Here is a 56,513-nt window from a genome sequence, read left to right as displayed (position 1 = left end):
TCCGGCCCTGCAGGTGCGGCTGGAGGTGTTCGACCGGCTGGTGGATGTGGCGGGCGAGGGGTTCGACCTGGACGTGCGCGTGGGCGACGAGATCGCGCCGCACCTCATCGCGCGGCGGCTGGCGGACAACCACCGGGTGCTGTGCGCGGCGCCCGCCTATCTGGCGCGCCATGGTACGCCGCGCACGCTGGCGGAGCTGTCCAGTCACGACTGCCTCGTCATCAAGGAGCGTGACCACCCGTTCGGCGTGTGGCGCCTGCGCAGCGGCGGCGTGGAAGAGTCGGTGAAGGTGCGCGGCCCGCTGTCGGCCAACCACGGGGAAATGGTGGTGCAGTGGGCCGTGGACGGCCGCGGCATCACGCTGCGCTCGCTGTGGGACGTGGAGCCGCAGTTGCGTGCGGGGCACCTGGTGCCGGTCCTGCCTGAGTGGCGGCAGGAAGCGAATGTGTGGGCCGTCTATCCCACGCGGCTCCATCTGTCGGCCAAGGTGCGCGTGTGCGTGGAGTTTCTGCAGGAGCACTTCCGCCAGGAGTGGGCGGCTGGCGGCGACGGCGCACGCATTGGCGCGGTGGGCGGTACGGGGGAATGAGGAGGGAGATATGGCGGGGTGCAGCGCGCTGGCACCCCGCTTGGCAAGGACGCGCATGGCACGCGTCCCGAGGGCCCGATCAGCCGGCCAGCGCGGCCTTCACGGCGGCGGAGACCTGGCCCATGTCGGCCTTGCCGGCCAGCCGCGTCTTCACCACGCCCATGACCTTTCCCATGTCGCCGGGGCCCGCGGCACCCAGTTCGGCCACGATGGCTTTCACGGCGGCCAGGGTTTCCTCGGCGGACATGCGCGCGGGCAGGTAGGCCTGCAGCACGGCCGTTTCAGACTTTTCCTTGTCGGCCAGGTCCTGGCGGCCCGCGCCTTCGAAGGCGGTGATGGAGTCCTTGCGCTGCTTGATGAGCTTGTCCAGGATGGCGACGACGGCAGCGTCGTCCAGCGTGATGCGCTCGTCGACTTCCTTTTGCTTGATCGCCGCCTGCAGCAGGCGGATGGTGCCCAGGCGCTCGACGTCCTTGGCGCGCATGGCGGTCTTCATGTCTTCGGTGATCTGCTCTTTGAGGCTCATGGTGTTCTCCGTTCAAACCAGGGGTGGGTGGGGTGGCGCGCTGTGCCCCAAACGAAAAAACCCGCGCTTGGCGTCCCTAGCGCGGGTTTTGCGGCGGTGAGGCCGGCTCTGTTAGAGCTTAGTACAGCTTCTTGGGCAGCTGCATGCTGCGAACGCGCTTGTAGTGGCGCTTGACGGCGGCGGCCTTCTTGCGCTTGCGCTCGGCGGTGGGCTTCTCATAGAACTCACGGGCGCGCAGGTCGGTCAGCAGGCCGAGCTTTTCGATGGTGCGCTTGAAGCGGCGCAGGGCGACGTCAAAGGGTTCGTTTTCTTTTACGCGGATGGTGGTCATTAGCTAATGGTTTCCAAAATGTGCCCACAGAGGGTATCCAGGAGATCGGGCCTGAATGCCGTGTGTAGCGGGTTCCCCGTCTGTAACTAGTATTGGCCGACGGGGTATTGCCAGCAAAGCCGAAGATTATAGCCCTGTAATCCGCTCTGTCGATGGGTGCGGTCCGATCGCATTGTCACGAGGCGTATGGCTTGGAATTTGCATGGGCCCCGGTGGCGCTGATTCGATTCATCCCTTCGTTCGTTCCCGCAACCGCCCCGCACCGTTCTCTTTCCCCGCGCGGGGCCCCAAGCACGACACCATGGCAATCATGCACCGCGTATCGGGCTGGCTGGGCCGGCTCAGTGTGGGCCGCAAGCTCATGCTCATCTACCTGCTGGACCTGACGGCCGTGATCTACGTCTCGGGCATCCTGATCCACGAGAAATTCCTGGCCATCGATTTCGCGCGCAAGGAGATCGTGGGCACCGCCTATGCCTCGGTGGTGCGCGACGGGCTGATGGGCGCGTTCATGGAGGGCGACGGCATCGCTGGCATCCTGCTGATGGACCGCCTGGCCGCGGTGCGCAGCGCGCACGACGGCGCGCTCAAGACCGGCGAGCCGGCCGCGCGCTTCGAGGCGCTGCTGCGCCAGTCGGCCACCGGCGACCCGGCGGGGCGTGGAGCGGTGGGCGCGATGGGGGCGGCCGGCGAGCCGGTGCGCGGGCCCCTGCTGCGGCAGGGGCGCGAGCTGCTCACGACCGTGGGCAACCAGTCCAACCTGATCCTCGATCCCGACCTGGACAGCTACTACGTGATGTCGCTGATCCTGCTGCGCTTTCCGGAGCTGCTGCAGGTCACGCACGACACGGCGGCCTTCCTGAATGCGCCCGGTGCCCGCCAGGGCGACCACCGCGCGGCCGAACTGCTCACGCTGGCGGGCCGGCTCGATGCGGTGATGCTGGGCATCGATGCCGACTACGACCAGGCCTTCATCGCCGGCTCGCCCGCGCTGCGGGCGGCGCTGGACGCGCAGCGCGCGGCCTTGCGCCAGGCCGGCAACGACCTGCAGGCGCTGCTGCAGGGCATCGCCCAGGGCGAGGGGCGCACCGCGGCAGCCGAGCTGCCCGCACGCCAGCGTGCGCTGCTGGGCGCGCTGCAGACGGCGTGGGTGCAAGGCACGGCGCAGCTGGACCGCCTGCTCTACGCCCGGGTGGACGACCTCTTCGCGCGCATGTGGCTGCACCTGGGCACGGCCGTGCTGCTGCTGGGCTGCATCCTGAGCCTGGTCACGCTGGTGGCGCGGCAGATCGCCAAGCCCCTGCAGCAGCTGGCCCGTGTGGCCGACGAGGTGCGTCGCAGCGGCGACCACACCTTGCGCGCGCACTGGATCAGCCGCGACGAGATCGGCCGGCTGGTGACGGCCTTCAACGGCATGCTGGCGCAGCTCGACCGCGAGCGCGTGCTGCAGCAGGAGCTGGCCGCCAGCGCGCGCGCCGCCGAAGCCCAGCGCGAGCTGGTGGAGGCACTGCCCATTCCGATGGTGGTCACCTCGGTGCCCGAGCACGAGGTGCTGCACGCCAACGCCCCGGCCGGCCTGTGGCTGAACGGCACCACGCTGGACCCCTGGCGCACGGGCATGGAGCCGGGCGTGCGCGCACGCTTTTTCCAGCGGCTGGCCGACCAGGGCGTGGTGGACGAGTTCGAGGTGCGCTGGAAGGGCAGCGCCGAGCCGCTGTGGGCCGTGCTGTCGGCGCGGCGCCTGCACTTCCAGGGGCGCGATGCCATGCTGACCGCCTTCACGCCCATCAACGTGCTCAAGGTGATGGAGCAGCGGCTGGAGCTGTGGGCCAAGGTGTTCGAGGCCTCGTCCGAGGGCATCATCATCATGGCCGCGGACCAGAAGATCCTGAGCGTGAACAAGGCGTTCTGCCGCAGCACGCACTACGACTTCTACGAGGTGATCGGCGAGAACCTGGGCTTCCTGCTGGAGGACCCGGGCGAGCCGCCGCTGGGCGCGCGCATCGCCCGCACGCTGCTGGACAAGGAGTCCTGGCAGGGCGAGGTGCGGTTCCGGCGCCGCTCGGGCGAGACCTACCCGGCCTGGCTGATGGTGTCGGCGGTGCGCGAGGGCGGCAAGGGCGGCGCCGTGGCCAACCACATCGGCATCGCCATCGACATCACCGACCGCAAGCGCAACGAGGAGCGCATCCAGTTCCTGGCCCACCACGACGTGCTCACCGAGCTGCCCAACCGCTCGCTGTGCGTGCAGCGGCTGCAGGCGGCCATCGCGCATGCCGCCATCACGGGCGAGCGCGTGGCGGTGCTGTTCATCGACCTAGACCGCTTCAAGTCCATCAACGACACGCTGGGCCACCACATCGGCGACGGGCTGCTGCGCTCGGTGGCGGCGCGGCTGCTGCAGGCCGTGCGCACGCACGACACCGTGAGCCGCCTGGGCGGCGACGAGTTCGTGATCGTGATGCGCGACGTGGAAGGCCCGGAGGACGTGCTGCAGGCCGTGGAGCGCCGGCTGATCCCGCTCATCCGCCAGAGCCACCCGGTGCAGGGGCACGAGCTGAACGTGTCGTGCAGCGTGGGCATCGCCGTGTACCCCGACGACGGCACGGGGCTGGACGAGCTGATGCGCCGCGCCGACGCCGCCATGTACGAGGCCAAGACCACCGGCCGCGACATGGCGCGCCTGTATTCGCTGGAGACCGACCGGCGCGTGCAGGCCCGCCAGGCCATGGAGCAGATGCTGCGCCGCGCGCTGGAGCGCCACGAACTGGAGCTGCACTACCAGCCGCGCGTGGACACACGATCGGGCCGCCTCACGGGCGTGGAGGCGCTGGTGCGCTGGAACCACCCGGTGCTCGGCCAAGTGCTGCCGGGCGAGTTCATCCCCATCGCGGAAGAGGCCGGCCTGATCCGCGCGATCGGCGGCTGGGTGCTGGAGCAGGCCTGCCTGCAGTGGGCGCGCTGGCAGTCCGCGCACGGCGGCGCGCGCCACGCCGCGGGCCCGGGCGCACAGGGCCCGCAGGAGGGCCAAGGCATCGCCCACGACGCCCGGCGGGCGAGGCCGCCCCTGGCGCTGGCGGGGCTGCCGGTGTCGGTCAACCTCTCCGCCGCGCAACTGGCCGACCCGGCGCTGGTGCCCGACATCCGCACCCTGCTGGCGCGCTGCGGCATGCCGCCCAAGTGGCTGGAACTGGAGTTGACCGAATCGCAACTGATGGAGAACGCCGAGGCCACGCAGCAGCAGCTGGCCGCGCTCAAGGGGCTGGGCGTGCAGTTGTCCATCGACGATTTCGGCACCGGCTATTCGAGCCTGGCGTACCTCAAGCGCTTTGACATCGACAAGCTCAAGGTGGACAAGTCGTTCATCCGCGACATGCTGACCGATGGCGCGGACATGGCCATCACCCGCGCCGTCATCGCGCTGGGCCACACCCTGGGCCTCAAGGTGGTGGCCGAAGGTGTGGAGGACCTGGCCACGGCGCAGGCGCTGGGCTCGCTCGACTGCGACGAACTGCAGGGCTACCACTTCAGCCAGGCGCTGCCCGTGCCGGCCCTGGAGGCCTGGGTGCGGGGCTACGCGGGCGAGCGGCCTCGATTGGCGCTGCTGCCGTCGTGAACCGTGCGCGAATCGGCCGGTGCCTGCGCGCGCTCGTTCAGCCCGTAGTCGCGCAGCACGGCCGCCACGCGCAGGCGGTAGTCGGCGAACACACCCGCGCGGCCGGCGGCCTGCGCATGGCGGTGGCTCTCGCACTGGCGCCACTGCGCCACGGCGGCCTCGTCGCGCCAGAACGACAGCGACAGCAGCTTGCCCGGCTGGCTGAGGCTCTCGAACCGCTCGATGGAAACGAAGCCGTCCATGCGCTCCAGCTCGCAGCGCAGCGCGGCGGCGGTGTCCAGGTAGGGCTGGCGGCCTGCGGCACTGGGCACGACCTCGAAGATGACCGCGATCATGCGGTGGCCCCTGCGGCGGGCGGCTCTCCTGCGGATCCCAGCAGCGACAGCGGCGGGTGCGGCGGCAGGGCGGGGCGCTGGAACGTGCCCTCCACCACCTCGGCGAAGGTACGCTGCTCGCGCAGGATGAAGCGCTGGCGCTGCGCCCGCTCGAAGTTGGCGCGGCCTTGCGGATCGGTCCGCAGCCGTGCGCGGTATGCCTCGTAAGCGGCCAGGCTGTCGAACGCGATCAGGCCCCAGGCCTCGTCGTTGGTGCCCTCGCTGGGCACGAAGTAGCCCAGCAGGTGGCCGCCGCAGCGCGGAATGATGTGGCCCCATTGCGCGGCGTACTCGCGAAAGGCGGCGATCTGGAAGGGGTCGAGATGGTAGCGGATGAAGCAGGTGAGGGCCATGGAGGGTTCCTTGGGTAGAAGGTTGGGGGCGAAGGCACAGGGCCGGCGGGGCACCGCATCCGCACGGCATGGTGGCCATTGGGCCGCGTTCCGCGGGGTCGATGCTTCGCCGTGGAACGAAGCATCGCGGCCGGCGGCTGCGGCACACTGGCCGGCATGAACACCAACCAGATCGCGCACATCGCCGCGCTCGTCGGCGAGCCGGCGCGCACCGGCATGCTGCTGGCGCTGATGGACGGGCGCGCGCTCACGGCGCGCGAGCTGGCCGATGCCGCGCACGTCACCCCGGCCACGGCCAGTCGCCACCTCGCCCTCTTGGTGGAGGCGCGCCTGCTGTCGGTGCGAAGCCAGGGCCGCCACCGCTACCTCCGCCTCGCCTCGGCCGAGGTGGCGCGGCTGCTGGAAGGCCTGATGCAATTGGCCGCGGGCCAGGCCCCGCCGGCGCGCCCGGTGGCGGTGGGCCCGCGCGATGCGGCGCTGCGCAGGGCGCGCACCTGCTACGACCACATCGCCGGGCGCCTCGGCGTGGCGGTGGCCGAGCACCTGCTGCAAGAGGGCGCGATCGTGTTCGACACCGAGGCGGGCGGGCAGGTGACCGACCGGGCCGCCGCCGTGTTGGGGCGCCTGGGGCTGGACCTGGCGGGCCCGTCTGCCGGCCCGCCGCAGCGGGGCCCGCGCCCGCTGTGCCGCCCGTGCCTGGACTGGAGCGAGCGGCGCCCGCACCTGGCCGGGCGCCTGGGCGCGCTGGTGTGCGCGCACTGCCTGGACCAGGGCTGGCTGGTGCGCCGCGAAGGCTCGCGCGCGCTCGCCATCACCCCGCCCGGGGCCGCCGCCCTGCAAGGCTGGCTGGGCACCGCGCGCTGGAGCGGCGTGGTGCAAGCACCATTGCCCGGCGCCTGAAACGACGAAGGCGCGATCGGGCCCTGGCCCTCCCTGGCCTGCAGCGGCAGCCGCTCGGCTTGCCGCGCCGGCGCGTTGGCGAAGGGTCCATCGGCCCGCTGTCGGCCAACGCGCATGGCCAATAGGCGCTCCATCCGACAGGGCCTGCACGGCTCCCAGCCGCGTAATCGGGGGCCACGCCCCATTGCCCGCCGAGCCCCCCATGCCACCCCCTTCGATCGATCGATTCCGACACCGCCATCCACTGCGTGCCTGCCCTGGCTTCCTGGAGCGGGCCGCTGCCCCGCACTGCCGCAGGCCCGCGTCGAAAGCGGTCCATGCGCGATAAGCCGCCGCCGTCCACCGAAGCCCTGGCCACGCCAGCCAGTAGCGTCTCCCCCGATGTAGAGCACGACCCTCCGTCGTCCGGCGGCTGGGGCTCCGTCAGAGCGGTCGCCGGCACCTTGCTGCGCGATCGCCCGGGCGTCACGGTGATCAAGGCGCTGGCCCTGCAGAACAAACACGACGGTTTCACCTGCTCCAGTTGTGCCTGGGCCAAGCCGTTGCACCCGCATCCCGCCGAGTTCTGCGAGAACGGCGCGAAGGCCACGTCGTGGGAGCTGACGGACCGGCGCCTGGACGCCGCCTTCTTCGAGGCCCACCCCTTGGCGGAACTCGCCGGCTGGACCGACCACGCGCTGGAAGCGGGCGGGCGGCTGACGGTTCCTCTGCGCTACGACGCCGGCCGGGACCGGTACGTCGAAGTGTCCTGGCAGGAGGCCTTCGACGGCATCGGCCGGGAGCTGAAAGCGCTGCAGCCCGATTCGGTGGTGTTCTACGCGTCGGGCCGGGCGTCGCTGGAGACGTCGTACCTGTGGCAACTCTTCGCCCGGCTGTATGGGACCAACAACCTGCCCGACAGCTCGAACATGTGCCACGAGAGCACATCGGTCGGCCTCAAGAAGTCCATCGGGTCGCCGGTGGGCACGGTGGACCTGGACGACTTCGACCAGTGCGACGCCATCTTCTTCTTCTTCGGCCAGAACGTCGGCGTGTCCAGCCCGCGCATGCTGCATCCCCTGCAGGACGCGCGGCGCCGGGGCGTGCCCATCGTGACCTTCAATCCGCTGCGCGAGAGCGGCCTGGTGGCGTTCAACAACCCCCAGTCGCCGGTGGACATGCTCACGCCGGGCAGCACCGCCATCAGCACGCAGTACCTGCAGATCCGGCCCGGGGGCGACATCGCCGCGCTGACCGGCCTGTGCAAGTTCGTGATCGAGGCGGACGATGCCGCGCTGGCATCGGGCGGCCCCCGCGCCATCGATGCCGGGTTCGTCGCCGAGCACACGCAGGGCTACGACGAACTCGCGCGGGCGATGCGCGCCGCCTCGTGGGCCGACATCGAAAGCGACTCCGGCCTGTCCCGCTCGGCGCTGGAGGAGGCCGCACGCACCTACCTTGCGGCCGAACGCGTCATCGGCATCTACGGCATGGGGCTCACGCAGCACCGCGAGGGCGTGCTGAACGTGCAGATGCTCGCCAACCTGCTGCTGCTGCGCGGCAACGTGGGCAAGCCCGGCGCCGGGCTGTGCCCGGTGCGCGGGCATTCCAACGTGCAGGGGCAGCGCACGGTGGGCATCACCGAGAAGCCGGAACTCGCCCCGCTGGACCAGCTGGCCTCGCAGTTCCAGTTCGAGCCCCCGCGCAAGAAGGGCCTGGATACCGTCGCCGCCTGCCAGGGCATCCTGGACGGTTCGGTGCGGGCGTTCCTCGGCCTCGGCGGCAATTTCGTGCGCGCGGTGCCCGAGACGGCGCTGATCGAGGCCGCGTGGCGCCGGATGCGGCTGACCGTTCAGATCGCGACCAAGCTCAACCGAAGCCACGTGATGCATGGCGAGGTGGCCTACCTGCTGCCGTGCCTGGGCCGGGTGGAGATCGACCGGCAGGCCAGCGGCGAGCAAACCGTGTCGACCGAGGATTCGACGGGTTTCATGCACCCCTCCCGTGGCGTGGCCGAGCCGGCGGCCGCGACGCTGCGCTCCGAGCTGTCGATCGTGGCGGGCATCGCGCAGGCCACCCTCGCGCCGAACGCCTGCGTTCCGTGGGCCGGGTGGACCGACGACTACGCCCGCGTGCGGGACGCCATCGCGCTGACCTTCCCCAGGATCTTCCACGACTTCAACCGCCGGTTGGCCGTCCCGGGCGGCTTCGCGCGGCCCATCGCGGCCCGCCACCGGGTGTGGGAGACCGACAGCGGCAGGGCCGCTTTCGTCGCGCCCGGCGGCCTGCAGGCCGATCCGGACCAGGTGCCCACGCCCGTGGACGGCGAGGTGCTGCGCCTCTTCACGATCCGCAGCGACGACCAGTTCAACACCACCATCTACAGCCTGAACGACCGCTTTCGCCGGATCGAGGGCACGCGCCAGGTGCTGTTGATGAATGCCCACGACATCGAACGGCTCGGCCTGCAGGCCGGCGCCCGGGTGACGGCGCGCACGCAGTGGCGGCAGGACGACGTGCGCCGCGAGGTGGCCGGACTGACCGTCGTGGCCTACGACCTGCCGCGCGGCGCCGTGGCGGGCTACTACCCCGAACTCAACCCGTTGATGCCCCTGGACCACCACGCCAGGGAAAGCCACGTGCCCGCCGCCAAGTCCATTCCCGTCCGCCTGTTTCCAGGCTGATGCGCCCGCCCCAACCCTCTTTCTGCCAAGGACCCGCCATGCGCCAAGACCCCGCCAGCCAGCCGCCCGTTCGCTACCACCCTGCCGTCGAGCAGGCCGATCCCGACGAGCCGCAGGTGTTCACCGAACTGGACCAGACGCTCGCCAAGATCCGCGAGACGACGTTCGAGCACAGCGGCCACGCGCGCCGCAGCGTCCATGCCAAGGCGCACGGCGTGCTGCGGGCGCAATTGACGGTGCTGCCGGACTTGCCCGAGCCGCTCGCCCAGGGGCTGTTCGCCCGGCCCTGCACGTACGACGCGATCCTGCGGTTCTCCACCAACCCGGGCGACGTGCTGGACGACAAGGTGTCCCTGCCCCGGGGCCTGGGCTTGAAGGTCCTCGGCGTCGAGGGCGCGCGGCTCCCGGGTTCGGAGTCCGACACCACCCAGAACTTCGTCTTTGCGGACAGCCCGGTCTTCGCCGCGCCCACGGCCCGGAAATTCCTGAGCAACCTCAAGCCCCTGGCGGCCACCACCGATGTGGCGGAGGGGGCCAAGAAAGCGCTGTCGGCCACCCTGCAGGTGGCGGAGAGGGTCGTCGAGGCCTTCGGCGGCAAGAGCGGCAAGCTGATCTCGCTGGGCGGCCATGCCCCGACGCACGTGCTGGGCGCCACCTTCTTCTCGGGCGCGGCCTTGCGGCACGGCCAGTACATCGCCAAGCTGTCGCTGGCGCCGGCATCGGACGCCTTGAAGGCGCTGGTGGACCAGAAGGTCGATCTCGACGGCCGGCCCGACGGTCTGCGCGAGGAGGTGGTCCGCTTCATGGCGGTGAACCCCGCGCAGTGGGACCTGCGGGTGCAGCTGTGCACCGACCTGGAGTCGATGCCGGTCGAAGACGCGTCCGTGGAGTGGCCGCAGGAACAGAGCCCCTACATCACCGTGGCCCGGCTGGTGGCGCAGCCGCAGACCGCGTGGAGCGAGGCCGTGGCCGCCGTGTCGGAAGACGGCCTCTTCTTCAGCCCCTGGCGCGGTCTGGCGGACCACCAGCCCCTGGGCAACGTGATGCGCGCCCGCAAGCTGGCGTACGAGCGCTCCGCGCAGTTTCGCGCGGACCGCAACCAGACGCCCGTGCGCGAACCGAGCGAAATTCCGCCGTCCATCGGGCGCGCATGACCGCATGCGCTGGCCTCGTGCCGGGGCCCGGGCTGGCGCCGGTGCCCGTGCCGGCGGGGCTCAGCCGCCCGGCAGTGCCTGCGCACAGGCATGCGCGCTGGCCCAGGCCCACTGGAAGTTGTAGCCCCCCAGCCAGCCGGTCACATCGACCACCTCGCCGATGAAGTACAGACCCGGCTGGGCCTTGGCCTCCATGGTCTGCTGCGACAGCGCGCGCGTGTCCACGCCGCCCAGCGTCACCTCGGCCTTCTTGTAGCCCTCGGTGCCCGTGGGCACCAGCTCCCAGCGCGACAGCCGCTCGGCCAGCCGCGCCAGCGCCTTGTCCGAGGCCTCGTTGATGGGCCGCTGCCAGTCCGCGTCCTGCTGCACCCAGGTGTCGGCCAGGCGGCTGGGCACCAGGCCGGCCAGTTCGTTGGCGATAAGCTTGCGCGACCGCGCCTTGGCCTGCGCGAGCAGGGCGGGCAGGTCGGTGCCCGGCGCGAGGTGGATGGACAGGGGCAGGCCCTCCTGCCAGTAGCTGGAGATCTGCAGCACCGCCGGGCCTGACAGCCCCCGGTGGGTGAACAGCAGGTCTTCGTGGAAGGCCATGCGCGCCTTTTTGGCGCCCGTGGAAATCTCCACCGGCAACGCCAGCCCGGCCAGCTGGGCGTAGGGCGCCCAGGCATCGCCGTCGAAGGTCAGCGGCACGAGGCCCGGGCGGCGCTCCACCAGCGGGATGGCGAACTGCTGCGCGATCCGGTAGCCGAAGTCGGTGGCGCCGATCTTGGGGATCGACAGCCCCCCGGTCGCCACGACCACGCTGCGGGCCAGCACGGGACCGCGATCGGTATCAATTTGATAGCAGAACGCCCTAGTGGAATCTGTGCTGGAGGCCGAAAAGGCCACATTTTTCACCCGGCACGGCTGCCAGCGCTGCACGCCGCCCGCGGCGCATTCGGCCAGCAGCATCTGGATGATGTCCTCCGCCGAGCGGTCGGCGAAGAGCTGGCCCTTGTGCTTTTCGTGGTGGGCGATGCCGTGCCGGTCCATCAGCGCGATGAAGTCGGCCGGCGTGTAGCGCGACAGCGCCGAGCGACAGAACTGCGGGTTCTGCCCCACGAAGTGCTTGTGCGGCGCGGCCGGGTCCAGGTCGCGGTTGGTGAAGTTGCAGCGACCGCCGCCCGAGATGCGGATCTTCTCGGCCACCTTCTCGGCGTGGTCGATCAGCAGCACCGAGAGGCCGCGCTGCCCCGCCTGCGCGGCGCAGAACAGGCCCGCCGCGCCGGCGCCGATGACGACGGCGTCGAACTGCTGCGCGGTGTCCGCCGTGTCCATGGACACCACTAGCCCTTCCACGTGAACGGGAACTTGAGCTGCTTCATGAACCCGTTGGGCACGTAGTCGCCCAGCACGCCGTAGTGCTCGGGCCAGAGCTTGGTGCTCTTGACCGCCGTGCCGAAGGCGTAGTCGATGAAGGCGAAGTGCGCCGCGTAATTCTTGTCCAGCGCCTCCTGGTCCTGGCTGTGGTGCCAGTGGTGGAAGTTGGGCGTGACGATCAGGTAGCGCAGCGGCCCCAGGCGCACGCTCACGTTGGCATGGTTGAACACCGCCTGGAAGCCCACGATCACGATGTACGCGTCGATCACCTCCTTGGAAAAGCCCAGCACGTAGATCGGTGCCAGCACCAGCGTGCGCGTGATCAGCAGCTCCAGGATGTGCTGGCGCGAGCCGGCCATCCAGTCCATGCTTTTCACGCTGTGGTGCACCGCGTGCAGGCGCCACAGCACGGGCACCTCGTGGTAGGCCCGGTGCGTCCAGTACTGCACCAGGTCGGCCACCAGCACGATGAGGAACAGCGCCACCCAGAAGTTCAGCCCCTGCACCCAGCCGCGGATGCCGTCGTTCGCTGCCCAGCCGAAGAACTTGTGCACCAGCAGGTTGGTGGCCAGCAGCACGAAGCCCACCACCATGTGGTTCACGATGAAGTGGTGGAAATCGGTCTGCCACTCGGCGCGGAACACCGGCTGGTTGCGCCGCAGCGCGAAGAGCTTCTCGATGAAGATGAAGATCAGCGCGCTGCCCAGCAGGTCGAGGATGAACCAGTCCAGGCCGATGTAGGGCGTGTTGTCCGCGAAGTCGTTCACCGGCACCTTGTGCCCGCCCAGCAGCGCGGTGGACACCACCAGCAGGAAAGCCGCCGCCGACAGCCAGCGCGAACGGTTGAACAGCATGTTGACGAGGGAGATGCCGCCCGCCGCCACCAGCGCGGCCAGCATGATCATGCGGATCACGTCCACGTTGTAGCTCTTGCGCAGCTCCGGCGTGGTGAGGTACTGCGGGAAGTGGAAGGCCAGCACCCCCAGCATGCACAGGATGGCCAGCGACAGGGCGATGACGCCCGAGACCAGGCCGCGGCCGGTGCGCAGTTCGCCATGGCTGGCGGTGAGTTCGTTGAGTTTGTCGAGCATTTTTTCTCCGGGCGGGAACGCCGGGCGCGAGTGTAGCGAAGCCGCATCACCGGCCCGATCCGCGCCACGCAAGGCCCGTGCCGCAGGCCCTCGCGCTTCTAAAATCGCGCGCCATGACGATCAACCTTCCGGCCAACCAGCTCAGCATGACCGTGCTGATGTCCCCCGACATGGCCAACTTCTCGGGCAACGTGCACGGCGGCGCGGTGCTGCGGCTGCTGGACCAGGTGGCCTACGCCTGCGCCACGCGCTACTCGGGCTGCTACGCCGTCACGCTCAGCGTGGACCAGGTCACCTTCCTGCAGCCCATCCACGTGGGCGAACTCGTCACCTTCCTGGCCTGCGTGAACTACACCGGCAACTCGTCGATGGAAGTGGGCATCAAGGTGGTGGCCGAAAACATCCGCACCCAGGTGGTGCGCCACGTGAACAGCTGCTTTTTCACCATGGTGGCCGTGGACGAGGACCGCAAGCCCGTCGCCGTGCCGCCCCTGTCGCCCTCCACCGCCGACGAGCGCCGCCGATGGGAGGCCGCGCTGCTGCGCAAGGCCCTGCGCAAGGAGCAGGCCGAGCGCTTCGAGCAGGTGCGGCTGGCGGCGGCGGGGCCGGCCGGCCTGTAGGAGACGTCAGAGACGTAGAGACGTAGAGACGCGCTGGCCGTGCGCCGGGGCGCACACGGCTTCGCATGGTGGCTTGCCCCGGACGGGCCTGCCGCCCACCATGCTCCCCCACCGCCCGCCAGAGGGCGGGGCGCCAAAGGGAGCGAGCCATGAAAACGACCGACCGGGCCGGGTCCAGCGCAAGCGCTGCGGCCCCGGCCTTGACCACCCCATCCACTGCATCCCACGCACCCGTGGCACCCGCTGCTGCCTTGCCACCACGGCGCCGTGCGCGCAGCGCGGAGCCGCCCGCCGGGTTTCCGGTCGACACCCGGGCGCGGGCGGCGGGCGCCGAGACCAGCGCCTCGGGCGCGAAGCGGCGCAGGATCGACCCCACGGCGCTGCCGCAGCCCGGGCGGCCCCAGGGGAGGGCTGCAGAGACGGAGACGGAGGCGGCACCGCGGCGCGCGCGTTCGGCCTCGCCCGACAGCCGGCCGGCGCATCGCGCGGGCTCCCTGCCGTTCGCGCAACTGGTCGGCGAGGCGGCGGCCCGGGGGCTGGAACGCGACTGGGGCACCTTGCAATCGGCCCGGGTCAAGAACGGCCACCCGCAGATCCACCCCTGGGAAGAGGCCTTGCACCCGCAGCGCGTCTCCATCCCGCCGGGCAACCCCCGTGGCGTGCGGTTGCCCGAAGTGCTGGACCTGCAGGCCATCCGGGAGGGAACGCCGGTCCTGTGGTCGATCGGCATGGGCGCCACGCTGCACCTGGGGCCGCACGCGCGGGTCGAGACGCCGGCCGGCGAGACCGCCGGCAAGGAGCGCCGGATGGGCCACCCTTCACTGGTCGCGGGAACCCGGGACGAGGCGACTGGAGACTGGTGGGGCAAGCAGACCCGCATCTCGGGCGAGCTGCTGTGGGATGCCCAGCGCGAGACGTTCTTCATCACCAACCAGTCGGGCCGCTACTCCAGGCACCCCGACCGCGGCGCCCCGCAGATGGCCCAGGTGGCGCGGCATTTCGAGGAGGGCGGGATGGTGGTGGAGGTGCGGCTCATCGGGGCGCCGTGACGCGGGCGCGGCGACGATGCCGCGGCGCATTGCGGTCGCTGCTGCCGTGTGCCCGCAGCCCGCCGCGTGCCTCAGCCCCCCGCCGCGTTGCGCTTCGCGGAGGGCAGGGGGGCCGCGCTGCGGGTGCTGCCCCTGGCCGCCGCCACGCCGCTCACCACATCGCCCACGACGATGACCGAGGGGCTGGCGAGCTGCTCGCGCTCGATGGTGGCGTGCAGCTCGCCCAGGGTGGTGAGCGCGTGGCGCTGCTGGGGCAGGCTCACGTGCTGGATGACGACCACGGGGGTGCTGGCGGGCAGGCCGGTGAGCAGTTCCTGCTGGATGTGCGCGGCGCTGCTCACGCCCATGTAGATGACCAGGGTGAGGCGGGCATCGCGCGCCGTGGCGGCCAGCTGGCGCCAGTCGGTGCCGGCGTCGCCGGGCTTGGCGTGGCCGGTGACGAAGACCACGCCGTGTGCGTGCTCGCGGTGGGTGAGGGGTGTGCCCAGCAGCGTCATGCCGGCCAGGCCCGCGGTGATGCCGTTGACCACCTGCACGTCGATGCCGGCCGCGCGCAGGTGCTCGACCTCTTCGCCGCCGCGCCCGAAGATGAACGGGTCGCCGCCCTTCAGGCGCACGACGTTCTCACCCTCGTTCACGGCCATGACCATGAGCTTTTCGATGAAGGCCTGGGGCGTGCTCTTGCAGCCGCCGCGCTTGCCCACATGGACGATGCGCGCGCCGGGCGGGGCCATGGCCACGATCTCGTCGCTGACCAGGTCGTCCACCAGCAGCACGGTGGCGGCCTGGATGGCCTTGAGGGCCTTGATGGTGAGCAGTTCCGGATCGCCCGGGCCGGCGCCGACCAGCGTGCAGCGGCCGGGGGGAACGCCTTCGAAGGCGGGAGTGGATGGGCGGTTCATGGGTTTGTCTCCAAAGGGATTTGCCCGGCCAGACGCAAGATGTGTTCCACCTGACGGGACAGCGGCGCAGGCACCGGCAGCGCGCCGTCGAGCACCTGGCGCGTGTAGCGGGCGGTGGTGTCCACGTCGATGTCCTGGGGCAGGCCGGGCACCTCGCTGGCGGTGCCGGGCTGCTGCTCTTCCCACAGATGGTGCGCGCCGGCGACGAAGGCGTCGTAACGGGGCGTTCGGCGAGGATCGGCGGCCACTTCGCCCTCCAGCCCGCGCGAGAGCAGGGCGTTCATGCCCAGCGTGCCGAACGTGGCGTGCAGCATTGCCTGGTATTCGGGGTGGGTGTAGGCGGTGACGACCAGCGACGGCCCGGCGCAGGGGTTCATGAGCTTGACCACGCTGTGGCCCGGGTTGCGCAGGCCGATGGCCTCGCGCGCGGCCAGCAGGCGGGCCAGGCCCGGGTGCAGGGCTTCGGTGTGAATGTGGGCCACGGTGCTGTTTGCTATCTTTTCAGGAGCATTCAGGGCAGATATTCCTAGGGCGTCGAGCACATCGGAGGCCAAAACCCGCCGCGCCTCGGTGCGCATGCCGTGCAGCAGCACGGGCAGGCCCTCGCGCGCCAGCAGCAGCGCCAGCAGCGGGGTGAGCACGGGCAGCTTGCGCGCGCCGTTGTAGCTGGGCAGCACGACCACGGGCCGGTCGCTGGCGGGCAGGCGGGCCAGCCGCGCGTGGGTGGCATCGAGAAAACCGCACATCTCCTCGGCGGTCTCGCCCTTGATGCGCATGGCGATGCAGAAGGCGCCGATCTCCAGGTCGGTGACCTGGCCGTCCAGCACCTGGCCGAACAGGTCGTTGGCCTGCTCGCGGCCGATGGCGCGGGCGCCGCGCGCGCCGCGGCCGAGGTCCTTGAGATAGTGGCTGATGGCCATGGCGTGGGGTTTTTCTGGCGGATCGAAGGGGACCGGATTCTCCCCCACTTCTGCCAACTTTTGGTTATATGGAGAGGGCGGCGGCGGGGGCCTGCGGGGTGGCGGGGGCCAGCGGCCCGGTGGCGCGCACCATGCGCTTGAGCTCGGGCACGCACGAGCCGCACTGGGTGCCGCAGCGCAGCGCGCCCTGCAGCTGCGCGAGCCGGTCGGCATCGGTGCCGTGGCATTGCGCCAGGTGGGCGGTGATGGCGGCGTCGGTCACGTTCAGGCAGGAGCACACGGGCTTGCCGCGCGACTGCACGGCCTGTGCGCCGGAGGGCGCCTGGGCGCCGGGCACGAGCAGCAGGCGGCCGTAGCCTTGCGCGGGCAGCTCTTCCTGCAGCAGGGTCTTGAGCCAGACCTCCGCCCGGGTGTCGCCGGCCAGCAGCATGCCGGCCAGCAGGCTGTCGCTGCCCTGGCGCTCCAGGCGCAGCGCGCGGCGCTGGCCCCGGCGGCGGTCGGCGTAGCGCAGGGTTTCGGGGGTGTCCAGGCCCAGCAGGGCCTCGATGCGTTCAATCAGCGCATCGGGCGCGGGCTCGTGGCCGGCGGCGCGCAGCAGCACGCCGTGGCGCTCGCGCTGCGGGCCGGCCAGGGGCGCGTTGTTGCTGAAGGGCACGCAGCTGGCGAAGGGCAGGGCAGGCATCAGCGCGGCCAGCGCCTCGCGCGCGGCCAGGGCGCTGTCGGCCGGCAGCCAGGCCATGGCGAGCAGCCGCCAGGGCAGCTCGGCCTTCAGGATCTTGACGGCGGTGTGCTTGAGTTCGGGCTGCTTGGAGGTGGGGCAGAAGGCCGGCGTGGTGAGCGCATTCACGCCCGCCAGCGGCGTGCCGGTGGACGACTGCCCGCTCAGGTATTCGCTGCCCCAGTGCATGGCGATGAAGGCCTGCGACAGGCCCACGTCGGTGCTGCCCTGCACCGGCACCACGATGGCGCCGCGCGCGCTGGTGACGTGCACCAGATCGCCCTCGGCCAGCTGGCGGCGCGCCATGTCCTGCGGGTGCATCTGCACGCTGGGCTCGGCCACGTGGCCGAACAGGCGGCCCAGCGTGCCGGTGCGGCTCATGCCGTGCCACTGGTCGCGCAGGCGGCCGGTGGTCAGGCTGAACGGGTAGCGCGCCTGGCGCGGCTCGGCCACGGGCTGCCAGGCGTTGGCGGCGAAGCGCGCGCGGCCGTCGGCGGTGGGGAACACGCCGTCTTCGTACAGGCGCGCTTTGCCCAGCGGGCGGGGCGGGGCCGAAGGATCGGCATCGGCATTGGTATTGGTATTGGTATTGGTATCGGTGTTGTCGGCGGCGCCGGCCGGGCAGGGCCACTGCTGCGGGCCCTGCGCATCGAGCAGCGCCCACGACAGGCCGGTGATGTCCAGGTCGCGTCCGCGCGTGCTCTCGCGGTGCTCGTTCCACACGGCCTCGGCGCCGCGCTCGGCCTCGCCGTCGCCAGTGGCATACGGAAAGAGCGTGGGCCGCCCCGGGCGCAGCCGCGCCTCCAGCCGGTGGGCGAACTGCACGGCGATGGCCCAGTCGTGGCGCGTGTCGCCGGGCGCAGGCACCGCGGGGCGCACGCGGGAGATGCGGCGCTCGCTGTTGGTCACCGTGCCGGTCTTCTCGCCCCAGGTGGTGGCGGGCAGCAGCAGGTCGGCGTACTGCGCGGTGGCGGTGGTGGCGAAGGCCTCCTGCACCACCACGAACTCGGCGCGCTCCAGCGCGCGGCGCACGGTGGCCTGGTCGGGCAGGCTCTGCGCCGGGTTGGTGCAGGCGATCCACAGCGCCCGGATCTCGCCGTCGGCCGCGGCCTGGAACATCTCCACGGCGGTCTTGCCGGGCGTGCCCGGCACCTCGGGCACGCCCCACAGCGCGGCCACTTCGGCGCGGTGCTGCGGGTTGGCCAGGTCGCGGTGGGCCGACAGCAGGTTGGCCAGTCCCCCCACCTCGCGTCCGCCCATGGCGTTGGGTTGCCCGGTGAGCGAGAACGGCCCCGCGCCCGGTCGGCCGATCTGGCCCGTGGCCAGGTGCAGGTTGATGAGGGCGGCGTTCTTGGCCGTGCCGCTGGTGCTCTGGTTCAGGCCCTGGCAGTAAAGGCTGAGCGTGGGCTGGCGCGCGGCACCTGCATCTGCACCGGCACCCACACCGGCGAACCAGCGCGCGGCGGTGGCCAGATCCGCCTCGCTGATGCCGCACACCTCGGCCACGCGGGCGGGCGTGCAGTCGCGCACCAGGGCCTTGAGCGCGTCGAAGCCGGTGGTGTGCGCGGCGATGTAGGCGCTGTCCACCCAGCCTTCCCACAGCATGAGGTGCAGCATGCCGTGGAACAGCATGACGTCGCTGCCCGGCTGGATGGGCAGGAACAGGTCGGCCAGCCCGGCCGTCTCGGTGCGGCGCGGGTCGGCCACGATGATCTTCATGCCCGGGTTGGCGGCCTTGGCGTCCTCGATGCGGCGAAACAGGATGGGGTGCGCCCACGCGGTGTTGCTGCCCACGATGAAGAGGCACTGCGCGTGCTGCACGTCGTCGTAGCAGGTGGGCGGGGCGTCGGCGCCGAGCGTGGTTTTGTAGCCCGCCACGGCGCTGCTCATGCACAGGCGCGAATTGGTGTCGATGTTGTTGGTGCCGACGAGGCCCTTGGCGAGCTTGTTGAAGACGTAGTAGTCCTCGGTGAGGAGCTGGCCGGAGACGTAGAAGCCGACGGCGTCGGGGCCGTGCCGGGCGATGATGTCGGCAAATTTTTGTGCGGCGGTGTCGAGGGCTGCTTCCCAGGCGATGGGCTGGGGTTTGTCGCCGCGGTGGGGGCGGTGCTGGGGTTTCAGGAGTCTGGTTTGCAGCGTGACTGGAGAGGCGGCGGTGAGGTGGAGGGTGGAGCCTTTGGTGCAGAGGCGGCCGAAGTTGGCGGGGTGGGTGGGGTCTCCTTTGACGTTGGTGATCTGGGGGCCGGTGGATTCGATGATCACGCCGCAGCCTACGCCGCAGTAGGGGCAGGTGGATTTGGTTTGGGTCATGGCGTGATTTTTGGTTAATTTATGGTTGTGTTGCTGCTTGTGTTGCTGGGCACGCGCTGATTTTTGTTGGTTGCTGATTGGTTACGTTTCGGGGCCGGGGTGTGCGCCCGGCGGCGCACTCACTTTCTTTTGCTTCGCCAAAAGAAAGTAAGCAAAGAAAAGGCGACCCTGCTGGCTGCGTCCCCGTTCGCCTTTCGGCGAACGGGGAAACCTGCGGTGCTCGGTCGCGGGTCGCGCTGCGGAACTCGCTGCGTTCACTGCGTGAACTCCGCTCGGACAACCGCAGCGAGTCAGATGACGAAGGCAGGTGTGTCCTGCGGCACACCTGCCCGCCCCGCGCCCTGCGCTCCTCGGCGCATCCAGAAGGGAACCCGCCAACCGGGCCATCGCTGCGCTCGGCCCGGCCTTCGCGGCGCGCAGCGCCTGCGCGTTGGGGGCCGAGCGCAGCGATGGCCCGTGTGTGGGCTGTTGGGTTCCCTTCTGGATGCGCCGAGGAGCGCAGTGGCTGGCGGAAAAAGGGCCGCGCGCTGTCTGAGCGCAACGCAGTGAAGCGAGTTTGCGCGGACCCCGCCAGCCGCGAGCACCGCAGGTTGCCCGGAGCGAAGCGCAGGGACGCAGCCAGTAGGGTCGCCTTTCTTTTGGGTACGTTTCTTTGGCGAAGCAAAGAAAAGTACCTCGGCCGCCGGGCCGAGACCCGGCCCCGGGAGAAAAATCCACAGCCACCGCAAAAACAAAACACAGCCAGCCTCAAGCATCCAACCCAGAACCAACAACACCCCGCCTCACAGGCCCCGCCACAGGCCTAACCAACTCCACCGCATGCCCCGCCAACTCCCCCGCATCCAAAAACACCTCCCCCCCCTCCACCTTCACCGCGAACTTCGGCGTACACCCCTCGTCCGGCGCCGAAGCCTGCCCATCGCACAACCCGATCGTCCAGTTGTGCAGCGGACACGCCACGCTCGTCCCGAACACGATCCCCTGCGACAGCGGCCCCCCCTTGTGCGGGCACCGGTCCAGCAGCGCGAACACCCCGTCCGCCCCGTTGCGGAACACGGCCACGTCCAGGCCCTGCGGCCGCGCCACGCGGCGCGAGCCCAGCACGGGAATGTCCTCCACGCGGCAGATGTATTTCCAGTCGCTCATGGCGGCTCCTTGCGAATCGGTGAAGAGGGGAGGGGTGTTGAAGAAGGGATGGGCTCGTGGCGATGGCGCGCTCATGGCGCGATGGCGGCGAACTGCCGCGTGTCCACGCGCGCTTCCTCGAAATCGAACCACGGGTCGGGCTCGCCATCCAGCGCGAACTGCAGCTGCTCCCACAGCGCGCGGCGGCCTTCGTGGTCTTCGAGGATGCGTTTTTTCACGTGATCGAGGCCCACGCGGTTCACGTAGTGCACCGTGCGCTCCAGGTACCAGCCCTCCTGGCGGTACAGCTCGCAAAAAGCCCCGGTGTACTCCAGCACCTCGGCCGCGGTCTTGAGCTTGGTGAAGAAGTGCGCCACCTCGGTCTTGATGCCGCCGTTGCCGGCGATGTACATCTCCCAGCCGCTGTCCACGCCGATGATGCCCACGTCCTTGATGCCGCTCTCGGCGCAGTTGCGCGGGCAGCCGCTCACGGCGAACTTGACCTTGTGCGGGGCATACATGCGCCACATGGCGCGCTCCAGGTCCTTGCCCATCTGCGTGCTGTCCTGCGTGCCCATGCGGCACCACTCGCTGCCCACGCAGGTCTTCACCGTGCGCAGGGCCTTGGCGTAGGCGTGGCCGCTGGGCATGCCGATGTCCTTCCACACGGCCTGCAGGTCTTCCTTCTTCACGCCCAGCAGGTCGATGCGCTGGCCGCCGGTCACCTTCACGGTGGGGATCTGGTATTTGTCCACCACGTCGGCGATGCGGCGCAGTTCGCTGGCCGTGGTCTCGCCGCCCCACATGCGCGGGATCACGCTGTACGTGCCGTCCTTCTGGATGTTGGCGTGGCTGCGCTCGTTGATGGCGCGGCTTTGCGGGTCGTCCTTGGCCTCCTTCGGCCACGTGCTGATGAGGTAGTAGTTGACAGCCGGGCGGCAGGTGGCGCAGCCGTTGGGCGTCTTCCACTCCAAGAAGGCGAACACGTCGCCGATGGACAGCAGCTTGTTGGCGCGGATCGCGTCGCGCACGGCCTGGTGGCCGTGGTCGGTGCAGCCGCACACCGCTTTGGTCTTGGGCGTGGCGGAGTAGTCGCCGCCGGCCGTGAACATGATGATCTGCTCCACGAGGCCGGTGCACGAGCCGCAGCTGGCGCTGGCCTTGGTGTGCTTTTTCACGTCGTCCAGCGTGAACAGGCCCTTGTCCTTGATGGCTTTGCAGATGGCGCCCTTGGTCACGCCGTTGCAGCCGCACACCTCGTCGGTGTCGGCCATGGCGGCGGCCTTGCTGTGGCCCTGGTGGCCCGCGTCGCCGATGTTGCTCTCGCCGAACATCAGCTTGTCGCGGATGTCGCCTACCGTGCGGCCGTCGCGCAGCAGCTTGAAGTACCAGCTGCCGTCCACCGTGTCGCCGTAGAGGCACGCGCCCACGAGCTTGTCGTCCTTGATGACGAGTTTTTTGTACACGCCGCCGAAGGGGTCGCTCATCACGATCTCCTCGGTGCCTTCGCCGCCCTGGAAGTCGCCCGCGCTGAACAGGTCGATGCCCGTCACCTTGAGCTTGGTGGAGGTGAGCGAGCCCTGGTAGCGCCCGATGCCGAACTCCGCCAGGTGGTTGGCCAGCACCTTGCCCTGCTCGAACAGCGGCGCCACCAGCCCGTAGGCGATGCCCCGGTGCGCGGCGCACTCGCCCACGGCGTAGATGCGCGCGTCGGTGGTGGTCTGCAGCGTGTCGCTCACCACGATGCCGCGGTGGACGTGCAGGCGCATCTTTTCGGCCAGCTGCGTGTTGGGGCGAATGCCCACGGCCATCACCACCAGGTCGGCGGGCACTTCGGTGCCGTCCTTGAAGCGCACGGCGGTGACGCGGCCGTCCGCCCCGCCCACCAGCTCCTGCGTCTGCGCCTTCATCAGGAACTGCATGCCGCGCTCGGCCAGGGACTTTTGCAGCATCTTGCCGGCCACGTCGTCCAGCTGGCGCTCCATGAGCCAGTCGCCCACGTGCACCACGCTCACCTGCATGCCGCGCTTCATGAGGCCGTTGGCGGCCTCCAGGCCCAGAAGCCCGCCGCCGATGACCACCGCATGCTGGTACGTGGCGGCGGCGTCGATCATGGCCTGCGTGTCGGCGATGTCGCGGTAGGCCAGCACGCCTTGCAAGTCCTTGCCCGGAATCGGCAGGATGAACGGGTTGGACCCGGTGGCGAGGATGAGCCGGTCGTACTCGGCGCTGATGGCCTCGCCCGCCGCGTTGGTGGCGTGCACCACGCGGCGCACGCGGTCCACCTCGTTCACGGTGAAGCCCGTGTGCAGGTGGATGCCGTGCTCCTCGTACCAGGACCAGTCGTTGAGGATGATCTCGTCGATGGTCTGCTCGCCCGCCAGCACGGGCGACAGCAGGATGCGGTTGTAGTTGGGGTGCGGCTCGGCGCCGAACACCGTGATGTCGTAGAGGTCCGGAGCGATCTTGAGCAGCTCTTCGAGCGTGCGCACCCCGGCCATGCCATTGCCCACCATCACCAGCCTGGATTTTTTCATCGTGACCCCCATGGGTGCCCGCCGCGGCGCTGCAAAAATGGATGAACAGCGCCTGCCGGCAGACGAAGCCGAAACCAAAAACAAAAAAGGCGTCCGCACAGGGCGCGGGCCGATGAAGCCTGCACTGCCTGTGGGGACGCCTTCGTCCTGACCGCCCCGTTTCCGCCATTGGAAGGGGCCAGCCATGTGACCGGCATTGGTCACGGGGACGCTGTTGCAATGCGCGTGCCAGGTCTGGGTGGGATCGAAGGGGTTGAAGGGGAATCGGGCCCTGGCGCATATTCCACTAGGGCATTGTGCTATTGATTTAATAGCGTTTGGCGGCGTGGCGTGGCCTGCACGGAGGCGAGGGCAGGGCGGGGGCGACCCGCCTTGGTGCATGGCGCCCAGGCCGGTGCGTGGGTCAGTCCTCTTTTGCTGGCGGCGCGCTCGGGGAGGGCGGGGGCACCCGCGCCGGGTTCTCTGCCTGATAGGCCACCATGAACGCATCCGACGCCACCTGATCGGCCAGCGCCCGCAGGCTCGCGGCCGAGGCCGGGCCCAGGACGGCCTCGACCCGCTCGTTGGCGGCGGCCCAGCGCCCGATCGCTTGCGCCAGCAGTTGCTTGCCGCGCGCGGTGAGCACGGCGTGCTTGGTGCGCCGGTCCTGGGCGTCCTGCCGCAACTCGGCAATGCCGTCGCGCACCAGGGGCCTGAGGGCATGGGTCAGCGCCGATAGTTGAATGGCCAGCCGGTTCGCCAGGTCCTGCAGGGTCGGCCCCTGCCCATCGGCACTCTGGAACTTGCCGATCTCGACGATCAGCGCCAGCTGCGTCGCCTTGATGTTCAGGGGCGCGAGGGCGTCGTCGTACAGCTGCCCCAATCTGCGCGCCGCCAGGCGCACCGACGTGTTCGTGCAGACCTGCACACCGGTCGCGGCGGTGACCTCCGCGATCGCCTGATTCAAGGCGCAGTCGGCATCCGCAGCCGCACCGACGGGGTGGTTCGTAATTCCCATATTTTCCAAATGGTTGAGTGCTGCACTATTCGGAATGCATTGCTGGCCTGTTCTACATTTGAGCCCTCAACTTATTTGGTTGAGCCCTCAATTTTATTGGAGAACACCCGATGACCCGTCCCCATTCCAACAAAGTCGCATTGATCACCGGGGCTTCTTCCGGCATCGGTGCGGTCTATGCCGATCGCCTCGCTGCCCGTGGATACGATCTTATTCTGGTGGCCCGGCGTGCCGACCGCCTGCAAGCCCTCAGCGCCCGGATCGCCGAGGCCCACGGCGTGAAAGCCGAGCCGGTGGTGGCGGACCTCGGCAAGGCCGAGGACCTGGCGCGCATCGAAGCCCTCCTGTCCACCAACGAACGCCTGCACATCCTGGTGAACAACGCCGGAATCGCCCGCCTGGGGCCCGTCGCCCAGTGGTCTGCCGACGACGCGGTGTCCCAGATCGACCTCAACATCACCGCCCTGACGCGGCTGACCCAGGCGGTGCTGCCCCCCTTCATCGCCAGGAAGCAGGGCGTGATCATCAACATCGCCTCCGTGCTGGGCATCCATGCGCTGCCGGTCAGCGCGGTCTACAGCGGCACCAAGGCTTTCGTCCTGCAATACAGCAGAGGCCTGCAGCAGGAACTGGCCGACACGGGGGTGCAGGTCCAACTGGTGTTGCCCGCATCGACCGCCACCGAAATCTGGGACCTCTCGGGCGTGCCGCTGGCGGCACTCAACCAAGACACCGTGATGACCACCGAGCACCTGGTCGACGCCGCGCTCGCCGGCCTGGACCAGGGCGAAACGGTCACCTGGCCGTCCGTTGCCGACACCGGCCTGTGGGACCGCTACGAGTCGGCCCGCGCCGAGCTGTTCGCCGGCAGCCAGATGGGAACGCCGGCCCCTCGCTACAGCGTCGTTTGACGCCAGCCCATGGACCCCACAGCCCATCGCACGCGGTTCTCCGCACGCCGATGGCCTTTTCCCCTGCCGCTTTCGCCCTGCTTTTTTCCAAGGACAGCCCCGATGCTTTTCGAACCCTTTTCCTTGCGCAACATCCCCCTGGCCAACCGCGTGGTGATGTCGCCGCTCACCCGCAGCCGCGCGGTGGACCACAACACGCCCAACCCGCTCATGGCGACCTACTACGCGCAGCGCGCGACGGCCGGCCTCATCGTCACGGAAGGCACGTCGCCGTCGCCCAACGGCCTGGGCTATGCCCGGATTCCCGGCCTGTTCAACGATGCCCACGTGCAAGGCTGGAAGCAGGTGACCAGCGCCGTGCATGCCCAAGGCGGCAAGATCGTCGTGCAACTGATGCACACGGGCCGCGTGGCCCACCAGGCCAACCTGCCCGCCGGCGCTGAAGTGGTCAGCGCGTCGGCCGAGGCGTGCCCCGGCGAGATGTACACCGATTCGCAAGGCAGCCAGCCGCACACGCCACCGCGCGCCATGACCGAGGCCGACATCCAGGCCGTGATCGGCGAATACGCCACGGCCGCGCGCCTGGCCATCGAAGCCGGTTTCGACGGCATCGAACTGCACGCGGCCAATGGGTATCTCCTGGAGCAGTTCCTGAATGCCAACATCAACCGCCGCACGGATGGCTACGGCGCAACCGCCGAGGGGCGCAACCGGCTGGTGCTCGAAGTGGCGCGGGCCACCGCCAAGGAAATCGGCGCCGAACGCGTGGGCATCCGCCTGTCGCCGCATGGAGTGGTCAACAGCGCCGGCGCCTTCGACGGCGTGGACGGGCAGTACCTGGCCCTGGTGAAGGCGCTGTCCGCGCTCGGCCTGCTGTACGTCCACGTGCTGGACCACTCGGCCATGGGAACGCCACCGGTTCCCGCCCAGCTCAAGGCCGACCTGAGGGCGGCGTTCGACGGCCCGTTCATCCTGGCCGGCGGCCTGGACAAGGCCGGTGCGGAGCGCGCGCTGGAAGGCGGCCTGGCCGACCTCACCGCCTTCGGCCGTACATTCATCGCGAATCCGGACCTGGTCGAACGGATGCGCCAGGACGCGCCGCTGAACGCGCCCGATCCGGCCACGTTCTATACGCCTGGGGCCCAGGGCTATACGGACTATCCGGCGCTCGCCGGGTAGCCATCTTTGGTGCGTATCGGGGCGGCGAGGAGCGCGCCGCCCCGGGCCGATGGCCTTCGGCTGCGGCCACCTTCCTTCGGACGCCTGGCCCGGCCCGCGAGGGCGCGGGCCTAGGCTCGGTGTCCACGGAGGTTTAAAACGATGTCGTACCAAGAGATGAAAGCCAGCGTCGAGCTGCTGCCCACCCAGGCCCCGAAATTCGAAACCGAGCGTTTCGTGGTCGTTCCGCTCGGCCCCGAGCCGGCGCGCGATCTGATGAACGTGCTGCTGCAGGACGAACTGCTGGCCGAACAGTTGCCCTGGATGGTGGAGAAAACCGCGGATGGCGCGCGCAAGGAGGCGTTCCTGATCGGCCTGCAATGCGCCGCCGAGACCACGCTGGTCTGGGGCATCGTCGAGCGGGCGCGCAGCGCCTACATCGGCGCGGTGCTGGCCCGCAGCACGCTGGAGGGCCTGGACGTGGAGGTGCTGTGCGCCTCGCAGTTCTGGAACCAGGGCGTGGCCGACGAGGCCGGTCTGCCGGTCGCGGACTGGCTGGAAGAACACGCCGCCGTCGAGTTGGTGCCGGCGGACTGAGCCCCTGGGCCGCAGCCCCTCAGCGCAGCGGGTCGTCCGCCACCCCGGCGCCATTGGCGGCCCAGCCGCCCCCCAGCACCTTGTACAGCGTGACCCGGTTGGTCTGCTCGGCCAGCAGCAGGGTGATCTGCGTCTGCTGCGCTGCGTACAGCGAGCGCTGCGCGTCCAGCACCGTGAGGAAGCTGTCGGCCCCCAGCCGGTAGCGCGCGTCCGACAGGTCCAGCGCGCGCTGGGTGGCGTCCAGCAGCGAGCGCTGGGCGGCCAGGCGCTCGTCCAGCGTGGCGCGGTCGGCCAGCGCATCGGACACTTCGCGGAACGCGGTCTGGATGGATTTTTCGTACTGGGCCAGGGCCGTGTCGCGCGTCACTTCGGCCACGCGCAGGTTGGCGTTGTTGCGGCCGGCGTCGAAGATGGGCAGGCGGATCTGCGGCGCGAAGCTCCAGGTGCCGTTGCCGCCGTCGAACAGGCCCGACAGCGCATTGCTGGCCGTGCCGATGGATCCGGTGAGCGTGATGGACGGAAAGAACGCCGCGCGCGCCGCGCCGATGCTGGCGTAGCTGCCCTGCAGCGTGCGCTCGGCCGCGCGCACGTCGGGCCGGCGCAGCAGCACGCCGGAGGGAAGGTCGGCGGGCACGGCCAGCAAAGCGGCGGCGGGCGTGGCAGGCACGATGGCGGTGCTGGTGTTGCGGGGGGCGCTGCTGCGCGAGGTGCCGTCGGCCGGGGCCGGGGCCTTGGCGGGCGGCACCGTGGCGGGCGCTGCATTCGCCGCGGCGGCCAGGGCCACGGGCGGCAGCAGGTCGTCGGGCACGGCGGTGCCCACCAGCAGCGCGAGCGCGTTGCGGTCGCGCGCGACCTGGGCGGTGTAGGTGGCGACGTCGGCGCGCGCGGTGTCCACCGTGGTCTGCGTCTGCGCCAGGGTCAGGCCCGAGGTGGCGCCCAGCGCATGGCTGCGCTGCGTGAGGTCCAGCGACTGCTGGCGCGTGCGCAGCGTGTCGCGCGCCAGTTGCAGGCGGCGGCCGTCCGCATCGAGGGTGAGCCAGGCGTTCACCGCCTCGGCCACCAGGCTCAGCTGCACGCTGCGGCGGTTCTCGGCGGCGCGGAAGAACTCCTGCAGCGCGGCGTCGTTCAGGTTGCGCACGCGGCCGAAGAAGTCGATCTCGTAGCTGGCAAAACCGAGTTGCGCGCTGTATTGCCCGCCCACGTTGGAGCGGCCCGCGGTGGTCAGGTCGTCGGCCGTGCGGCTGCGGCTGCCCGCGCCGGTGGCGTTCACGCCGGGGAACAGGTCGGCGCGCGAGACGCCGTACTGCGCCCGCGCCCGCTCGATGGCCAGCACGGCCACGCGCAGGTCGCGGTTGTTGGCCACGGCCATCTCGGCCAGGGCGCGCAGGCGGGGGTCCTGCAAGAATTCGCCCCATTCCAGGGGGCGGTCCAGCGGATCGGCCGGGACCGCCGCGGCGGACCCGTCCCCCAGGGCGGCGGGCGCGGTCACGGCCACCGGCACGGAGCCCGTGCCCAGGGCGGCCGGCACCGGCAGCGCGGGCGCCTGGTAGGGCGGCGCAAGGTTGGTGCAGCCGGGCAGCGCGGCCAGCGCCACGGTGGCGGCCACCGCCCAGGCCAGCGGGCGCAGGGCGGGGAGGGTGGGGGCTTGGCGCGGCGTCATGCGGGGGCTCCGGTGGGCTGGCCGCCGGCCTTGGCGGCCCGGTCGGCGAAGAAGCCGCGGATGAGAACGAAGAACACGGGCACGAAGAAGATGCCCAGCACGGTGGCGGAGATCATGCCGCCCAGCACCGCGGTGCCGATGGCCTGCCGCCCGCCCGCGCCGGCGCCCGTGCCGATGGCCAGCGGCAGCACGCCGAAGCCGAAGGCCAGCGAGGTCATGAGGATCGGGCGCAGGCGCAGGCGCACGGCCTCCAGCGTGGCGTCGATCACGCTCTTGCCCTGGGCCTGCAGCTGGGTGGCGAACTCCACGATCAGGATGGCGTTCTTGGACGACAGCCCCACGGTGGTGAGCAGCCCGACCTGGAAGTACACGTCGTTGGACAGCCCGCGGATGCCGATGCCCAGCAGCGCGCCCACGATGCCGAGCGGCACCACCAGGATCACCGAGAACGGCACCGACCAGCTTTCGTACAGCGCCGCCAGGCACAGGAACACGAACAGGATGGACACGGCGTACAGCAGCGGCGCCTGCGAGCCCGACAGCCGCTCCTGGTAGGAGGCGCCCGTCCATTCGTAGCCGATGCCGGGCGGCATCTCCTTCATGATGGTTTCCACCGCGTCCATGGCTGCGCCGGAGCTCACCCCCGTGGCCGCGTCGCCCACGAATTCGTAGCTGGGGCTGCCGTTGTAGCGCTGCAGCTGGGGCGAGCCGTAGGTCCAGCTGGTGCTGGAGAACGCCGAGAACGGCACCATGAGGCCCTGGCTGTTGCGCACCGTCCAGGGCGCAATGTCCTGGGGCAGCATGCGGTAGGGCGCATCGCCCTGCATGTACACGCGCTTGACCCGGCCCTTGTTCAGGAAGTCGTTCACGTAGGTGCCGCCGATGGCGCTGCCCAGCGTGTTGTTGACGTCGGTGGTGGCCAGGCCCAGGGCGCCGGCCTTGGCGTCGTCGATGGCCACGCCCAGCTGCGGCGTGTCGTCCAGGTTGTTGCTGCGGGTGTTGGACAGCTCGGGCCGCTGGCCGGCCAGCTGCAGCACCTTGTCGCGCGCGGCCACGAGCGCGTCGTGGCCCAGGCCGTTCAGGTCCTTGAGCTGGAAGTTGAAGCCCGCATTGGCGCCCAGGCCGCGCACGGCGGGCGGCAGCACGACGAAGATGCGCGCGTCGCGGATCCTGGACAGATCGCGCGTGGCCTTGCGGGCGATGGCGTCGGCGCTTTGCGAGGCCAGGGGGCGCTCGCTCCAGTCTTTGAGGCGCACGAAGCCGCGCGCCGAGCTCTGGTCGCCGTTGGAGCCGGTGATGGAGTTGAAGCTCACCACGTCGGGCTGCGCGGCGAAATATTTCTGCACCTCGGCCATCACCACCTGCAGGCGGGTGTTGGAGGCGCCCGGGGGCAGGGTGATCTGCACCTGCACGGCGCCCTGGTCCTCATTGGGCAGGAACGAGGTGGGCAGGCGCATGAACAGCACGGCCATGCCGCCCACGATGAGCGCATAGACCAGCATCATCCGCCCGCCGCGGCGCACGATGCGACCCACGCCGCGCTGGTAGCCGTCGGCGGTGCGGTCGAAGCGGCGGTTGAAGCCGGTGAAGAAGCGGTCCACCCAGCCCAGCACGCCCCGCCGCGGCGCGCCGTGCGGGCTGTGCTGGCCCTGGGGGATGGGCTTGAGCAGCGTGGCGCACAGCGCCGGCGTGAGCGTGAGCGCCACCAGCACCGACAGCACCATGGCCGAGACGATGGTGATGGAGAACTGCCGGTAGATCACCCCGGTGGAGCCCCCGAAGAACGCCATGGGGATGAACACCGCCGACAGTGTGAGCGCGATGCCCACCAGCGCGGGCGTGATCTCGGCCATGGACTTGCGCGTGGCCTCCTTCGGGGGCAGACCCTCCTCGCTCATCACGCGCTCGACGTTCTCCACCACCACGATGGCGTCGTCCACCAGCAGGCCGATGGCCAGGACCATGCCGAACATGGTCAGCGTGTTGATCGAGTAGCCCGCCACCGACAGCACGCCGAAGGTGCCCAGCAGCACCACGGGCACCGCGATCGCCGGGATCAGCGTGGCGCGGAAGTTCTGCAGGAAGATGTACATCACCAGCACCACGAGCAGCATGGCCTCGACCAGCGCCTTGACCACCTCTTCGATGGAGGCGCTCACGAAGGGCGTGGTGTCGTAGCTGGTGAAGGGCTTGAGCTGGTACGGAAAGAACGGCTGCAGTTCGGCGATCTTGGCGTTCACCGCGTTGGCCACCGCCATGGCGTTGGCGCTGTCGGCCAGCACCACGCCCATGCCGGCGCCGGGCTGGCCGTTCAGGCGCGAGGTGATGGTGAGGTTCTCGGCGCCCAGTTCGATGCGGGCCACGTCTTTCAGGCGCACGATGGCGCCGTCCACCGTGGACTTGAGAACGATGTTCTCGAACTCTTCCCTCGACTGCAGCTTGCTGCGCGCGGTGATGGTGGCGTTGAGCTGCTGCTCGCCCACGGCGGGCAGGGCGCCCAGCTGGCCGGCGGAGACCTGAGCGTTCTGGGCGTTGATGGCGTTGCCGATGTCGGACGGCATGAGCGCGTACTTCTCGAGCTTGGCCGGGTCCATCCACACGCGCATGGCGTAGGGCGTGCCCAGCGTGGCCACGTCGCCCACGCCGTCGATGCGGCTGATGACGTCCACCAGGTTGCTGGAGATGTAGTCGCCGATGTCCACCTGCGTCACGCTCGGGTCGGGCGAGGTGAAGGTGACGATCATCAGGTAGTCGTTGCCGCCCTTGGTGACGGTGACGCCCCGGCTCTGCACCGCGGGCGGCAGGCGCGACATGGCCTGCTGCAGCTTGTTTTGCACCTGCACCTGCGCCACGTCGATGTTGGTGCCGGCATTGAAGGTGAGCGTGGTGCGCGAGCCGCCCGAGGCATCGCTGGTCGAGCCCATGTAGATCAGGTTGTCCAGGCCCTTCAACTGCTGCTCGATCACCTGCGTGACCGATTCCTCCACCGTCTTGGCCGAGGCGCCGGTGTAGGTGGCGCTGATGGACACGCGCGGCGGCGCGATGTTGGGGTACTGCTCCAGCGGCAATGTCTTGATGGACATGGCCCCCGCCAGCATGATGACGATGGCGATGACCCACGCGAAGATGGGCCGGTTGATGAAGAACTGTGCCATGGCGGGCGGTCCTTCAGCGGGCGGCCGGGGCCGCAGCGCCGGACGCCGCGGGTGCCGCAGCCGATGCGGCCGGTGCCGCCGAGGAGGCGCCGCCTGCCGGGGCTGCCGCCGCCCTGGCCGCCACCTCCACCGGCTTGATCGTGTCGCCCACCTTCACGCGCTGCAGCCCGTCCACCACCACGCGGTCGCCGGCGGCAAGGCCCCCCACGGCCTGCCAGCGGTTGCCCACGGCGGCCTCGACCTGGATCTTGCGGCGCTCGACCTTGTTCTCGGCATTGACCAGCAGCACGCTGGCGTTGCCGGCGGTGTCGCGCGTCACGCCCTGCTGGGGCACGAGCAGGGCCTGCTCGTTCACGCCCGTCTCCAGCACCGCGCGCACGTACATGCCCGGCATCAGCAGGCCGTCCGGGTTGGGGAACACCGCGCGCAGGGTGACCGCGCCGGTGGCGGGGTTCACCGTCACGCCGCTGAACTGCAGCCGGCCGGCCTGGGCGTAGGTGCTGCCGTCCTCCAGCTTGAGCGCCACGCGCGCCTGGCCTTCGCCCGCGCGTTGGAAGCGGCCCTTGGCCAGGTCGGTCTTCAGGCGCAGCACGTCGGTGCTGGACTGGGTCACGTCCACGTAGAGCGGGTCGATCTGCGAGATGGTGGTGAGCGCCGTGGTCTGGTTGGCGGTGACCAGCGCGCCCGGCGTCACCGCCGAGGTGGTGGTGCGGCCCGAGATGGGCGCCTTGATGCGGGTGTAGCCCAGGTTGATGCGGGCGTTCTCGACCGCCGCGCGGTTCACGGCCAGGTCCGAGCGGGCCTGCACCAGCACCGCCTGGCTGTCGTCATACACCTGCCGGCTGATCGCATCGATCTTGACCAGTTCGGCATTGCGACGCGCGTTGGTTTCGGCCGTGCCCACGGTGGCCTGGGCCTTGCCCAGCGACGCCTCGGCGCTCGCCAGCGCCACCTCGAAGGGCGAGGCATCCAGCTGGTACAGCACCTGGCCGGCCTTCACATCCGCCCCTTCGGTGAAGAGCCGCTTTTGCACGATGCCGCCCACCTGCGGCCGGATCTCGGCGACCAGGAAGGCGCTGGTGCGCCCGGGCAGCTCGGTGGTGATCGACTGCCGCTCGGGCTGGATCGTGACCACGCCGGCTTCCACCGGGGCGCGCGGCGCGGGCTGCTTGGCGGCCTTGTCCGAACACCCGGCCACCACGAAGGCGGCCGCCAGCACGGCAGCGCCGGCCCGGCGCAGGGCACCTGGGGCAGCGGTCGTACGGGGAGAAGTCGAGGAGGAGGGCCGTGGGGCCATGGCAGCGGGCGTGGAGGGCAGCGAGCGTGTGGCGGGGCGTGGGCAATTCATGGACAGGGCACGGCTTTCGTTGTGGCGAGCATTCTGACGGTCAATTGAAAAGATCGTGTGAAGCTGTAGCAGGCTGGAAAGCCCTCCGGCGGGCCTCGTGTCCGGACCTTGCAACCTTCATGCCGCCTGCGGGCCGCGCGCCCCCCTCGCAGGCGGTGGCGGGCCCCTCGGGCGCTGGCCCCGGGAGTGTGTGGCCACGCTGGCGGGCCGCCGGCCGGCCGGGCCGTCGATCCGAAGGGTTTCTGCGGGGCGGAACGGGGTTTTGAGAGCCAAATCGCCCGCATGCCGGCGTTTTCATTGTCTTGGTAGCTATTTAATTGATAGCAAATGGGTGGTCGGGAAACGACGGTCCGCGTTCGCAGCGCCCCCGGGCTCTTGACCCAGATCAAGCCCCGGCCGAAAGGTTTCCACAAGCCGGGATGCGCCACCTACCATCGGCCGCACTGCATCCCCGCAGGGGCCCGCGGCGCCGTGCCGCACCGTCCGTACGAGACAAAAGCTTCTTCCCCAGAAAGGCTTCCCATGCGAAGAAATCTTCCGGTCAGCACGCAGGAATACCCGTTTCCTTCCGGCGAAACCCTGGTGTCCACCACCGACCTGAAAGGGCGCATCCTGTACTGCAACCCGATGTTCATCGAGGTGAGCGGCTACGAGCGCGAGGCCCTGCTGGGCCAGCCCCACAACCTGATCCGCCACCCCGACATGCCCGAGGAGGCGTTCCGCGACATGTGGGACACCATCGGCCAGGGCCGGCCCTGGTCGGCCGCGGTGAAGAACCGGCGCAAGAACGGCGATTTCTACTGGGTGATGGCCAACGTCACCCCGCTGATGGAGGGCGACCGTCCCGTGGGCTACCTGTCGGTGCGCACCGAGGCCACCCGCGAGCAGGTGCAGGCCGCCGACGCGCTCTATGCCCGCATGCGCGCCGAGGCCGAGGCCGGCCGCCCGGTGCACGTGCTGCGCGCGGGCCGGCTGGCACGCCTGACTGCGCTGGGCCGCATCGCGGAGTGGACCCGCATCGGCGTGGGCGGCCAGGTGGCCATGGCGTTCCTGGCCGTGCTGGCGGCCGCCTTCCTGGCGGGGCTCGTGGATGAAGCGCAGGGCCTGTTCTCGGCCGCCGCCTGGGCTGCCGTGGCCGGCGTGGCGATGGCCGCCTTCGCCCAGGTGCGCCGCGTGGCCGTGCTGCCGCTGTCGGACATGGTGCGCGCCGCCAACCGCATGGCGGCCGGCGACCTGACCGAGCGCATGCGCGTGACCCGCTCCGACGGCGTGGGCGACCTGCAGAAGGCGCTGAGCCAGCTCAACGTGAACCTGCAGTCCATCGTGCGCGATGCGCTGCAGGAGACCGAGAAGATGCGCGTGTCCAGCAGCGCCATCGCCCAGGGCAACCAGGAGCTGTCCGGCCGCACCGAGACGCAGGCCAGCAACCTGCAGGAGACGGCCGCCTCGATGGAGGAGATCACCGGCACCGTGCAGCAGACGGCCGAATCGGCCCGCCAGGCGGCCGACCTGGCGCGGCAGGCCATGGGCGTGGCCGAGCGAACCAGCGGCGCGGTGGACGGCGTGGCCGCCACCATGCAGCAGATCCAGGCCGCCTCGGGCCGCATCGGCGAGATCACGCAGCTCATCGACTCCATCGCCTTCCAGACCAACATCCTCGCGCTGAACGCGGCGGTGGAGGCGGCGCGGGCGGGCGAGCAGGGCCGGGGCTTCGCGGTGGTGGCCGGCGAGGTGCGCAGCCTCTCGCAGCGCACGCTGACCGCCGCGCGCGAGATCCGCCAGCTCATCGACCAGTCGGCCGAGAAGGTGGGCGAGGGCCGCCAGCGCACCGAGAGCGCGCAAAAGACCATGCAGGAGTCGCTGGACCTGGTGCGCCGCGTGGGTGCCCTCATCGGCCAGATCCACAGCGCGGCCGACGAGCAGCAGGCCGGCATCTCGCAGGTGAACAGCGCGGTCTCCCACCTGGACGGCATCACCCAGCAGAACGCGGCGCTGGTGGAGGAGAACGCCGCCCTGGCGCTGGAGTTGCAGTCCCAGGCGCAGACCGTGTCGGACGCGGTGCAGGTGTTCCGCGTGCACGGCGGCCCGCGCGGCGCCGTGGCGTCCGATGCCGTGGCCCTGCGCAAGGCGGCGCGCCCCGGCCCATCGCTGATCGCCGCGCGGGGGGCTTGAAGACGAAGGCGGCGGCGATGGGCGCGCGCCCGGCCGGATAGCATGGGGCCCGGGGCCGATGTCCGGCCGCTACGCCCACGGCAACGCCCACGCGTTGCCACCCGCACCGAATGTTGATGAAGGAGCCGCCCATGAACCCGTCCACCCCCTCCCTGGCCGATGAACTGATGGCCCAGTTGCAAGGGGCCCCGCTCCAGCAGCTGTCCAGCCAGCTGGGCACCGACGCCACGCAGACCCGTTCCGCGGTGGCGACCGCACTGCCCCTGCTGCTGGGCGCGCTGGGCCGCAACGCCGCGCAGCCACAGGGCGCCGAGGCCCTGCTGGGTGCCCTGCAGCGCGACCACCAGCCGGCCGCCGTCGGCGGCGCGGGCGGGCTGGACCTGGGCGGGCTCCTGGGGTCGCTGCTCGGGGGCGGCAGCGGTGCTGCCTGCGGGCAGGGCGCCGACATCCTGGGCCACGTGTTCGGCAGCCAGCGCCCGCAGGCCGAGGCTGGGCTGGGCCAGGCGACGGGCCTGGGCGCCAACGCGGGGCAACTGCTCCAGCTGCTCGCGCCCATCGTGATGTCGTTCCTCGCGCAGCGGGTGCAGGCCGGCGGGCTGGATGCCGGCAGCCTGGGTCGCACCCTCGGCCACGAGCGCGACCGCGCCCAGCAGCCGGGCGGCCTGGGCGGCCTGGGTGGAGGCGCGCTGGGCAGCCTGCTCGATCAGGACGGCGACGGCCAGGTCGGCCTGTCGGACCTGGTCAAGCTCGGCGGCGGCCTGTTCGGCGGGCGACGCTGAGCTGAGAGCGCAAGCGCGGTCCGAGCGCCCGGCGATCGGCGGCGCGCGGGTTTGCAACCAACTGCATCGCCGCCCCGGGCGGCTTCGCAAACCCCTGTTGCGCGCACCCCGCCGTTGGGCGGAAACTGCGGCCATCCATGCCACTTCACTCCGGGAGGCCCCATGACCGCAGTCGCCGACATCCTCAAGTCCAAGCCCCATGCCCAGGTCCACACCATCGGGCCCTCCGATTCGATGCTCGATGCGCTGCGGCTCATGGCCGACAAGGGCATCGGCGCGCTGCTGGTGATGGAGGGCGAGCAGATCGCCGGCATCGTGACCGAGCGCGACTACGCCCGCAAGGTGGCCCTGCTGGGCCGCACCTCCGGCGCCACCCAGGTGAGCGACGTGATGACCCGGGCCGTGCGCTTCGTGCGGCCGCACCAGAGCAGCGAGCAGTGCATGCAGCTCATGACCGACAACCGGCTGCGCCACCTGCCGGTGGTGGACGACGCCAACCGGCTCGTCGGCCTGATCTCCATCGGCGACCTGGTCAAGAACATCATGTCCGAGCAGCAGTTCATCATCGAGCAGATGGAGCAGTACATCACCGGCGGGCAGCGCAATTGAGGCTGCCGCGCGCCGCGCAAACCGCCCTCTAGGGATCCAGGGCGATCACCTCGTCCTGCGGCCCGGCCTCGCACCCCGGGCCCAGCGCCTGCCAGCCGCGGCGCACCACGATCTGGCGGCGGTCGTGGCACAGCTCGATGCGCTCGGCGGCCGGCATGCTATCGTGTACGAAGGCCTCCAGCGAGGCCGGCAGGCTCACCCGCATGCGCAGCGCGTAGAGGTCGTCCCGCGGGTGGTCGTCCACATGCACCAGCGGCGCGAAATGCGCGGCGAACACCACCCCGTGCGATCCCAGCCCGATCGGCTCGGGCCGGTAGCCCTCCGAGCGCAGCCACGCCTGCGCGCGCTCGCGCGTCGGTGGCGCGTCGCCGGCCGGCGCCCAGGCGCTGGCCATCATCTCCGCCACCCACTGGTTGCAGTTCTGGTAGCGCGTGCTGAACGGGTAGGCATTGGCGCTGTAGTCGGCCGCCAGCAAGGCCAGCGCGGCGCGCTTATCCTGGGCCGTGCGCTCCAGCGCGTCGGCGGGCAGCGCGGGCAGCAGCACGATGGCAACGTAGCCCCGCGACGGATCGTCCCGGCCCATCAGGAACCCCGGAATGCCCTGGTCGAACAGCCGGGGCCGCGACTCCTCGCAGGTGTAGTACAGCTGGCGCACCGCCCACGGGCGGTCCGGCTGCGGCCGCAGGGCCAGGCCGGCGTGCGAGTAGCGCACCCCGAAGCGGCCCAGGTCCAGGCCCGAGCGCGAGATCAGCGCCACGCGCTGGCCCGAGGCGTCGAGCACCTGCTTGACCACCGCGGCAAAGCGCAGGATGCGGTCCTGGTCGGTGGCGCTCAGCGGCGCGGCGGCATCGCACAGGCCCCAGGTGCCGGCGCGGGCCGGAACCTCCGCCCCCAGCGCGGCGAGGCCGATGGCGGCGATCCCGGTCCAGCGCGCCAGCGCGCGCCGGGGCCGCACGCCGGATGGCAAGGTGGCGCGCCGCATCACAGGGCGAGCGGCCGGGAGTCCATCTCCTCGTACCAGTCGTCGTTGAGCACCAGGAAGAAGGCTTCGTGGGTGTCGCCGCGTGCGAACTCGAAGCCGTAGGGCCGCTCGCGCGCCTGCACCAGGTCGCCGGCGGCGAGCGGCCGCGCACCCTGCGCCTGGCGCGGCAGGTTCAGCACGAACTCGCGCGCGGCGCCGGTCTCGGTCGCGCGCAGCCTGAGGCCCGTGGCGTCGGGCCGGCCGGGCACCTGCACCACGTCGATCACGCGGTACTCGCCCTCGGCCAGGCGCCGGTCGCGGCCCCCGCCGCCGCTCGAATGGCCGATCGAGTCCGAGGCGCTCGAGGCCGCCGACCCCGCACTGGAGGCCATGGAGGTGAACAGTTCCGCATGGCCGGGCAGGGCGGCGGCGGCGAGCAGCGAAGACACGCACGCGGCGCGAACGAAGGCAATCAGGGGCATGGCAATCCTCGGGGCCGCGGCGGGCAGGGGGGCGGGGTGGGTGGGGATCATGGCGGCGGTCACTGGAACTGGGCGGTGAGTTCCTGCGCGCCCTTTTCGATGCCGGCCTGCGCCGCATCCAGGGTGCCGAAGGTCGCGCCGATGTTCAGCGCGTTCGGGTATTGCTTGGTGACGAAGGCGTCGAGCAGCTGGTTCGACACCGCATCGAAGATCTCCACGGCATAGCTGACCGAGCCGGTGAAGGTGCCTTCCTTGCCGCGGATGCCCTGCACCAGGTTGTAGGGCCCGCCGCCGATGTCGAAGCGCGTGAAAGTGCTCAGGCCCCGCGTGGTGAGCTTGGCGCCCGTGAGGGTCACGCGCAGGCGCAGCGTGGCGGGGGCGGGCTGGGCCACGATCTGAAAGCGCGTGGCCAGCCGCGCCGTGAACTGCCGGCGCATGTCGCCAGCCAGCTGGCGCCGCTGGGCCTCGGGCACGTCCTCGAACTGGTGGTCGGGCCCGCCGTAGATCACGACGGGGTCGAGGATCACCTTGGTGTACTGGCTCCAGTCCCGGTGCGATGCCACGCGGTAGGGAATGCGGCCGGTGTCGTCGTCCAGGTTGGGCCGCAACTGGGGCGCGGACTGCAGCCCGGTGTAGGCGATGGGCTGGGTGCTGGCGCAGCCGGCCAGGGCAGCAACGCACAGCAGGGGCAGGAGCACCGCGGGGCGCGGAAAAGGGGTGGCATGCATGGAGCTTCTCCAAAAGAAAGGGACGAAGGGGGTCCAGCCCCGGGCCGAGGGGCCAGGGGATGGGGCTATAACTGAACATGCATGTACGGTATAGTATGATTTGCCCGAGGGAGCCCTGTCAAGTAAAGAGTACAATTTAGTTCACTTTTGGAGATGCGAATGCGGGTCAGGACCCAGGCGCGGCGGGATGCCATCGTGGAAGCGGCGGCCAAATTGTTCGAAGAGGTGGGGTACGAGGCGGCGTCGATGAACGAGCTGGCCAAGCGGCTCGGGGGCTCCAAGGCCACCCTCTACGGCTATTTCCCGTCCAAGGAGCCGCTGTTCGTCGCCGTGGTGCAGTCGCTGGCGACCTCCCACCTGGCCGACGCCACCTCCCATCTGCTGGCAGCGCTGGAAACGCGCCCGCCGATGCGGCCCACGCTGACCCGGTTCGGGGACGAGGCGCTGCAGGTGATGCTGAACGACCGCCGCGCGCTCTCGGTGTATCGCATGGTGCTGGCGGACGCGGGCCGCTCCAACATCGGCGAACTGTTCGACGGCGCCGGCCCGCGCCAGTGCATCGACGCGCTCACCCGTTTCATGGGCGCCGCCATGGCGCACGGCGAGGTGTGCGAGGGCGATCCCCAGGTCATGGCGATGCAGTTCATGGCGCTGCTCACCGCGGAAACCGGGCCGCGCCTGTACCAGCAGGACCCACCGGCCGTCTCCGTCGCCGACATCCACGCGCGGGTGGTGCGGGCCGTGGACTTCTTCCTGAGGGGCACCGCCCCCGGGCGCTAGGCGGGGCCAGAAGCGCGCCGGCATGCCCTGCGGCGCCGACGCCGGTTCGGCGTCTTGTCCTGCGCATTTGCCGGGGCCGCGGGCCGGCGCGGTCGGCTCAGCCGTCGTTCAATAGGGCCATCCCCCGCCGACCCTTCTCTTTGGTCCCTTCGTCTGGAACCCGAATGTCTGCCTTGCCGTCCCGCACCGAATCTCCCGCCGCCCCGCCGCCGTCCTTGCCGGGCGGCGATTCGCCCACCCACCGTGCGCACAGCGCCTCGCGGCGCGCCGCGGCCGCGCTGGCGCCGCCGGCCGACACCCACACGCCTGCGGACCGCTATGAAGAGCTTTTCATCGAAGTGCAGCGCCAGCGCATCTTCGAAGACTCCAAGACCTTCGTGGACTGCGCCCCGCGCCAGCCGCCCGAGACCATCCTCGCGGCCTACCGCGCGCAGTGCCAGGCGCCGGGCTTCGACCTGCATGCCTTCGTGCACCGGCATTTCAAGCCCCAGACCCGCGCCTGCGACGGCCCCACGGTCGAACCCGGGCTGACCATGGCGGCGCACATCGATGCGCTGTGGGACGAGCTCACCCGCCACCCGGCCCACCACCCTCCGCGCGGCTCGCTGCTGGCGCTGCCGCACGCCTACGTGGTGCCGGGCGGCCGGTTCGTGGAGATGTATTACTGGGATTCGTACTTCACCATGCTGGGCCTGGTGCGCAGCGGCCGGCGGCACCTGCTGCACACGATGACGGACAACTTCGCCTACCTCATCGACACCTACGGCCACGTGCCCAACGGCACCCGCACCTACTACCTGAGCCGCTCGCAGCCGCCGGTGTTCTCGTTGATGGCCGAACTGTGCGAATCGTGCGCGGGGCACGGCGCCGCGCAGTACCTGCCGCAGATGCGGCGCGAATACGACTTCTGGATGGAGGGCGCGGACACCCTGGCCCCGGGCAGCGCCCACCGCCGCGTGGTGGCGCTGCCGGACGGCGCCGTGCTCAACCGCTACTGGGACGACCGCGACACGCCGCGCGAGGAATCGTGGCGCGAGGACGTGGAGACCGCCGCCCAATGCCAGCGCCCCGCGAACGAGGTGTACCGCGATCTGCGCGCCGCCGCCGAGTCGGGCTGGGACTTCAGCGCGCGCTGGCTGGACGATGGCGCCTGCGGCACCTGCCGCACGCAGACCCTGTCCACCATCGGCACCACGCGCATCCTGCCGGTGGACCTGAACGCGCTGCTGCACAAGGCCGAGACCACCATCGCCCGCCTGAGCCGCAGCGTGGGCGACACGGCCACGGCCGACGCGTTCGACCACCGGGCCCGCCAGCGTGCCGAGGCCATGTCCCGCGTGCTGTGGAACGCCGAGGCCGGCGCCTTCCTCGACCACGACTGGCAGGCCGGCACGCCGCGCCCCTCGCTCAATGCCGCCACCGTGGCGCCGCTCTTCACCGGCACGGCCACGCCCGAGCAGGCCCATGCGCTGGCCGCCACCGTGCGCCGGCGCCTGCTGGTGCGGGGCGGCCTGTCCACCTCGGAGACCGCCAGCGGCGAGCAGTGGGACCGCCCCAACGGCTGGGCGCCGCTGCAGTGGATGGCGGTGGAAGGCTTCGCCGCCTACGGCGCGGCCGACGAAAGCTGCCGCCAGCTGTCGGACGACATCCGCACGCGCTGGGTCAAAACCGTGCAGGACGTGTACGACCACGAGGGCAAGCTGGTCGAGAAATACTCGCTGTGCGAATCCGGCGACAGCCCTTCCACCGGCGGCGATGGTGGCGAATACCCGCTGCAGGACGGGTTCGGCTGGACGAACGGGGTGGTGCGGGGCTGGCTGCCCGATGCGGCTCGGGCAGAGACCGGCGCCGGGCCGCAGTCCGAAAAATAGCCCCACGGGGGCCCGTGGGGCGCCAGCGCGCGCGGCCAGAGCGGCGAGCGCTGCCCGCTGCTGGTCCGGGCGCGCGGCGGGCCGGTGGGCCGGTTACGAAGGAATCCCCCAGACCGAGGTGGTTTTCCGGTCGGCGGTGTTGGCCTGGGTGGTCACGATGCAGGCATTGCCGTGGGTGCCGTCCGTGCCGAAGGACATCACCACCGTCGGATTGCTGGCGGGGTAGGCCAGGATGTACATCAGCGGCACGTAGATGATGCTGTCCATGTCGGTGCCGTTGTAGTGGACCTCATTGTCGTTGTTGACCGTGAGCGTGTCGGACTGGCTGTTCGTCATGGGCGCGCCCTGGAAGGCGGACAGCGGCACCGGGTTGAACAGCGTCGAGCCGGTGATGGCCTGGCCGCCGATCGTTCCGCTCAGCGACGCCAGCGCTCCGTTGCCCGCGCTGTAGCCCCGCGTCAGCTCCAGTGTGATGCCCTGGTCCGGCATGCTCAGCGTGCCCCCTTTGAAGGACATGGTGAAGGGGTTGAAGTAATACCCCTGCGAGGTCACGCCGTCCAGCGACACGCTGATCATCACGAAATTCAGGTCCCACCCGGTGTCGGGCAGCACCGTGGCGTACTGGGACTGGATGGACACGAAGGCCGTTGGCTGCAGGGGCTGGGCCGCCGTGCCCTGGATGGTGTAGTAGCCGCTGAAATCGGCCAGCTGGCAACTGCTGAGGTCGTACAGCTCCAGCGCTGGCTTCTGGGCCTTGGGAATGGTGACCAGGGACCGGGACACCAGCGAGCCACCGGTCCCCGAGATCATGTTGTTGCAGGCGAAACCTTGCTCGGCCGCCGTGCCCATGATGAGGTTGACCTTGGCGCTGCCTTGCATGAAGGTGAAGAAGTACATGTTCAGGTTGTACAGGTACGTCGTCACCGGGGCCAGCGTGCCAGTGTTGGTGCCTCCGTCGTACTGCAGCTGGTTGTCTGCCCCGATGTGCGCCACCTTGCTGCCACTGTCCTCATCGAAGTAGTCCCCTGCGAACAGGGAGGCCGGGATGGGGTTGTTGTAGGTGCTGCCCACCACCGGCACCGCCGCTTGCCCGGGCAGGGCGATGGTGCCCGAACAGGAGGCGACCGGGCCGAAGCCGCCCTGCGGCCGGGTGAATGTCAGCTGGATGGACAGCCCGCCCGTCTCCCAGGTCTGGCTGAGGGTGGTGCCGTCGAAGGTGCCGGTGAACGCATAGCGGGTGGCCGTCTTGCCGTCCAGCGAGACGATCAGCGTCAGGTCGAAAAACGGTGCGGCGGCCTGCGGGTGGACCACCATGTTGGTGTCCACAGCGAAAAATGCCCCCACGGCATTGGCGAGCGGGTAGTAGCCGTTGAAGGGCATCAACGCCTGCGTGTCGGCATCGGCCGGAATCAGGACGCCGGGATTCTCGGCAATCCTGCCCAGGAGTTGCTGGTAGTAGGCCTCGGTGTCCTGGGTGGCGGCCGAGCGCCGAACGGACGATTGAATGTCTTGGGTCATGATGGAGCGATGAGAAATGCTGGAATGGCAGCGGCGGCCACGCGGATCGGGCCGACGCCGGATGGGGCGAACGGTGGCGGTCGCCGCTTATCCGGACCCATTCCATTCCCATCGTTGGTGGTTGAACGGCTTGCGCATCGGGAACCCCCTCTCTTTGGGTGGACGAACGAATTCTTCTGCTGGGCGACGCTCCCCCGCTGCAGCCGGGTGCGCCGAAGCCACGCGTCTTTTGCCTGTCTTGCAAAAGCCGTGCGGTGCCTATTTTTCGGAAGATCGTCGCCTCAGGTCAATCCGGGCACGCCAGCTTTCGCTCACAGGCTATCGGGGTTGGACTAAACCGGGATGACAAGGCCGTGAAGCCCTCGTGCGGGCCGCGGCGCCTGCGGCCCCGCCGTTCAGGGCACGGCCGCCGCACGCGCCATGGCGGCAGGCGCGGGTGTGCCTCGGGCAGCGCGGCGGTGCGCCGTGCGGCCACCGCTGCGGCCTGGAACCATTCGCCGGCCCTGGTTCAGGCCGCCTTCTCCACGTGCGCCTGGCGCGTGTACAGGAAATCGATCACCGCCTTGCGGCAGCGCAGGTAGCGCGGGTCTTCGGCCAGGGCCACGCGGTTGCGCGGGCGCGGGATGTCCACCGCCAGCACCTCGCCGATGGTGGCGGCCGGGCCGTTGGTCATCATCACGATCTTGTCGGACAGCAGCACGGCCTCGTCCACGTCGTGGGTCACCATGACCACGGTGCTCTGCGTGCGCGCCACGATCTCCAGCAGTTCGTCCTGCAACTTGGCACGGGTGAGGGCGTCGAGCGCGCCGAAGGGCTCGTCCATCAGCAGCACCTGGGGCTCCATCGACAGCGCCCGGGCGATGCCCACGCGCTGCTTCATGCCGCCCGAGATCTCGCCGGGGCGCTTTTGCGCCGCGTGCGTGAGGCCCACCATGGCCAGCGCGGCCTCGGTGCGGGCCTTGAGCTGGGCCTTCGGTTCCCGCTTGCCGAACACGCGCTCGACCGCCAGGTGCACGTTGCCTTCGCAGGTCAGCCAGGGCAGCAGGGAATGGTTCTGGAACACCACCGCGCGCTCGGGGCCGGGGCCCTTGATCTCCTTGTTGGCGCACAGCAGCGCGCCGGCGGTGGGCACCGTGAGCCCGGCGATCAGGTTGAGCAAGGTGGACTTGCCGCAGCCCGAGTGTCCGATGAGGGCGACGAACTCGCCCTTGGCGATGGACAGGTCGATGCCCTTGAGCGCCGGAAACAGCCCCTTGGCGGTCTTGAAGGTCTGGGCGACGCCCTGGACCTCGATGAATTTCGCAGGGTTGTTCATGCCTTCACCTCTTCGAACGTGAATGCCGTGGCCAGCTTGACCAGGGCGTATTCGAGCAGCAGCCCGACGATGCCGATCACGAAGATCGCGATGATGATGTTCTTGACGTTCAGGTTGTTCCACTCGTCCCACACCCAGAAGCCGATGCCCACGCCGCCGGTCAGCATCTCGGCAGCCACGATCACGAGCCAGGCGGTGCCCACGGCCAGGCGCACGCCGGTCAGCATGTAGGGCAGCACGGCGGGGAACAGGATGGTGGTGGCGATCTTCCACTCCGAGAGGTTGAGCACGCGGGCCACGTTCATGTAGTCCTGCGGCACGCGCTGCACGCCCACGGCGGTGTTGATGACCATGGGCCAGATCGAGCAGATGAAGATGGTCCAGATGGCGGCCGGGTTGGCGCCCTTGAACACCAGCAGGCCGATGGGCAGCCACGCCAGCGGCGACACGGGCCGCAGCAGGCTGATGAGCGGGTTGAACATGCGCGAGAGGAAGTTGAACCGCCCGATCACGAAGCCCGCGGGAATGCCCACCAGCGCCGCCAGCCCGAAGCCGACCGCCACGCGCTCCAGCGAGGCGAGCACGTTCCAGCCCACGCCCTGGTCGTTGGGGCCGTTGCGGTAGAAGGGGTTGCTGAAGACTTCCAGCGCCTGCTTCCAGGTCTCCAGCGGGCCGGGAATGCTCTGCCCGGTGGTGGAGGACACCACGGCCCACAGCCCGATCAAGAGGCCCAGGCCGCAGGCCGGCGGCAGCACCGCGAGCCAGAAGGCGCGCGAGGCGGCCGCCCAGTCGCGCGGCGCCCGCGGCGGGCTGGGCGGGGCGGATTGCAAGGGTTTTTGCCCCGATGCCGGCGTTTTGATTGCCGGTGTTGCTATCGTTTGCATAGCAGACGGGGCTGCGGCTGGGGTGGGCTCCGGCGGGGCGTGGAAGACGGCGCTGACCATGGTGGGTTCTCCTGGCGGGGGCTGGGGGCGGGCGGCTCGGGCGGGGCCGGGGTCAGGCCTTGATCTTGAAGCTGTCGGCGTACTTGGCCGGGTCCTTGCCGTCCCAGACGACGCCGTCCATCAACTTGCTGGAGCGCATGTCGCTCTTGGGCAGGGGCGCCTTGGCGGCGGTGGCGGCCTGCTTGTACAGCTCGGTGCGGTTGATCGACTTGGCGACGGCCAGGTAGTCCGGGTGGTCCTTGAGCAGACCCCAGCGCTTGTGCTGCGTGAGGAACCACATGCCGTCGGACAGGTAGGGGAAGTTCACCGCGCCGTCGTTGTAGAACTTCATGTAGTTGGGGTCGTCCCAGGTCTTGCCCAGGCCGTTCTGGTAGCGGCCCAGGATGCGCTGGTTGATGGCGTCCACGCTGGTGTTCACGTAGGCCTTGCCGGCGATGGTTTCGGCCATCTTGTTCTTGTTGGCGAGGCCCTCGTCGATCCAGCGGCCGGCCTCCAGGATGGCGGCCGTCACGGCGCGCGCGGTGTTGGGGTACTTCTGCACGAACTCCGACGTGGTGCCCAGCACCTTCTCGGGGTGGTCCTTCCAGATGTCCTGCGTGGTGGTGGCGGTGATGCCGATGCCGTCCATGATGGCGCGGTGGTTCCAGGGCTCGCCCACGCAGAAGCCGTCCATGTTGCCTACGCGCATGTTGGCCACCATCTGCGGCGGCGGCACGGTGATGACCTTGGCGCCCTTGAGCGGGTCGATGCCGTTGGCGGCCAGCCAGTAATACAGCCACATGGCGTGGGTGCCGGTGGGGAAGGTCTGCGCGAAGGTGTATTCGCGCTTTTCCTTGGCCATGAGCTGGGCCAGGCCCGCGCCGTCCACCGCGCCGGCATCGGCGAGCTTCTTGCTCAGCGTGATGGCCTGGCCGTTGTTGTTGAGGGTCATGAGCACGGCCATGTCCTTCTTGGGGCCGCCGATCCCTAGGTGCACGCCGTACACCAGGCCGTACAGCACGTGGGCGAAGTCCAGCTCGCCGTTGGCCAGCTTGTCGCGCACGCCGGCCCAGCTCGCTTCCTTGGAGGGCACGATCTTCACGCCGTACTTCTGGTCGATGCCCAGCACCGAGGCCATCACCACGCTGGCGCAGTCGGTGAGCGGGATGAAGCCGATCTTCACTTCCTTCTTTTCCGGCGCATCGGAGCCGGCCGCATACACCATGGAGCGCAGCGCGGGGCTCACGCCCACGGCCCCCACGGCGGCGGCCTGCAGCACGGTGCGGCGGTGGAGACTGGTTTTGGACAGGTCGGTCATGGAAGGCATCCCTTGGCTTGGCTGGCAACGTGAAAACAAAAAAGGCGTCCTCACACGCCCGCAGGCTGCCTTGGGGGCAGCGCCGCGAGCGGTGGGGACGCCTTTGTCCGGGTTCTGCCAGGTCGCACCCGCCATTGGGTGGGGCCTGGCAATCGACCAACGTTGGTCTTGCCTTCGTCATTGCAAGCCTTGTGCCAGAGCGGGCCCTGCGGGGCATATGCTATTGTTTTTGTAGCGATATGCCCTAGTGTCGATTGCGCTGCAGGCCTTTTTGGCTTGAACCACCCCGCGCCGTGCGCCGCGTGGCCCTGGGCCGAAGCGGGCCGCAGCGCGTGCAGGGCCGGGCACGAAAGCCGCGCGATGGTGCAGTGCCGCACTGCCCTTGTGCAGCGCCTTCGGCCGCGCCGGTCAGCCCAGCAGGTCCGCCACGTCCAGCATGCGCTGGGCCACCTCGACCAGCTTCATGCCCTTGTCCATTGCGCTCTTGCGCAGCTTGTCGTAGGCGGCCTGTTCGGTCAGGCCCTGGCGCTGCATCAGCAGGCCCTTGGCGCGGTCGATGGTCTTGCGGTCCTTCAGCTCGCTGCGCGCGTCGGCCAGTTCGGAGCGCAGGGCCTGCTCGTGCTGGAAGCGCGCCATCGCCACGTCCAGGATGGGGCGGATGCGCTGGGGCGACAGCCCGGCCACGATGTAGGCCGACACGCCCGCGGCCACCGCCTGCCGCACATGGGAGGGGTCGTCGTCGTTGGTGAACATCACGATGGCGCGGGGCGCATCGCGGGTGGCCATCACCACGTGCTCCAGCGCGTCGCGGGCGTCGCTCTCGGCGTCCACGATCACCAGGTCGGGCTGCAGCTGCGCGAGCCGCTCGCTCAGGAACACGTCGGCCGGCAGCGTGGCCACCAGATTGAAGTTGTTTTCCAGCAGGCCGATGCGCAGCGCCCGCGAGCGCTCGGCCTGCAGCTGGGCGTGCTCGTCGTCCTCGGCGCCCACCGCCAGGTCGGGGGCCACCACCACGATGCGCAGAGAGTCGGTCATGCCCCAAGCTTAAGCAATAAATACGCCCATCCTGGTGCGCCGCCGCGGTGCAAGCCCGATGGATCGCGGCGGAGGCCCGAAAGCGCACTGTGCGGGTGCATTAGCACCGCTTTCGGCCTGGGATGGAAATTGCTAATGGATGTAACTTGCTATGGAGCAGGGGTTACCCGATAGCGTAAGACTCTTCGGTCTTATATACATCCGGATACATGTAAACCACTGAATGGATTGGAGCTGGGTCTATGAGCACACAAGGAAGCAGGCGTGCCGCGCTGCTGGCGATCGCGGCGCTGGCCGCCACGTTGGGGGCAGGGTGCAGCAAGGTGCCCGACACCATCAAGATCGGCGTGGCGCAGCCGCTGTCGGGGCCGCTCGGCGCGCTGGGGCAGGACATGCTCAACGGCGTGACGCTGGCGGTGCAGGAGCTCAACAAGTCCGGCTTCACGGTCGATGGCAAGACCGTCACCCTGGAAGTGGTCGCGCAGGACGACCGGGCCGACGCCGAGTCGGGCAAGAAAGCCGCGCAGCAACTGGTGGAATCCGGCGTGGTGGCGGTCATCGGCAACCTCAATTCGGGCGTCAGCATCGCGGCGGCGCCCATCTATGGCGAAAAGGGCATCGCGCAGCTTGCCATCTCCACCAACCCGCGCTTCACAGAGCTGGGCCTGCAGACCACCTTGCGCCTGGTGGCCAACGACAACCTGCAGGCCCGCGCCATGGGCTCGTTCGCGGCCACGCAGCTCAGCACCGCCAGCTACGCGGTGCTGGACGACGGCACGCCCTACGGCAAGGGCCTGGCCGACGGCGCGGCCAAGCAGCTGGCGACGGAGAAGAAGGAAGTCACCGTGCGCCAGTCGTTCGACGACAAGACCACGGCCTTCGACGAGGTGGCCCGGCGCATCCAGACGGCGAAGGTGGGCGTGATCGTCACCACGCTCAACGACTTCCAGGTGCTGGCGCTGCTGCAGGCGCTGCAGAAGATCAACTACACCCAGCTGTCCGTGCTGGGCGGCGACACCATCAAGACCACCGACATGGTCAAGGGCATGGGGATGGTCACGGCCATCTATGCGACCTCGCCCGTGCTGGAGGCGCGCGAGTTCATCACCGGCCGCCAGTTCCTGGACCGCTACAACACCGCGTTCAAGAAGCCGCCCGCCTACGGCGGCCACTACAGCTACGACGCCACCTACGTGCTGTCGGCCGCCATCAAGCAGGCCAAGTCCGCCGATCCGAAGGAGATCACCAAGGCCCTGCGCGCCATCAACGGCTACGCGCCCGTCACCGGCACCATGACCTGGGACGAAAAGGGCGAACAGCGCTACGGCGCCGTGGGCGTGTACAGCCTGCGCGCCGGCAACTGGGAACTGCGCATGCGCTCCGACCGCTGGTGAGCGGGCCGCCACCCGGCGCCACCACGGCGTCCGGGGCCGCGCCAGTCCACGGGGCGGGGAGGGGCGCGCCCCAGGTCCTACACTCGGGCGCATGAGTCTGCTGATCCTCGGAATCGAATCCTCCTGCGACGAAACCGGCGTGGCGCTGGTGCAGTCGCCCCCCGGCGACGGCGTGCCCACGCTGCTCGCCCATGCCCTGCACAGCCAGATCGAAATGCACCAAGCCTATGGCGGCGTGGTGCCCGAACTGGCCAGCCGCGACCACATCCGCCGCGTGCTGCCCCTGACCGAAACCGTGCTCGCCGAATCCGGCCGGCGCCTGGCCGACGTGGATGTGGTGGCCTACACGCGCGGCCCGGGGCTGGCCGGCGCGCTGCTCGTGGGCGCCGGCGTGGCCTGCGCCCTGGGCGCGGCGCTCGACAAGCCCGTGCTGGGCGTGCACCACCTCGAAGGGCACCTGCTGTCGCCCTTCCTCAGCGCGGACCCGCCGGAATTCCCCTTCATCGCGCTGCTGGTCTCCGGCGGCCACACGCAGCTGATGCGCGTGGACGGCGTGGGCCGCTACGAAATGCTGGGCGAGACCATCGACGACGCCGCGGGCGAGGCCTTCGACAAATCCGCCAAGCTGATGGGCCTGGGTTACCCCGGCGGGCCCGCGCTGTCGCGGCTGGCCGAGCAGGGCGACCCGGCCGCCTTCAAGCTGCCGCGCCCGCTGCTGCACAGCGGCAACCTCGATTTCTCGTTCGCCGGCCTCAAGACCGCCGTGCTCACCCAGGCCAAAAAGCTGGGCGACGACCTCGACGCGCGCAAGGCCGACCTGGCCGCCAGCACGCAGGCCGCCATCGTGGACGTGCTGGTGCGCAAGACCGCCACGGCGCTGCAGCAGACCGGGCTGCGCCGCGTGGTGGTTGCGGGCGGCGTGGGGGCCAACCGGCACCTGCGCGAGCAGCTCAATGCCGCGTGCGCCCGCGCCCAGGTGCGCGTGCACTACCCCGAGCTGCACCTGTGCACCGACAACGGCGCCATGATCGCCATGGCCGCCGCCATGCGCCTGCAGGCCGGCCGCCAGCAGGCCAACCGCGACTACGCCTTCGACGTCAAGCCGCGCTGGCCGCTCGATACGCTGCAGTGATCGCGCAGGCCACCCGGCCGCAGCTGGCGGCGATGCGCCCGTGCACATGAAAAAGCGCCCTGGCGTGGCGGCCAGGGCGCTCGTTAAAACTGGCCGAGGGGCGCGGCGAAGCGTTCGATGCGAGCGCCTTGCCGGCGCCCCATCCGCAGCGGATGCGGGCCAGGGTCAGCCGATGGCCAGCTGCGTGGCGCGGCTCACCGGCACCACCTTGCCCAGCACCAGCGTCAGCACGCCGTTTTCCAGCTTGGCGGAGCTGGTGGACACGTCGATGTCCGCCGGCAGTTCCCAGGCGCGCTGCACCTGGCGCGGCGCACCTTCCACGCTGGTCAGGCGCAACTGGTTGCCTTCGATGGTCAGCTGCAACTGGTCACGGCTCAGGCCGGGCAGATCCATCTGCAGGGTGACGGTTTTCTCGTCCTGCTGCACGGTGTAGCCGGCGGCAGCCGGGGTGGCCAGGGTATGGTTCAAAAAGCGCTGCAGGGCCACGTCGGCGGAGCGGGGGGCGTTGAAAGCGGCGCGGCGGATCACGGGGGCGAAAATCATGGAAAAACTCCTGGAAAAACAGTGTCTTCGCGGCTCCCGGGTCGTTCGCCGCATGGTCCACAAATGTGTGTGGCGCGCTGCATTTCAAGGGCTTTTGATCACGCGAATCGGCGCTTCACGCGCATTGGATCGGCCTGGGGATGCCTGCCGTTTTTACAAGGTGCCGCCGCGCACGGGGTTGCGCGGCCGGAACCCGCGCGGCGCTGCCGCATCCCATGTGCAGCCGCCTCTGCGCTGGTTGCGCGGGGTTACATCCCTTTGTCCGGACGCGTCTTTCGCAGCCTTCACAATGCACGCTGATCAGGGAACCGCCATGCCTACTCTTCGTCCATCACCTTCAAGCCCCATGCCTTCGCGCCATCCCCGCACCGTCCGGGTGCTCGCGCTGTCCGCCGCGCTCGTCGCCACCCTGGCCGGTTGCGCTTCCAGCTCGGTCCCCGGCCTGGACCGCACGCCGCGCTTCGACCCGGACGACTTCGACAGCGCCAGCATGCACACCCGCCACATCAATGCACCGCAGGCACGCGTGTGCGAAGGCGCCCGCCGCGCCCTCCTGAGCCAGGGCTACCTGGTGAGCACCGCCAGCGCCGAAGTGGTGGCCGGGCGCAAGTACTTCCAGCCGTCCAGCGACATCCACTACGAGGTCGAGATGCGCGTCGTCTGCGCCACCGAGGGCGGCGACAAGACCCGCACCGCCGCCTTCGCCAGCGCCCTGCAGGACCGCTACGTCATCAAGAAGATCAACAACTCCGCCTCGCTCGGCGTGGGCGCGCTGGGCTCAGTGTCGCTGCCGTTTTCCGCGAGCGACGACACGCTCGTCAAGGTGGGCAGCGAGACGGTGACCGACCCGCGTTTCTACGACCGCTTCTTCCAGCTGTTCGACCGCTTCGTGCCCGCCGCGCGCGAGCAGGTGGGGCAGGCATCGCCCGCCGTGCCGCCCACGGTCGCCAACGAAACCGCGAAGAAAGAGGCCCGCGAATCCGGCGAGGTGCACGAGATCCTGCCCATGCCCGTCACCATCCCTGCCCCGGTGCCTCGCCCGCCGGCCGTCACCGGCTTTCCGATGCCGCCCGCCGCGAACGCCGGGGTAGAAACGCCAGCGGCCGAACCGGCTGCGGCGCCTGCTTCGGCACCGGCCTCCACGCCGGCGAACTGAACGGCGGCACCGCCGGGAGCGCGGCGCCTGCCGCGCGATACCAACGGGCCCCGGGCGATGCCGTTCCGCGGCCCCTGCTGGGTGGGCCGCCTGAAGGGCGGGCCGCAGTGATGGCGCAGCGCTGGAGCGCCATCCGCGCCCGGCCGCTCCGATACACTGCGCGCCTTTCCCATCCCGGGCGGCTGCCCTGCCGGCAGCGCGGCCCACAGGACCGCTCGCATGACCCATTCCTCCTCGCCCGCCGCGCGCCGCGCGCGCACCCTGGCCGTGGCCGCCGCCACGCTCGCTCCCCTGGCTTTCATAGCGGCCAGCGCCGCGCAGGCCGCCCCGGCCGCCGCCGCTGCGGCCTCGGGCCCCGGTCCGGTGGTGTCGCCATCGGCCGCTGCGACGGCCCAGGCCACGCCCGCCAGCGCGCCGCGCAAGGCGGCCTCAGCCACCGGCGCGCCCATCCATGTCGCGCTCATCGAAAGCATGTCCGGCCCCTTCGCCAATACCGGCGAGGCGGTGTTCCGCAACGTGCTGTGGGCCGCCGAGCGCGTGAACGCGCGCGGCGGCGTGCGCCTGCCCACCGCGGCCGGCGGTGCCCGGCCCCTGGTGATCGAGCGCTACGACAGCAAGGGCCAGAACGAAGAGGCCCTGTCCGCCCTGCGCGCGGCCATCGACGACGGCGCGCGCGTCATCCTGCAGGGCAACTCGTCAGCCACCGCGGCCGTGCTGATCGAAGCCATCAACAAGCACAACGAGCGTGAGCCGGGCAAGCGCGTGCTGTTCCTCAACTACTCGGCCGTCGATCCCATCCTCACCAACGAAAAGTGCAGCTTCTGGCACTTTCGCTTCGACGCCCACGCCGACATGCGCATGGCCGCGCTCATGGACGTGATCCGCGAGGACAAGGCCCTGAAAAGCGTCTACCTCATCGGGCAGGACTACAGCTTCGGCCAGGCCGTGCTGCGCGAGGCCAGGAAGCAGCTGGCCGCCCAGCGTCCCGACGTCGCCGTGGTGGGCGACGAGCTGCACCCCGTCGGCCGGGTGAAGGACTTCGCCCCCTACGCCGTCAAGATCAAGGCCAGCGGCGCCCAGGCCGTCGTCACCGGCAACTGGGGCAACGACCTCACCCTGCTCGTCAAGGCCACGCGCGAGGTCGGCTACGACGGCATGTTCTACACCTTCTACGGCAACGCCCTGGGCGCACCCGCCGCGCTCGGCGATGCCGGCGTGGGCAAGGTCGTGGCCGTGGCCGACTGGCTGCCCAATGTGCCGGGCGCGCAGAGCGAGGCCTTCTACCGGTCCTTCCGCCAGCGCTTTCCGCAGCCCGCCGACGACTATGTGCACATGCGCATGCAGCTCATGGTGGAGACCCTTGCCCAGTCCATCGAACGCGCCGGCAGCACCGATGCCACCGCCGTCGCCCGCGCCATGGAAACCGCGAAGGTGCAGCTGAACGGCCAGGCCGGCACCATGCGCGCGGCCGACCACCAGTTCCAGCAGCCCCTGGCCGTGGGCGTGATGGACCGGCAGGGCGCGCCCGGCGTGCCGTTCGATGTGGAGGGCTCGGGCTATGGATTTCGCGTGGTGCGGCAGATCGCGGCGGAGAAGGCGGAGCAGCCGCAGAGCTGCCGGATGGTGCGGCCGCAGTGACGTGATTTTTGGTTAACATTGTGCGTCTCGGCGCGGCCCCTGGTGCGGGGTGGCCGGGCGCACGGCGGAAAGAGACATGCTTCGTTCCGCGCATTTCTGAATGGCATCGAGGGGGGATTCAAAGAATGAGAATAAAGATACTTTTGTCGGCATGGTTGCTGGCCTTCCTGCCAACGGCGTTGGCAGGGGTGGTGAGGTTCGAAGTCGAGCCCAAGTTCACCTACCAGTCGGTGGCATGGCTGGGCGGCGGAGGGGGCTGGCCCAGCGTCGTGGTGGAAAAAGCCGAAACCATGGGCGAGGCCTATTCCATCGCGGCCCAGCGATACCACGACACCAGTTGCCATCCCACGGACGAGGGTGGCGTTTTCTGCCGCAGCGCAAAAGCACCCGTCATCCTGGGCGGTACAGTGAATGGATTGCCGGCGAGCTTCTACTCGGAGGGCAGCCCGGACCTGGGCTCCGGCAGAGCGGCCGCCGTCCAGGTCACGTTGGGGTATGAGTGCCCCACCGTTTTCGACGCCAGCGTCGTGTCGAAGGACGTCGAAAGGACGCAAAACGGCTCGAACGAGCAGATCACGTGCGTGCTGTACGTCGCCAATGACGATTCCTGTGACGACTGCGATGCCCAGGGCAATCCGGTGTTGCCCAGCACGGGGCAGAAGATCCAGTCCGAGCTGGATTACCCGATGGCCAAAACGGGCCTGGTCTTCGAGCGGGTCTACCGAAGCACCAAAGGGCGGTTCTACTCGACGCTCGATCAAGGGTGGTACGGAAACGTCTCCAACCAGGGCAACCCCTGTTATCCGGCCTTCTGGTGGAAAAACCGCACCGAAACCGCGTCTCATTGCTATCAGGTCACCAACAACCCGCATGTCTGGCAGCTGGGTGCCGGGCGCTTCAGCATGTACCGCGGCGAGCCCGGCAACCTGAGCGAGGTGTCCCTCGGGGAATACGCTTTCGTCGCGCCGAGTGGTTCCGGCGGGGGCTACGTTCGCTCCAGGGACAACTTTCTCTACGCGCTGGATTCGCGTGGACGGGTGATCCGGAAGATGTCTGCCGATGGCCGCGTCGAGCTGTCGTACAGCTATTCGGAATCCAATGATCCCTCGTCGTACTCCGGACTGTCCGGCCTGCTCGCCCAGGTGACGGACCGGTTCGGCCGGGCATTGAAATTCAGCTACGACACCTCGAACCAGTTGGCGTCGATGGTCGATCCCGCGTCCCAGACGTATCGGTACGAATACTCCGGGCCGCACAGGCTCAGCAAGGTCGTCTTTCCCGACGGTGCCTCGAAAACCTACCACTACGAATTCGCCGCCCAAAATGGCTGTGCTGCGCCCTATGGCGACAACCTGCTGACCGGAATCACCGACGAGGCCGGTCACCGCTACGCCACCTACCGATACCTCTGCGACGGTCGGGCGGCCAGTTCGGAGCATGCAGGCGGGGTGCATCGATACAGCTTCAGCTATTACTCGTCAACACCGAGTGAAACCACCGTGACGGACCCTTTGGGAACACAGCGGCGGCACGGCTTCGAAAAAATCGGTGAGAAGTATTGGCCGAGCCAGGTCACCATCGCGAGCCCCGTCGATCCCGCGATCGCGTCCAGCCAGGCGTTCTGGCGGGATGCCAAGGGCAGGGTGCTGCAGCGTTCGGATTCGGGCAACTTCACCTGTTTCGAATACGACCAGGCCCGTGGCCTGCAGACATCGAAGACGCAGGGGCTTCCTCCAGGGCTCGCGTGCTCCACACTCGCCTCCGGTCAGTACGGCTTTCCGGAAGCGGCCCGCAGAACTTCCTACCAGTGGCACCCCGTGTGGACCTTGCCCACGCGCGTGGCCGAGCCACGCAAGCTGACCACCTACGTGTACCACGGCCAGCCCGATCCGCTGGCCGGCGGCGCCGTGCTGCGCTGCGCGCCCGCCTCGGCGCTGTTGCCCGATGGTTCACCCATCGCGGCGCTCTGCAAGAAGGTCGAGCAGGAAACGGCCGACGCCAACGGGGGCAGCGGCTTCGCGGCCCAGTTGGTGGCGGGTGGGGTGTCCCGCACCTGGAACTGGACGTACAACGACGCCGGCCAGGTCCTCAGCGAAGCCGACCCTGCCGGCAGCGTGACGCGCTACGCCTACCATGCTGCGACGACGGGGGACGCCACCGAGGGCGACCTCATGAGCGTCACTGGCCCCAGTGGGCAGGTGACCCGCTACACGCGCTATGACCCCCATGGCAATGTCGTTGAACAGATCGATCCAACGGGGAGTGTCACCGTCTATGCGCGCGATGTGCGGCAGCGGGTGACACGCATCACTCAGGATGGCTTGGCCGTTGCCATGACCTACCAGCCCACGGGCTTGCTGCAGAGCGTCGCCCAGCCCTCGGGCTACGCGGTCTCCTATCAATACGACGACGCCCAGCGCCTGACCGGCTGGTCGGACAACCGGGGCCATGCCGGCAGCTACACGCTGGACGGCATGGGCAACCGCATCAATGAGCAGGTTCAGGACAGCGCCGGCAACATCGTCCATACCCTCTCTCGCACCATCAACGCCGTCAACCGCGTGGCCTCTGAAACCGTGGGCGGCAACCAGAGCACCACCTACGGATACAACCCCTTTGGCGATCTCGTCAGCCACACCAATGGCCTGAACCAGGCGACCCGCTACACCTTCGACAACCTGCGGCGCCTGTCCACGCAAAGCAATCCATCGAACGCGCAGGCGAGCCTCACCTACAACGCCCAGGACGCCATCACCCAGGCCACGGACTTCAAGAGCGTGGCCACCAGCTACACGCGGGATGCCCTGGGCAATGCCAGCCAGGAAGCCAGTGCCGACAGCGGCACGCTCACGCGCACCTACGACAGCCTGGGGCTGCCGCAAAGCCTCACCGACGCGCTGGGACGTGCCACCGCCATCACGCGCGATGCGCTGGGCCGGCCCACGCAGATCGTGAGCAGCCTGGGCGGCGCGAGCCGCACCACCGTGCTGCGCTACGACCTGCCCGGGCCCGAGTACAACGCCAGCGGCAGCCCGAGCGCCAGCGTGGGGTCGTTGAGCGAGATCCAGGACGCGGGCGTCACCACGCGCTACCAGCGCGACGCGCAAGGGCGCATCACCGCACGCACCCAGGTCCTGGCCAACGGCAGCAGCAGCACCGTGGGCTACCAGTACGTGCCAGGCGGGACGGGCAGCGCAGG

General features: G+C 69.8%; 45 protein-coding genes (1 of these 45 running past the window's edge). 21 read left to right on the top strand and 24 right to left on the bottom strand.

The window, feature by feature from the left end; all coding sequences use genetic code 11:
* Nucleotides 1-589, top strand: partial view of a LysR substrate-binding domain-containing protein gene (locus tag AVKW3434_RS20375; RefSeq protein WP_284407273.1) — the 3' portion only. It extends 362 nt beyond the left edge of the window; the window shows 589 of its 951 coding nt (coding positions 363-951); its start codon lies beyond the left edge, outside the window; its stop codon occupies nt 587-589.
* Nucleotides 590-668: 79 nt separating this feature from the next.
* On the opposite strand, the gene AVKW3434_RS20370 is transcribed toward AVKW3434_RS20375, so the two are convergent.
* Nucleotides 669-1,115 carry a GatB/YqeY domain-containing protein gene (locus AVKW3434_RS20370; protein ID WP_272568278.1) on the bottom strand — a complete coding sequence of 149 codons (447 nt, stop codon included), beginning with the start codon at nt 1,113-1,115 and terminating at the stop codon, nt 669-671.
* 118 nt (nt 1,116-1,233) lie between these two features.
* The gene (gene rpsU / locus AVKW3434_RS20365) at nt 1,234-1,446 is read right to left on the bottom strand and encodes a 30S ribosomal protein S21 (RefSeq protein ID WP_007833691.1); all 213 of its coding nucleotides are present in this window, start codon (nt 1,444-1,446) and stop codon (nt 1,234-1,236) included.
* 301 nt (nt 1,447-1,747) lie between these two features.
* On the opposite strand from rpsU, the gene AVKW3434_RS20360 reads away from it, so the two are divergent.
* Entirely contained in the window at nt 1,748-5,062 is a 3,315-nt protein-coding gene (locus AVKW3434_RS20360; protein ID WP_284407272.1) for an EAL domain-containing protein, read from the top strand.
* Here the strand turns inward: AVKW3434_RS20360 and AVKW3434_RS20355 are convergent.
* Together AVKW3434_RS20355 and AVKW3434_RS20350 are read right to left on the bottom strand one after the other, a co-directional pair.
* Nucleotides 5,020-5,397 carry an antibiotic biosynthesis monooxygenase family protein gene (locus AVKW3434_RS20355; RefSeq protein WP_284402895.1) on the bottom strand — a complete coding sequence of 126 codons (378 nt, stop codon included), beginning with the start codon at nt 5,395-5,397 and terminating at the stop codon, nt 5,020-5,022. The two genes, AVKW3434_RS20360 and AVKW3434_RS20355, sit on opposite strands and share 43 nt — an antisense overlap.
* Nucleotides 5,394-5,789: an NIPSNAP family protein gene (locus AVKW3434_RS20350; RefSeq protein WP_284407271.1), complete on the bottom strand. Its 396-nt coding sequence runs from the start codon at nt 5,787-5,789 to the stop codon at nt 5,394-5,396. The genes AVKW3434_RS20355 and AVKW3434_RS20350 overlap by 4 nt, the downstream gene beginning before the upstream one ends.
* A gap of 156 nt (nt 5,790-5,945) precedes the next feature.
* Here AVKW3434_RS20350 and AVKW3434_RS20345 point away from each other — a divergent pair, with 156 nt between their 5' ends.
* The 3 genes from AVKW3434_RS20345 to AVKW3434_RS20335 all read left to right on the top strand — a co-directional run bounded on the left by AVKW3434_RS20345 (nt 5,946) and on the right by AVKW3434_RS20335 (nt 10,506).
* Nucleotides 5,946-6,689 (top strand): ArsR/SmtB family transcription factor, encoded by a 744-nt coding sequence (locus AVKW3434_RS20345; RefSeq protein WP_284407302.1) that lies wholly within the window; start codon nt 5,946-5,948, stop codon nt 6,687-6,689.
* A 317-nt stretch (nt 6,690-7,006) separates the two neighbouring features.
* Nucleotides 7,007-9,352, top strand: coding sequence for an FdhF/YdeP family oxidoreductase (locus AVKW3434_RS20340; RefSeq protein WP_284407270.1), 2,346 nt, complete (start codon nt 7,007-7,009; stop codon nt 9,350-9,352).
* A 38-nt stretch (nt 9,353-9,390) separates the two neighbouring features.
* Entirely contained in the window at nt 9,391-10,506 is a 1,116-nt protein-coding gene (locus AVKW3434_RS20335; protein WP_284407269.1) for a catalase family protein, read from the top strand.
* Nucleotides 10,507-10,566: 60 nt separating this feature from the next.
* Here the strand turns inward: AVKW3434_RS20335 and AVKW3434_RS20330 are convergent, their stop codons facing one another.
* Both AVKW3434_RS20330 and AVKW3434_RS20325 read right to left on the bottom strand, forming a co-directional pair.
* On the bottom strand, nt 10,567-11,820 hold the full coding sequence (locus AVKW3434_RS20330) for a BaiN/RdsA family NAD(P)/FAD-dependent oxidoreductase (protein WP_284407301.1): 1,254 nt from the start codon (nt 11,818-11,820) through the stop codon (nt 10,567-10,569).
* 8 nt (nt 11,821-11,828) lie between these two features.
* Nucleotides 11,829-12,953, bottom strand: a complete 1,125-nt coding sequence (locus AVKW3434_RS20325; protein ID WP_284407268.1) for a sterol desaturase family protein — start codon at nt 12,951-12,953, stop codon at nt 11,829-11,831.
* 119 nt (nt 12,954-13,072) lie between these two features.
* Here AVKW3434_RS20325 and AVKW3434_RS20320 point away from each other — a divergent pair, with 119 nt between their 5' ends.
* Entirely contained in the window at nt 13,073-13,573 is a 501-nt protein-coding gene (locus tag AVKW3434_RS20320) for an acyl-CoA thioesterase (protein WP_284402939.1), read from the top strand.
* A gap of 149 nt (nt 13,574-13,722) precedes the next feature.
* Nucleotides 13,723-14,622 (top strand): hypothetical protein, encoded by a 900-nt coding sequence (locus AVKW3434_RS20315; protein WP_284407267.1) that lies wholly within the window; start codon nt 13,723-13,725, stop codon nt 14,620-14,622.
* A 71-nt stretch (nt 14,623-14,693) separates the two neighbouring features.
* Here the strand turns inward: AVKW3434_RS20315 and cobA are convergent, their stop codons facing one another.
* The 5 genes from cobA to nirB form a co-directional block, all read right to left on the bottom strand.
* Nucleotides 14,694-15,524, bottom strand: coding sequence for a uroporphyrinogen-III C-methyltransferase (gene cobA, locus AVKW3434_RS20310; protein WP_284407266.1), 831 nt, complete (start codon nt 15,522-15,524; stop codon nt 14,694-14,696).
* Complete coding sequence (ybiB, locus tag AVKW3434_RS20305; RefSeq protein ID WP_284407265.1) at nt 15,521-16,444, bottom strand: DNA-binding protein YbiB; 924 nt, start codon at nt 16,442-16,444, stop codon at nt 15,521-15,523. The genes cobA and ybiB overlap by 4 nt, the downstream gene beginning before the upstream one ends.
* A 64-nt stretch (nt 16,445-16,508) precedes the next feature.
* On the bottom strand, nt 16,509-19,472 hold the full coding sequence (locus tag AVKW3434_RS20300; protein WP_284407264.1) for a nitrate reductase: 2,964 nt from the start codon (nt 19,470-19,472) through the stop codon (nt 16,509-16,511).
* A gap of 747 nt (nt 19,473-20,219) precedes the next feature.
* Nucleotides 20,220-20,618 (bottom strand): nitrite reductase small subunit NirD, encoded by a 399-nt coding sequence (gene nirD / locus AVKW3434_RS20295; RefSeq protein WP_284407263.1) that lies wholly within the window; start codon nt 20,616-20,618, stop codon nt 20,220-20,222.
* Nucleotides 20,619-20,689: 71 nt separating this feature from the next.
* The gene (gene nirB / locus AVKW3434_RS20290) at nt 20,690-23,146 is read right to left on the bottom strand and encodes a nitrite reductase large subunit NirB (protein ID WP_502869135.1); all 2,457 of its coding nucleotides are present in this window, start codon (nt 23,144-23,146) and stop codon (nt 20,690-20,692) included.
* Here nirB and AVKW3434_RS20285 point away from each other — a divergent pair.
* Complete coding sequence (locus AVKW3434_RS20285) at nt 23,145-23,285, top strand: hypothetical protein (protein WP_284407261.1); 141 nt, start codon at nt 23,145-23,147, stop codon at nt 23,283-23,285. The genes nirB and AVKW3434_RS20285 overlap by 2 nt on opposite strands.
* A 252-nt stretch (nt 23,286-23,537) precedes the next feature.
* On the opposite strand, the gene AVKW3434_RS20280 is transcribed toward AVKW3434_RS20285, so the two are convergent.
* Complete coding sequence (locus tag AVKW3434_RS20280) at nt 23,538-24,131, bottom strand: MarR family winged helix-turn-helix transcriptional regulator (protein ID WP_284407260.1); 594 nt, start codon at nt 24,129-24,131, stop codon at nt 23,538-23,540.
* A gap of 110 nt (nt 24,132-24,241) precedes the next feature.
* Between AVKW3434_RS20280 and AVKW3434_RS20275 the strand changes: the two genes are divergently transcribed.
* The 3 genes from AVKW3434_RS20275 to AVKW3434_RS20265 all read left to right on the top strand — a co-directional run bounded on the left by AVKW3434_RS20275 (nt 24,242) and on the right by AVKW3434_RS20265 (nt 26,797).
* The gene (locus AVKW3434_RS20275; protein WP_284407259.1) at nt 24,242-25,042 is read left to right on the top strand and encodes an SDR family NAD(P)-dependent oxidoreductase; all 801 of its coding nucleotides are present in this window, start codon (nt 24,242-24,244) and stop codon (nt 25,040-25,042) included.
* A 102-nt stretch (nt 25,043-25,144) separates the two neighbouring features.
* Nucleotides 25,145-26,221, top strand: a complete 1,077-nt coding sequence (locus AVKW3434_RS20270) for an alkene reductase (RefSeq protein WP_284407258.1) — start codon at nt 25,145-25,147, stop codon at nt 26,219-26,221.
* Between the two features lie 141 nt (nt 26,222-26,362).
* Nucleotides 26,363-26,797 (top strand): GNAT family N-acetyltransferase, encoded by a 435-nt coding sequence (locus AVKW3434_RS20265; protein WP_284407257.1) that lies wholly within the window; start codon nt 26,363-26,365, stop codon nt 26,795-26,797.
* A gap of 19 nt (nt 26,798-26,816) precedes the next feature.
* On the opposite strand, the gene AVKW3434_RS20260 is transcribed toward AVKW3434_RS20265, so the two are convergent.
* Genes AVKW3434_RS20260 through AVKW3434_RS20250 form a run of 3 tightly spaced genes read right to left on the bottom strand, consistent with a single transcriptional unit; the run spans nt 26,817 to nt 32,909 of the window.
* Nucleotides 26,817-28,457, bottom strand: coding sequence for an efflux transporter outer membrane subunit (locus tag AVKW3434_RS20260; RefSeq protein ID WP_284407256.1), 1,641 nt, complete (start codon nt 28,455-28,457; stop codon nt 26,817-26,819).
* Complete coding sequence (locus tag AVKW3434_RS20255) at nt 28,454-31,612, bottom strand: efflux RND transporter permease subunit (protein WP_284407255.1); 3,159 nt, start codon at nt 31,610-31,612, stop codon at nt 28,454-28,456. Before AVKW3434_RS20255 ends, AVKW3434_RS20260 begins: the two co-directional genes overlap by 4 nt.
* A 13-nt stretch (nt 31,613-31,625) precedes the next feature.
* Nucleotides 31,626-32,909, bottom strand: coding sequence for an efflux RND transporter periplasmic adaptor subunit (locus AVKW3434_RS20250; protein ID WP_284407254.1), 1,284 nt, complete (start codon nt 32,907-32,909; stop codon nt 31,626-31,628).
* 573 nt (nt 32,910-33,482) lie between these two features.
* Between AVKW3434_RS20250 and AVKW3434_RS20245 the strand changes: the two genes are divergently transcribed.
* The 3 genes from AVKW3434_RS20245 to AVKW3434_RS20235 all read left to right on the top strand — a co-directional run bounded on the left by AVKW3434_RS20245 (nt 33,483) and on the right by AVKW3434_RS20235 (nt 36,520).
* Nucleotides 33,483-35,132, top strand: coding sequence for a methyl-accepting chemotaxis protein (locus tag AVKW3434_RS20245; protein ID WP_284407253.1), 1,650 nt, complete (start codon nt 33,483-33,485; stop codon nt 35,130-35,132).
* 131 nt (nt 35,133-35,263) lie between these two features.
* On the top strand, nt 35,264-35,911 hold the full coding sequence (locus tag AVKW3434_RS20240; RefSeq protein WP_284407252.1) for a DUF937 domain-containing protein: 648 nt from the start codon (nt 35,264-35,266) through the stop codon (nt 35,909-35,911).
* Between the two features lie 162 nt (nt 35,912-36,073).
* Nucleotides 36,074-36,520 carry a CBS domain-containing protein gene (locus AVKW3434_RS20235; protein WP_272568313.1) on the top strand — a complete coding sequence of 149 codons (447 nt, stop codon included), beginning with the start codon at nt 36,074-36,076 and terminating at the stop codon, nt 36,518-36,520.
* A gap of 28 nt (nt 36,521-36,548) precedes the next feature.
* Here the strand turns inward: AVKW3434_RS20235 and AVKW3434_RS20230 are convergent, their stop codons facing one another.
* From AVKW3434_RS20230 to AVKW3434_RS20220, 3 genes are read right to left on the bottom strand one after another with little or no spacing between them, the layout of a single operon-like run.
* Complete coding sequence (locus AVKW3434_RS20230; RefSeq protein ID WP_284407251.1) at nt 36,549-37,502, bottom strand: DUF2145 domain-containing protein; 954 nt, start codon at nt 37,500-37,502, stop codon at nt 36,549-36,551.
* Nucleotides 37,502-38,014 (bottom strand): hypothetical protein, encoded by a 513-nt coding sequence (locus AVKW3434_RS20225; RefSeq protein ID WP_284407250.1) that lies wholly within the window; start codon nt 38,012-38,014, stop codon nt 37,502-37,504. The genes AVKW3434_RS20230 and AVKW3434_RS20225 overlap by 1 nt, the downstream gene beginning before the upstream one ends.
* Before the next feature lie 8 nt (nt 38,015-38,022).
* Nucleotides 38,023-38,691: a DUF3313 domain-containing protein gene (locus tag AVKW3434_RS20220; protein WP_284407249.1), complete on the bottom strand. Its 669-nt coding sequence runs from the start codon at nt 38,689-38,691 to the stop codon at nt 38,023-38,025.
* Nucleotides 38,692-38,850: 159 nt separating this feature from the next.
* Between AVKW3434_RS20220 and AVKW3434_RS20215 the strand changes: the two genes are divergently transcribed.
* Both AVKW3434_RS20215 and treF read left to right on the top strand, forming a co-directional pair.
* On the top strand, nt 38,851-39,471 hold the full coding sequence (locus AVKW3434_RS20215) for a TetR/AcrR family transcriptional regulator (RefSeq protein WP_284407248.1): 621 nt from the start codon (nt 38,851-38,853) through the stop codon (nt 39,469-39,471).
* Nucleotides 39,472-39,635: 164 nt separating this feature from the next.
* Nucleotides 39,636-41,342, top strand: a complete 1,707-nt coding sequence (treF, locus tag AVKW3434_RS20210) for an alpha,alpha-trehalase TreF (protein ID WP_284407247.1) — start codon at nt 39,636-39,638, stop codon at nt 41,340-41,342.
* Between the two features lie 93 nt (nt 41,343-41,435).
* Here the strand turns inward: treF and AVKW3434_RS20205 are convergent, their stop codons facing one another.
* The 5 genes from AVKW3434_RS20205 to AVKW3434_RS20185 form a co-directional block, all read right to left on the bottom strand.
* On the bottom strand, nt 41,436-42,860 hold the full coding sequence (locus AVKW3434_RS20205; RefSeq protein WP_284407246.1) for a hypothetical protein: 1,425 nt from the start codon (nt 42,858-42,860) through the stop codon (nt 41,436-41,438).
* Between the two features lie 508 nt (nt 42,861-43,368).
* Nucleotides 43,369-44,175: an ABC transporter ATP-binding protein gene (locus tag AVKW3434_RS20200; protein ID WP_284407245.1), complete on the bottom strand. Its 807-nt coding sequence runs from the start codon at nt 44,173-44,175 to the stop codon at nt 43,369-43,371.
* On the bottom strand, nt 44,172-45,119 hold the full coding sequence (ntrB, locus tag AVKW3434_RS20195) for a nitrate ABC transporter permease (RefSeq protein ID WP_284407244.1): 948 nt from the start codon (nt 45,117-45,119) through the stop codon (nt 44,172-44,174). Before ntrB ends, AVKW3434_RS20200 begins: the two co-directional genes overlap by 4 nt.
* 52 nt (nt 45,120-45,171) lie before the next feature.
* The gene (locus AVKW3434_RS20190; protein WP_284407242.1) at nt 45,172-46,416 is read right to left on the bottom strand and encodes a CmpA/NrtA family ABC transporter substrate-binding protein; all 1,245 of its coding nucleotides are present in this window, start codon (nt 46,414-46,416) and stop codon (nt 45,172-45,174) included.
* A 408-nt stretch (nt 46,417-46,824) separates the two neighbouring features.
* Nucleotides 46,825-47,451, bottom strand: a complete 627-nt coding sequence (locus tag AVKW3434_RS20185) for an ANTAR domain-containing response regulator (protein ID WP_284407241.1) — start codon at nt 47,449-47,451, stop codon at nt 46,825-46,827.
* Nucleotides 47,452-47,693: 242 nt separating this feature from the next.
* Between AVKW3434_RS20185 and AVKW3434_RS20180 the strand changes: the two genes are divergently transcribed.
* Both AVKW3434_RS20180 and tsaD read left to right on the top strand, forming a co-directional pair.
* Nucleotides 47,694-48,845 carry a branched-chain amino acid ABC transporter substrate-binding protein gene (locus AVKW3434_RS20180; protein ID WP_284407240.1) on the top strand — a complete coding sequence of 384 codons (1,152 nt, stop codon included), beginning with the start codon at nt 47,694-47,696 and terminating at the stop codon, nt 48,843-48,845.
* A gap of 91 nt (nt 48,846-48,936) precedes the next feature.
* On the top strand, nt 48,937-49,977 hold the full coding sequence (tsaD, locus tag AVKW3434_RS20175) for a tRNA (adenosine(37)-N6)-threonylcarbamoyltransferase complex transferase subunit TsaD (RefSeq protein WP_284407239.1): 1,041 nt from the start codon (nt 48,937-48,939) through the stop codon (nt 49,975-49,977).
* A 165-nt stretch (nt 49,978-50,142) separates the two neighbouring features.
* Here the strand turns inward: tsaD and AVKW3434_RS20170 are convergent, their stop codons facing one another.
* Entirely contained in the window at nt 50,143-50,520 is a 378-nt protein-coding gene (locus AVKW3434_RS20170; RefSeq protein WP_284407238.1) for an Hsp20/alpha crystallin family protein, read from the bottom strand.
* Between the two features lie 346 nt (nt 50,521-50,866).
* On the opposite strand from AVKW3434_RS20170, the gene AVKW3434_RS20165 reads away from it, so the two are divergent.
* The 3 genes from AVKW3434_RS20165 to AVKW3434_RS20155 form a co-directional block, all read left to right on the top strand.
* On the top strand, nt 50,867-51,676 hold the full coding sequence (locus AVKW3434_RS20165; protein WP_284407237.1) for a DUF2242 domain-containing protein: 810 nt from the start codon (nt 50,867-50,869) through the stop codon (nt 51,674-51,676).
* A gap of 219 nt (nt 51,677-51,895) precedes the next feature.
* Nucleotides 51,896-53,314 (top strand): branched-chain amino acid ABC transporter substrate-binding protein, encoded by a 1,419-nt coding sequence (locus AVKW3434_RS20160; protein WP_284407236.1) that lies wholly within the window; start codon nt 51,896-51,898, stop codon nt 53,312-53,314.
* 125 nt (nt 53,315-53,439) lie between these two features.
* Nucleotides 53,440-56,513 (top strand): DUF6531 domain-containing protein (locus AVKW3434_RS20155; RefSeq protein WP_284407235.1); only part of this gene is annotated, 3,074 nt, incomplete at its 3' end.

Source organism: Acidovorax sp. SUPP3434, assembly GCF_030159015.1.
In the GTDB taxonomy this organism is placed as follows: domain Bacteria; phylum Pseudomonadota; class Gammaproteobacteria; order Burkholderiales; family Burkholderiaceae_C; genus Paracidovorax.
The sequence above is the reverse complement of the archived record's forward strand: the minus strand, read 5'-3'. Positions and strand labels throughout refer to the sequence as shown.

Bases quoted from the DNA above. Each gene is read 5' to 3' on its own strand.
- AVKW3434_RS20190 (WP_284407242.1), bottom strand. From the start codon at position 46,416: ATGACCGACCTGTCCAAAACCAGTCTCCACCGCCGCACCGTGCTGCAG.
- AVKW3434_RS20240 (WP_284407252.1), top strand. From the start codon at position 35,264: ATGAACCCGTCCACCCCCTCCCTGGCCGATGAACTGATGGCCCAGTTG.
- AVKW3434_RS20370 (WP_272568278.1), bottom strand. From the start codon at position 1,115: ATGAGCCTCAAAGAGCAGATCACCGAAGACATGAAGACCGCCATGCGC.
- nirD (WP_284407263.1), bottom strand. From the start codon at position 20,618: ATGAGCGACTGGAAATACATCTGCCGCGTGGAGGACATTCCCGTGCTG.
- AVKW3434_RS20235 (WP_272568313.1), top strand. From the start codon at position 36,074: ATGACCGCAGTCGCCGACATCCTCAAGTCCAAGCCCCATGCCCAGGTC.
- AVKW3434_RS20360 (WP_284407272.1), top strand. From the start codon at position 1,748: ATGGCAATCATGCACCGCGTATCGGGCTGGCTGGGCCGGCTCAGTGTG.
- AVKW3434_RS20270 (WP_284407258.1), top strand. From the start codon at position 25,145: ATGCTTTTCGAACCCTTTTCCTTGCGCAACATCCCCCTGGCCAACCGC.
- AVKW3434_RS20220 (WP_284407249.1), bottom strand. From the start codon at position 38,691: ATGCATGCCACCCCTTTTCCGCGCCCCGCGGTGCTCCTGCCCCTGCTG.
- AVKW3434_RS20215 (WP_284407248.1), top strand. From the start codon at position 38,851: ATGCGGGTCAGGACCCAGGCGCGGCGGGATGCCATCGTGGAAGCGGCG.
- AVKW3434_RS20350 (WP_284407271.1), bottom strand. From the start codon at position 5,789: ATGGCCCTCACCTGCTTCATCCGCTACCATCTCGACCCCTTCCAGATC.
- cobA (WP_284407266.1), bottom strand. From the start codon at position 15,524: ATGAACCGCCCATCCACTCCCGCCTTCGAAGGCGTTCCCCCCGGCCGC.
- AVKW3434_RS20160 (WP_284407236.1), top strand. From the start codon at position 51,896: ATGACCCATTCCTCCTCGCCCGCCGCGCGCCGCGCGCGCACCCTGGCC.
- AVKW3434_RS20335 (WP_284407269.1), top strand. From the start codon at position 9,391: ATGCGCCAAGACCCCGCCAGCCAGCCGCCCGTTCGCTACCACCCTGCC.
- ntrB (WP_284407244.1), bottom strand. From the start codon at position 45,119: ATGGTCAGCGCCGTCTTCCACGCCCCGCCGGAGCCCACCCCAGCCGCA.
- AVKW3434_RS20315 (WP_284407267.1), top strand. From the start codon at position 13,723: ATGAAAACGACCGACCGGGCCGGGTCCAGCGCAAGCGCTGCGGCCCCG.
- rpsU (WP_007833691.1), bottom strand. From the start codon at position 1,446: ATGACCACCATCCGCGTAAAAGAAAACGAACCCTTTGACGTCGCCCTG.
- AVKW3434_RS20330 (WP_284407301.1), bottom strand. From the start codon at position 11,820: ATGGACACGGCGGACACCGCGCAGCAGTTCGACGCCGTCGTCATCGGC.
- AVKW3434_RS20245 (WP_284407253.1), top strand. From the start codon at position 33,483: ATGCGAAGAAATCTTCCGGTCAGCACGCAGGAATACCCGTTTCCTTCC.
- AVKW3434_RS20355 (WP_284402895.1), bottom strand. From the start codon at position 5,397: ATGATCGCGGTCATCTTCGAGGTCGTGCCCAGTGCCGCAGGCCGCCAG.
- AVKW3434_RS20325 (WP_284407268.1), bottom strand. From the start codon at position 12,953: ATGCTCGACAAACTCAACGAACTCACCGCCAGCCATGGCGAACTGCGC.
- AVKW3434_RS20275 (WP_284407259.1), top strand. From the start codon at position 24,242: ATGACCCGTCCCCATTCCAACAAAGTCGCATTGATCACCGGGGCTTCT.
- AVKW3434_RS20285 (WP_284407261.1), top strand. From the start codon at position 23,145: ATGGGTGCCCGCCGCGGCGCTGCAAAAATGGATGAACAGCGCCTGCCG.
- AVKW3434_RS20205 (WP_284407246.1), bottom strand. From the start codon at position 42,860: ATGACCCAAGACATTCAATCGTCCGTTCGGCGCTCGGCCGCCACCCAG.
- AVKW3434_RS20185 (WP_284407241.1), bottom strand. From the start codon at position 47,451: ATGACCGACTCTCTGCGCATCGTGGTGGTGGCCCCCGACCTGGCGGTG.
- tsaD (WP_284407239.1), top strand. From the start codon at position 48,937: ATGAGTCTGCTGATCCTCGGAATCGAATCCTCCTGCGACGAAACCGGC.
- AVKW3434_RS20170 (WP_284407238.1), bottom strand. From the start codon at position 50,520: ATGATTTTCGCCCCCGTGATCCGCCGCGCCGCTTTCAACGCCCCCCGC.
- AVKW3434_RS20260 (WP_284407256.1), bottom strand. From the start codon at position 28,457: ATGACGCCGCGCCAAGCCCCCACCCTCCCCGCCCTGCGCCCGCTGGCC.
- AVKW3434_RS20345 (WP_284407302.1), top strand. From the start codon at position 5,946: ATGAACACCAACCAGATCGCGCACATCGCCGCGCTCGTCGGCGAGCCG.
- nirB (WP_502869135.1), bottom strand. From the start codon at position 23,146: ATGGGGGTCACGATGAAAAAATCCAGGCTGGTGATGGTGGGCAATGGC.
- AVKW3434_RS20265 (WP_284407257.1), top strand. From the start codon at position 26,363: ATGTCGTACCAAGAGATGAAAGCCAGCGTCGAGCTGCTGCCCACCCAG.
- AVKW3434_RS20280 (WP_284407260.1), bottom strand. From the start codon at position 24,131: ATGGGAATTACGAACCACCCCGTCGGTGCGGCTGCGGATGCCGACTGC.
- AVKW3434_RS20230 (WP_284407251.1), bottom strand. From the start codon at position 37,502: ATGCGGCGCGCCACCTTGCCATCCGGCGTGCGGCCCCGGCGCGCGCTG.
- AVKW3434_RS20200 (WP_284407245.1), bottom strand. From the start codon at position 44,175: ATGAACAACCCTGCGAAATTCATCGAGGTCCAGGGCGTCGCCCAGACC.
- AVKW3434_RS20225 (WP_284407250.1), bottom strand. From the start codon at position 38,014: ATGATCCCCACCCACCCCGCCCCCCTGCCCGCCGCGGCCCCGAGGATT.
- AVKW3434_RS20340 (WP_284407270.1), top strand. From the start codon at position 7,007: ATGCGCGATAAGCCGCCGCCGTCCACCGAAGCCCTGGCCACGCCAGCC.
- ybiB (WP_284407265.1), bottom strand. From the start codon at position 16,444: ATGGCCATCAGCCACTATCTCAAGGACCTCGGCCGCGGCGCGCGCGGC.
- AVKW3434_RS20180 (WP_284407240.1), top strand. From the start codon at position 47,694: ATGAGCACACAAGGAAGCAGGCGTGCCGCGCTGCTGGCGATCGCGGCG.
- AVKW3434_RS20300 (WP_284407264.1), bottom strand. From the start codon at position 19,472: ATGACCCAAACCAAATCCACCTGCCCCTACTGCGGCGTAGGCTGCGGC.
- treF (WP_284407247.1), top strand. From the start codon at position 39,636: ATGTCTGCCTTGCCGTCCCGCACCGAATCTCCCGCCGCCCCGCCGCCG.
- AVKW3434_RS20250 (WP_284407254.1), bottom strand. From the start codon at position 32,909: ATGGCCCCACGGCCCTCCTCCTCGACTTCTCCCCGTACGACCGCTGCC.
- AVKW3434_RS20165 (WP_284407237.1), top strand. From the start codon at position 50,867: ATGCCTTCGCGCCATCCCCGCACCGTCCGGGTGCTCGCGCTGTCCGCC.
- AVKW3434_RS20255 (WP_284407255.1), bottom strand. From the start codon at position 31,612: ATGGCACAGTTCTTCATCAACCGGCCCATCTTCGCGTGGGTCATCGCC.